The organism is Anaerolineales bacterium (genome assembly GCA_015075625.1).
In the GTDB taxonomy this organism is placed as follows: Bacteria; Chloroflexota; Anaerolineae; order Aggregatilineales; family UBA2796; genus UBA2796.
Map to the genome: position 1 here is coordinate 1 of JABTTZ010000004.1, position 57671 is coordinate 57671.

General features: G+C 55.7%; 39 protein-coding genes, 2 rRNA genes and 4 pseudogenes (1 of these 45 running past the window's edge). 25 read left to right on the top strand and 20 right to left on the bottom strand.

Annotated features, from left to right (window positions below; genetic code table 11):
- Positions 1-109: 109 nt before the first annotated feature.
- Both dinD and HS103_17785 read right to left on the bottom strand, forming a co-directional pair.
- On the bottom strand, positions 110-991 hold the full coding sequence (gene dinD, locus HS103_17780; protein MBE7514650.1) for a DNA damage-inducible protein D: 882 nt from the start codon (positions 989-991) through the stop codon (positions 110-112).
- A gap of 88 nt (positions 992-1079) precedes the next feature.
- Positions 1080-1331, bottom strand: coding sequence for a hypothetical protein (locus tag HS103_17785; GenBank protein MBE7514651.1), 252 nt, complete (start codon positions 1329-1331; stop codon positions 1080-1082).
- Between the two features lie 45 nt (positions 1332-1376).
- On the opposite strand from HS103_17785, the gene HS103_17790 reads away from it, so the two are divergent.
- From HS103_17790 to HS103_17815, 6 genes are all read left to right on the top strand, one after another.
- Positions 1377-1625: a hypothetical protein gene (locus tag HS103_17790; protein ID MBE7514652.1), complete on the top strand. Its 249-nt coding sequence runs from the start codon at positions 1377-1379 to the stop codon at positions 1623-1625.
- 112 nt (positions 1626-1737) lie between these two features.
- Entirely contained in the window at positions 1738-3510 is a 1773-nt protein-coding gene (locus tag HS103_17795) for an ABC transporter ATP-binding protein (protein ID MBE7514653.1), read from the top strand.
- Positions 3507-5282 (top strand): ABC transporter ATP-binding protein, encoded by a 1776-nt coding sequence (locus HS103_17800; protein ID MBE7514654.1) that lies wholly within the window; start codon positions 3507-3509, stop codon positions 5280-5282. Before HS103_17795 ends, HS103_17800 begins: the two co-directional genes overlap by 4 nt.
- A gap of 737 nt (positions 5283-6019) precedes the next feature.
- Positions 6020-6235: a hypothetical protein gene (locus HS103_17805; GenBank protein ID MBE7514655.1), complete on the top strand. Its 216-nt coding sequence runs from the start codon at positions 6020-6022 to the stop codon at positions 6233-6235.
- An 18-nt stretch (positions 6236-6253) separates the two neighbouring features.
- Positions 6254-6586, top strand: a complete 333-nt coding sequence (locus tag HS103_17810) for a hypothetical protein (protein ID MBE7514656.1) — start codon at positions 6254-6256, stop codon at positions 6584-6586.
- Positions 6529-6915: a hypothetical protein gene (locus tag HS103_17815; protein ID MBE7514657.1), complete on the top strand. Its 387-nt coding sequence runs from the start codon at positions 6529-6531 to the stop codon at positions 6913-6915. The genes HS103_17810 and HS103_17815 overlap by 58 nt, the downstream gene beginning before the upstream one ends.
- Here the strand turns inward: HS103_17815 and HS103_17820 are convergent.
- On the bottom strand, positions 6905-7522 hold the full coding sequence (locus HS103_17820; protein MBE7514658.1) for a hypothetical protein: 618 nt from the start codon (positions 7520-7522) through the stop codon (positions 6905-6907). The genes HS103_17815 and HS103_17820 overlap by 11 nt on opposite strands.
- Positions 7523-7573: 51 nt before the next feature.
- Here HS103_17820 and HS103_17825 point away from each other — a divergent pair, with 51 nt between their 5' ends.
- Entirely contained in the window at positions 7574-7999 is a 426-nt protein-coding gene (locus HS103_17825) for a hypothetical protein (protein ID MBE7514659.1), read from the top strand.
- Here HS103_17825 and HS103_17830 read toward each other — a convergent pair.
- The 5 genes and pseudogenes from HS103_17830 to HS103_17850 all read right to left on the bottom strand — a co-directional run bounded on the left by HS103_17830 (position 7947) and on the right by HS103_17850 (position 21313).
- Entirely contained in the window at positions 7947-8279 is a 333-nt protein-coding gene (locus HS103_17830; protein MBE7514660.1) for a hypothetical protein, read from the bottom strand. The two genes, HS103_17825 and HS103_17830, sit on opposite strands and share 53 nt — an antisense overlap.
- Positions 8280-8282: 3 nt before the next feature.
- Positions 8283-11126: pseudogene (locus tag HS103_17835) on the bottom strand (Eco57I restriction-modification methylase domain-containing protein).
- Positions 11127-11417: 291 nt separating this feature from the next.
- Positions 11418-11744 (bottom strand): annotated as a pseudogene (locus HS103_17840) (endonuclease domain-containing protein).
- A gap of 1575 nt (positions 11745-13319) precedes the next feature.
- A complete protein-coding gene (locus HS103_17845) occupies positions 13320-16157 on the bottom strand; it encodes a DEAD/DEAH box helicase (protein MBE7514661.1) in 2838 nt (945 codons plus the stop codon).
- Positions 16154-21313 carry a DEAD/DEAH box helicase gene (locus HS103_17850; protein ID MBE7514662.1) on the bottom strand — a complete coding sequence of 1720 codons (5160 nt, stop codon included), beginning with the start codon at positions 21311-21313 and terminating at the stop codon, positions 16154-16156. Before HS103_17850 ends, HS103_17845 begins: the two co-directional genes overlap by 4 nt.
- A 352-nt stretch (positions 21314-21665) precedes the next feature.
- Between HS103_17850 and HS103_17855 the strand changes: the two are divergent.
- The 4 genes and pseudogenes from HS103_17855 (at position 21666) to HS103_17870 (ending at position 25607) form a co-directional block, all read left to right on the top strand.
- Positions 21666-22660: pseudogene (locus HS103_17855) on the top strand (transposase).
- 172 nt (positions 22661-22832) lie between these two features.
- Positions 22833-23875 (top strand): annotated as a pseudogene (locus HS103_17860) (aldo/keto reductase).
- 48 nt (positions 23876-23923) lie between these two features.
- Positions 23924-24904 (top strand): alpha/beta hydrolase, encoded by a 981-nt coding sequence (locus HS103_17865; protein MBE7514663.1) that lies wholly within the window; start codon positions 23924-23926, stop codon positions 24902-24904.
- A 187-nt stretch (positions 24905-25091) separates the two neighbouring features.
- On the top strand, positions 25092-25607 hold the full coding sequence (locus HS103_17870; GenBank protein MBE7514664.1) for a transposase: 516 nt from the start codon (positions 25092-25094) through the stop codon (positions 25605-25607).
- A gap of 300 nt (positions 25608-25907) precedes the next feature.
- Here HS103_17870 and HS103_17875 read toward each other — a convergent pair whose 3' ends face one another.
- Complete coding sequence (locus HS103_17875; protein ID MBE7514665.1) at positions 25908-27140, bottom strand: ABC transporter substrate-binding protein; 1233 nt, start codon at positions 27138-27140, stop codon at positions 25908-25910.
- Between the two features lie 635 nt (positions 27141-27775).
- On the opposite strand from HS103_17875, the gene HS103_17880 reads away from it, so the two are divergent.
- The 4 genes from HS103_17880 (at position 27776) to HS103_17895 (ending at position 33639) form a co-directional block, all read left to right on the top strand.
- Positions 27776-27982, top strand: a complete 207-nt coding sequence (locus HS103_17880; GenBank protein ID MBE7514666.1) for a hypothetical protein — start codon at positions 27776-27778, stop codon at positions 27980-27982.
- A 288-nt stretch (positions 27983-28270) separates the two neighbouring features.
- Positions 28271-29719, top strand: coding sequence for an NADP-dependent isocitrate dehydrogenase (locus HS103_17885; GenBank protein MBE7514667.1), 1449 nt, complete (start codon positions 28271-28273; stop codon positions 29717-29719).
- 421 nt (positions 29720-30140) lie between these two features.
- Positions 30141-30653 (top strand): DUF5063 domain-containing protein, encoded by a 513-nt coding sequence (locus HS103_17890; protein ID MBE7514668.1) that lies wholly within the window; start codon positions 30141-30143, stop codon positions 30651-30653.
- Positions 30634-33639 carry a hypothetical protein gene (locus tag HS103_17895; GenBank protein MBE7514669.1) on the top strand — a complete coding sequence of 1002 codons (3006 nt, stop codon included), beginning with the start codon at positions 30634-30636 and terminating at the stop codon, positions 33637-33639. Before HS103_17890 ends, HS103_17895 begins: the two co-directional genes overlap by 20 nt.
- A gap of 81 nt (positions 33640-33720) precedes the next feature.
- Here the strand turns inward: HS103_17895 and HS103_17900 are convergent, their stop codons facing one another.
- The 4 genes from HS103_17900 to HS103_17915 all read right to left on the bottom strand — a co-directional run bounded on the left by HS103_17900 (position 33721) and on the right by HS103_17915 (position 38036).
- Positions 33721-34611 carry a carbohydrate ABC transporter permease gene (locus HS103_17900; GenBank protein ID MBE7514670.1) on the bottom strand — a complete coding sequence of 297 codons (891 nt, stop codon included), beginning with the start codon at positions 34609-34611 and terminating at the stop codon, positions 33721-33723.
- Between the two features lie 16 nt (positions 34612-34627).
- Complete coding sequence (locus tag HS103_17905) at positions 34628-35686, bottom strand: sugar ABC transporter permease (GenBank protein MBE7514671.1); 1059 nt, start codon at positions 35684-35686, stop codon at positions 34628-34630.
- Between the two features lie 135 nt (positions 35687-35821).
- A complete protein-coding gene (locus tag HS103_17910) occupies positions 35822-37042 on the bottom strand; it encodes an ABC transporter substrate-binding protein (protein ID MBE7514672.1) in 1221 nt (406 codons plus the stop codon).
- 631 nt (positions 37043-37673) lie between these two features.
- Entirely contained in the window at positions 37674-38036 is a 363-nt protein-coding gene (locus HS103_17915; protein MBE7514673.1) for a hypothetical protein, read from the bottom strand.
- 89 nt (positions 38037-38125) lie between these two features.
- Between HS103_17915 and HS103_17920 the strand changes: the two genes are divergently transcribed.
- The 3 genes from HS103_17920 to HS103_17930 all read left to right on the top strand — a co-directional run bounded on the left by HS103_17920 (position 38126) and on the right by HS103_17930 (position 40789).
- Complete coding sequence (locus tag HS103_17920) at positions 38126-39169, top strand: homoserine dehydrogenase (GenBank protein MBE7514674.1); 1044 nt, start codon at positions 38126-38128, stop codon at positions 39167-39169.
- Positions 39170-39314: 145 nt separating this feature from the next.
- A complete protein-coding gene (locus HS103_17925; protein ID MBE7514675.1) occupies positions 39315-40349 on the top strand; it encodes a LysM peptidoglycan-binding domain-containing protein in 1035 nt (344 codons plus the stop codon).
- A complete protein-coding gene (locus HS103_17930) occupies positions 40346-40789 on the top strand; it encodes a hypothetical protein (GenBank protein MBE7514676.1) in 444 nt (147 codons plus the stop codon). The genes HS103_17925 and HS103_17930 overlap by 4 nt, the downstream gene beginning before the upstream one ends.
- A 370-nt stretch (positions 40790-41159) precedes the next feature.
- On the opposite strand, the gene HS103_17935 is transcribed toward HS103_17930, so the two are convergent.
- From HS103_17935 to HS103_17950, 4 genes are all read right to left on the bottom strand, one after another.
- Positions 41160-42020: a Dam family site-specific DNA-(adenine-N6)-methyltransferase gene (locus HS103_17935; protein ID MBE7514677.1), complete on the bottom strand. Its 861-nt coding sequence runs from the start codon at positions 42018-42020 to the stop codon at positions 41160-41162.
- 215 nt (positions 42021-42235) lie between these two features.
- Positions 42236-43639 carry a DUF3536 domain-containing protein gene (locus tag HS103_17940; protein ID MBE7514678.1) on the bottom strand — a complete coding sequence of 468 codons (1404 nt, stop codon included), beginning with the start codon at positions 43637-43639 and terminating at the stop codon, positions 42236-42238.
- 188 nt (positions 43640-43827) lie between these two features.
- A complete protein-coding gene (locus HS103_17945) occupies positions 43828-44643 on the bottom strand; it encodes a hypothetical protein (protein ID MBE7514679.1) in 816 nt (271 codons plus the stop codon).
- A 347-nt stretch (positions 44644-44990) separates the two neighbouring features.
- A complete protein-coding gene (locus tag HS103_17950) occupies positions 44991-45863 on the bottom strand; it encodes a GNAT family N-acetyltransferase (GenBank protein MBE7514680.1) in 873 nt (290 codons plus the stop codon).
- A 275-nt stretch (positions 45864-46138) separates the two neighbouring features.
- Here HS103_17950 and HS103_17955 point away from each other — a divergent pair.
- Both HS103_17955 and rrf read left to right on the top strand, forming a co-directional pair.
- Positions 46139-48968: ribosomal RNA gene (locus HS103_17955) — 23S ribosomal RNA — on the top strand.
- Positions 48969-49113: 145 nt separating this feature from the next.
- Positions 49114-49230, top strand: a 5S ribosomal RNA gene (rrf, locus tag HS103_17960).
- A 124-nt stretch (positions 49231-49354) separates the two neighbouring features.
- On the opposite strand, the gene HS103_17965 is transcribed toward rrf, so the two are convergent.
- A complete protein-coding gene (locus tag HS103_17965; GenBank protein MBE7514681.1) occupies positions 49355-49720 on the bottom strand; it encodes a response regulator in 366 nt (121 codons plus the stop codon).
- Positions 49721-49898: 178 nt separating this feature from the next.
- Here HS103_17965 and HS103_17970 point away from each other — a divergent pair, with 178 nt between their 5' ends.
- Genes HS103_17970 through HS103_17980 form a run of 3 tightly spaced genes read left to right on the top strand, consistent with a single transcriptional unit; the run spans position 49899 to position 53428 of the window.
- Positions 49899-50648 (top strand): VWA domain-containing protein, encoded by a 750-nt coding sequence (locus HS103_17970; GenBank protein MBE7514682.1) that lies wholly within the window; start codon positions 49899-49901, stop codon positions 50646-50648.
- Between the two features lie 11 nt (positions 50649-50659).
- Complete coding sequence (locus tag HS103_17975; GenBank protein MBE7514683.1) at positions 50660-51886, top strand: protein phosphatase 2C domain-containing protein; 1227 nt, start codon at positions 50660-50662, stop codon at positions 51884-51886.
- Positions 51887-51904: 18 nt separating this feature from the next.
- Positions 51905-53428, top strand: coding sequence for a hypothetical protein (locus HS103_17980; GenBank protein MBE7514684.1), 1524 nt, complete (start codon positions 51905-51907; stop codon positions 53426-53428).
- On the opposite strand, the gene HS103_17985 is transcribed toward HS103_17980, so the two are convergent.
- Positions 53425-53874 (bottom strand): hypothetical protein, encoded by a 450-nt coding sequence (locus HS103_17985; GenBank protein MBE7514685.1) that lies wholly within the window; start codon positions 53872-53874, stop codon positions 53425-53427. The two genes, HS103_17980 and HS103_17985, sit on opposite strands and share 4 nt — an antisense overlap.
- A 136-nt stretch (positions 53875-54010) precedes the next feature.
- On the opposite strand from HS103_17985, the gene HS103_17990 reads away from it, so the two are divergent.
- Both HS103_17990 and HS103_17995 read left to right on the top strand, forming a co-directional pair.
- Positions 54011-55717: an Hsp70 family protein gene (locus HS103_17990; GenBank protein MBE7514686.1), complete on the top strand. Its 1707-nt coding sequence runs from the start codon at positions 54011-54013 to the stop codon at positions 55715-55717.
- A gap of 58 nt (positions 55718-55775) precedes the next feature.
- The gene (locus tag HS103_17995; protein ID MBE7514687.1) at positions 55776-57185 is read left to right on the top strand and encodes an aspartate aminotransferase family protein; all 1410 of its coding nucleotides are present in this window, start codon (positions 55776-55778) and stop codon (positions 57183-57185) included.
- Here the strand turns inward: HS103_17995 and HS103_18000 are convergent.
- A protein-coding gene (locus HS103_18000; GenBank protein MBE7514688.1) for a hypothetical protein crosses the window boundary here: on the bottom strand, positions 57175-57671 show its 3' portion. The gene runs 313 nt beyond the window's last position; 497 of the gene's 810 nt are visible here — the last part of the coding sequence; its start codon lies beyond the right edge, outside the window — the gene reads right to left on this strand; its stop codon occupies positions 57175-57177. The genes HS103_17995 and HS103_18000 overlap by 11 nt on opposite strands.

Below are 57671 nucleotides of genomic sequence, written 5' to 3' on the forward strand. Positions count from 1 at the left end.
CAATGTAGCGCTACGATGTGCCGCCGATTCACGAAACCAACTAAAAGCCTTTATCGCTTACATACCCTTTCTCAACCGCGATGAAGGGTATGTAGGGTTGAACTGGGCACTACTCGCTTTCCTCGTCCTTTTTGCGTTTGGTTTTTGGCGCAGCAAGGCGTTTCTTCTCGGCACGCTCCAATTTCTTGATACTGTCGGCACTCGGTAAATCTTCGGGCATCGTGCCGCCAAGCTCGGCAATCGCCCGCCGAACCACCACACCCGCCTGATAATGCACATCGTTGGCAGCATCTTTGCCTTGAACCTGATCACGCCGCAATTTCTCTTCCGCTTGGGTGCTGCGAAAGAGATTGGCGGCAAGTTCCGTTGCCCCCATATGGTCGAGAATATGCTGGCTTTTCTTCAGCCGCTTGCGCCGGTGAATCGCATCAGCCGTCAAACCGTTGTATAAGCCGCGATAGCCGTGATTCTGGAAAACGGCAAAATCCTGTGCCGTGATCACGCCTGCCGTTTTTGCCGCTGAAGCCAGATCGGTATTTTGAAGTTTGACTCGCTGGCGCAGAAGCAAGCGGCGCTGATCCTCGCTCAGTTCAGCTAATGCCTCGACATCCGCGATTTCCTGACGGCGGGTTTGCACGGCGAAATAGGTCTGACCGAGGGCGACGACCTCTTTAGCGGGGTCGGCATTTTGCACGATAAGGTAGCAGGCGTAACGCGACAGGTGCATATCCTCGACTTCGCGTTTTGCATCCGAGCCAATGGCGACCATTTTACTGGCATCAGTAAAATGGTCGGCGGGATCATTCCCGCTGTTCTCACAGGCAATCTGTGCCTTGAGCAGCACGGTCTTAAAGTTTTGCCATTTGGTGTATTCCAGAATGGGCATCAGGTCACGTGCCGACCAGAATTCAAGATTGTCGGGGTCAACCTGTCGGATACGCTCAAAGGGCGATTCTGGTTGAGGTGAATCGAGGTCGGTTAAGTCCGTCACAAGCCTGCCTCCAAGTCTATCGCTAAAACGCTGTTTTTAAGTATTATAATCAATCTCCCTGGTACGTCAGAAATCGCCTTGTATTTGCTCAACCAGTGATCTGGTTCCGCTTTGGACGATTGACGATGAATGCCATTGAGCGGCATGAAGTGCTGGACACAATGCAGCGCTGCGATGTGCCGCCAGTTGAAAACGGAACCTCGAAATAACCCGTCAAATCCGCAAAAGGCACAGGCAAAAAGGCATCCCCTATGACGAACTGGATGCCAATATCATCAATCTGGTGCGGGGGCTCAATCGCTATCCGGGAGTGATAACGGTTGGCAGATGCGGGGGACATGAGACCATCACCAACCCCTCACAGTGGCAAGCAGGAACATGGTATGTGAAATTTACACTGCCTTCAGGGAAATATGACTGGTATCTGCTAGAACATCTAGCGTGGGTGGTGAACGAGGATTACCGGGGTTCGGGAAGGAACATTATTTTGCTACCCACCTCAGCCCCACCTTATTTGAACACCGTTGGGCAGTGCCTGCACTTTGTCATCGAAGATTATGATGGTGAAAACCCGGATGAACTTGCCGAGTTTTTGGACGCGACCAGGAAGTATTTGACCAAGAAACGCCGATAGAGCAACATAAATATGATTAAGTTCCCAAATCATCCTCCACATAGGGGATTTTCGTCTAAGCCATAAGGCGGTATCGTTAGCTGGACTCTAGCCCTTATGTGAGGATAACCTCTTGCACATTCCCCTCTACCGCTACCTTGCACTGCTGCGGCGCTACTTACGGACGCAGCGCTGGCGTGTTTTGGGCTTGGCCGTGCTGCTGTTTGGCGGGATTGTCCTGCAACTCATCATCCCCCAGTTCATGCGCATCGTCATTGACACGGCTACGGGCGTGCCTACCGGCTTAAACGACCCAACAGGCGAAAAATTGGTGCTGGCAGCGCTGGCCTTTATCGGGCTGGCGATTGTCCAGCAGATCGTGTCCATTGGCGCGACCTTCCTCGGCGAAACCGTCGCGTGGTCGGCGACCAACGAACTGCGCTCCGACCTCATGGAACACTGCCTGAACCTCGACGCCCGCTTTTACCTGACCATGAATCCCGGTGCGCTGATTGAACGGCTGGATAGCGATGTGTCGCTGCTGGCGAATTTCTTTTCGCAGTTCTTTATTCGCGTGATGGGGAGTCTGCTGCTGACCATCGGCATTCTCGCGGTGCTGTTTATCCAGAACAGCGGTGTTGGTCTGCTGTTTGCCCTATATACAGTGGGCGCACTGCTGGGCTTGTACTGGGTGCGCAACATTGCTGTGAATCCCCACAAAGCCCTGCGCGAAGCCAGCGCTCAGCTTTCCAGATTTCTGGAAGAACGGCTGGCAGGAACGGAAGACCTGCGTTCCAGCGGCGCAGCCGACTACGTGACCTATGGTTTGTTCCGGCAGCAGGCACGCATCCGAAGTCGCTGGCAGCGCCTCATCCTCTTCCAGTCGCTCCTGAATTCCACCGCCGGGATGATTCTCACGATTGGCTTTGCGACCGCCTTTATCGCTGGCTACTTCCTGTTTAGCACCGGAGCGATTACGCTGGGCGGGGTCTATCTGATTATGAGCTATATGACCCTGCTCAACTTTCCCCTCAGGACGTTGACAGAGCAGGTGGAAAGCCTGCAAAATATGGGCGCGAGTCTGTCTCGGATAGACGAGCTTCTCCGCACAACCAGCGCCATACAAGACCCTATACCCGATACAGTCGAGACCATCCCGGCAGGCGCTCTGTCCCTTGACTTCGACCATGTGCAGTTTGCTTACCAACCGGACAACGCCGTTCTGGACGATGTGACCTTTTCGCTACAGCCTCAAGAAGTCCTGGGCATTGTCGGGCGAACAGGCAGCGGCAAAACCTCGATTGCACGCCTGCTGTTCCGGCTGTACGACATTCAGCGGGGCAGTATCCGCCTCAACGGGGTCTCTGTTCATCGTGTGCCTATCCGTGCGCTGCGGCGGCGGGTGGCGCTGGTGACACAGGACGTACAGCTTTTTGAAGGCACAGTTCGCGAGAACCTCACCTTCTTTCAAGGGCATATCAGCGACACGGATATGCTGTCGGCGCTGCAAGAAGTCGAGTTAGGCGAGTGGCTGGCGAGTTTGAGTGCGGGTCTGGACACAGTGCTAGAGGCTGGGGGACGCAATCTGTCTGCGGGTGAGGGTCAACTGCTTGCCTTTGCGCGTACTCTGCTGCGCCAACCAGACCTCATCATTCTGGACGAAGCCTCCTCCCGGCTCGACCCCACCACCGAAGCCCGCATCGAACGCACGATGGATAAACTGCTCAAGGGACGCACCGCCATCATCATCGCGCATCGTCTGGCGACCCTCAACCGTGCCGATAAAATCCTGTTGCTGGAAGACAGCCGTGTTCTGGAGTACGGCGAACGCCAGCAATTGGCAGATGATCCCGACTCTCGTTTTCACCAGCTTTTACAAGTGGGCGAAGGAGCGCTGTCCTCATGACGACCAAAACCATACCGGTTTGGCGTGCCGCTGCCGCGTTGAGTCGCCGCCAGCCTTGGACATGGACGGGCAGCCTCGCCGCGTGGGTTGTCTTTATGCTGTTTATTCAGGTGCAGGCCGCCTTGATTCGCACCTTCTTTGACCTTGTGGGCGGCAGTGTCACCGTATCGCTGGACATCTGGGGAATCGTGATTCTGCTGCTGCTGGCACGGATGGCACGTAATCTCGTCGGCTATGCGGCTTTCCTCATGGGGGCGCTCTTCTCGGTCTACAACCAAACCCTGTTACGCCGCAACTTGCTCTTCCATATCTTCCGGCAGCCGGGCGCACGCGCCTTACCCGGTTCCTCCGGCGAAGCTGTCAGCCGCGTTCAGGGCGACGCCGCCGACCTTCCCGATTATGTTATCTTTGTCAATCAGGTGGTGGGACTCGCCGCCTTTGCTGCCGTCGCCGTGAATGAAATGCTGCGGATTCACGCAGGCGTGGCGCTGATTGGTCTCGTACCCTTCGTCGTCATCAGTCTGATTGCCACTGCTGCTGCCGGGCGCGTCCAGAATTATCGCCGCGCTGCCCGCCAGTGGACAGGGAAAATCACCGGCTTTATCGGCGAAACCTTCGGCGCGATTCAGGCAATACAGGTCGCCACCGCCGAAGACGCCGTCGTCACACGATTTCGTACCCTGAATGAGACGCGCGCCCGCGCCGCCATCCGTGAGCGTCTGTTTAGTGAACTCTTGCAAGCAGTGTCGTTTAACTCTATCACCGTGTCCACCGGGCTGATTCTGCTGCTCGGCGGGCAGTTGATTCGTGAGGGGCAGTTTTCGGTGGGCAGCTTCGCTCTGTTCATCTATTATCTCGACAACCTCAGCTTCGCCATCGGCATGTTCAGCAGCGTCCTCACCCGCTATCGTCAGGTCGGTATCGCGCTGGAACGGCTGGAACACCTCACGCCGGACGCCTCCGCCCGTGACCTGCTCAAGCCCGCCCCGATTCACCTGCGCGAACCGATTCCGACGCCTTCAGCACCGCTTCCCTTAGACGGAGACCGCCTCGCAACCCTAGAGGCCAGCGGTTTGACCTACCACTTTCCGGCTACGGATAACGGTATCGAGAATATCAGTCTACGACTGGAAAGCGGCACATTCACGGTGATTACTGGACGTGTGGGCGCGGGCAAAACCACTCTGCTGCGAGTCCTGCTCGGCCTACTCAAGGGCGAAAGCGGCGAACTACGCTGGAACGGTCAGGGGGTGGCAGCACCCGCCGATTTTATGACTCCGCCGCGTGTGGCCTATACCGCCCAAATTCCCCGCCTCTTTAGCGAAACCGTGCGTGAGAACATCCTGCTCAATTGGCCTCATGATGAGGCGAGGCTCAACCGCACGCTGTTTCATGCCGTGCTGGAACAGGATGTTCAGGGTCTCGAAAACGGGTTGGAGACGCTCATCGGGCCAAAAGGCATACGCCTCTCTGGGGGGCAGATTCAGCGGGTGGCAGCAGCGCGCATGTTTTACCGGATGCCGGAACTGCTGGTCTTTGACGACCTTTCCAGCGCCCTCGACGTAGAAACCGAAGCGCGACTATGGGACAGGCTGTTCAGCGAGAACCACCAGACATGCCTGGCAGTATCCCATCGGCATACGGCTTTGCGACGCGCCCAGCACATCATCGTCCTGAAAGATGGCCGTATCGCGACTGAGGGGACACTGGATTATCTCCTGGAGACCAGCGACGAAATGCGTTGGCTGTGGAATAGTCAGCCGGAGGGATAACCTGTAGGGATATGTGCATCATGTCCCTACAAACGGACTTTCTCCCCCTTGCTACGAAGTGGAGAGGGGGGCGGGGAGTGAGGATGATTTTCAACGGCGTAACTTCTAAATTTATTAAAATTATAGGCGATTATGCCCTGACGACACGTATTCCCTCAACAGTTATCCCTATATACGTGCAATGAGGGGATAATCACCTTTCTATGAAAGGCACTTTTCTTCTAAGAGAATCATTCAATACGCTCCATTATGCTGTTCAACACACCATCTGGCGAGTGTCTTGAGGGCAGCCAGTCCCCGGATTTCCAACGCCCCTCACCTTAGCCCGTTTTCCGCTCCGTTTCTGCTCGATGCCGCCTGTTTTTAGCTGCATTTCTTACCGCACAGTACCACGCCACCCCACTGTCTCACAGCCGCCAGCGGCTGCGGCTATGGGTTTGCTTCTGGCTTGCGCCGCTTCTCTCACAGCAAACCCGTGCCGCCCTTTGGGTGAGCAGCGGGGAACCCCGACGTGGTAAGACCTGTGCAGAAATGCAGCTTAACAAAAATACATGCGGGTTATCGATCAGACGGATGTGTCGTTAATCAGTCCGCGTTAGCTCGAAAGGGCGCGTCGTAAGTTACCCCGGAGCTACTGTGCCCCGACGAACTCCTACAGATGGTCGCAATGTCCCGCAGTATCAAGCGCTCTCGATCCTGTGATGTGGGACACATCTTCTCCGATGGGGGTGAGGAAGGTGTGTTTTGGCACGCTGCACACAGAACATCGAGCGCTGCCGCCGGGCGGCGCAGCAGCTGGCGAAACTCGCGCCCATCCCCCTGACCACGTTCTCGATTTTGGAGTACGGGCTATGAACAACTTACTGGACACCTTTGGACTGCTGGCGGCGGCGATGTTGGATGATCCGCTGTTGGCGCTCGCCAACGCTGTATGCTGGCTTGACCCCCTGTAGGAATTCGCCAATGACGACGTGTATGACGAAGACGACGGCGTGGGCATGGCGCTGTGTATCACGCGCAGCGCCTTTCCTGACATCTACGCAGGCGCGGTGGAGCGCATCCGCTCCGGCGCATCCGAGAAAGAACTGGACAGCTTCATCTGCGGCGAAATCAGCAAACGGGGTATCCCGCTCGACAATCTCGAATTTCTGGGTTACGGCATCCCCCTGACCTCTACGCCGCCCGTCCCGATCTGCTGCCGCTGGTGGAATTGTTCGGCATTCGCCCTGAACCCGGACATTACAGCGTGGAAGTCCCCGACTGCGCCTACACCGCCGGACGCATCATCGCCGACAGTCTGGTGAAGCAGGCGGATGAACGTTTGCAGAAGGTCGGCTGGGCGCTGGCATGGTTGTTCTCCTGTTCTGGCAACACGCTGATCGACTTTGACGACGAATCGATGGCGGAAATCCCGCCGCTGTCGTGGGACGAAAACGATCTGGCGTTTGCCATTGAATTGATCGAAGAAGCGGACGGCATCATCGGCGATGTGACCGCCGGGCTGACGCTGCTTGAAACGAGAGCATCTCTGCTTAAAGAACTGGAAAGGAATATCCAGCGCGTATACCAAGCCAACAAACAACGCCCACCACGGCTGCCCTGGACACCGATAGGAGAAGCTACTACACCTTGAATACAAGGTAACGAAATTCGCCTCCGCGATTGGGGGATATTTTTGAGTAGGGATTCCATTCTACGGTGTAGTCACGCCGCAGTTGAATTGCCTCTATTCGATTACGCATAGTTCCATCGGAGGCATGTGGAAGCCAAGTCATTTCCCCAGTCACGCTGCGTCCGTGATGCAGGCGGAAATTCGTATCGACTGTTCCCGCGCGTCCAGTTCCCCAGTAAGAAGGATCATTGGTTAATAACACGGCATACCCTTGCACATCAGCATTCGTGCCTGACACCTGCTCAAGCCGTGCAACATCTTTCAAGAAATCGTATCGTCCCAAGTCTTGGGCACCTTGATTTTTTAGCTGAAAACGCTCGTTGTCATGAGCAATTTCGAGCTTGAGTGTTTTGTACTTCAGCTCAACTGCCAATCGCATATCGAACGTATGTAACCAAAGGTCAAGATAGATCCATCTGTCTATGAAAACCGGATATTCGAGGCGAACTATCGCGGTTGGAAACAATTCGTGAAAGTGCCACGCGAAAGCGTGTTGAAAATCCGCTTCCGAATGAAAGAGAGGTCTTATAGTCGCAAGTTTGGTCATGAATCCATGAAGGTCAACCATTTGTTACCCATAACCAGTCAAATTTACCTATCAATTATAGAGGAGATCAAGATGATCCCCGCATCCGATTGGAATGTCCGCCTCTTGAGTCGGGCGGTGATTGAGCAGCCGTCCCTGATTCTGAGTTTTTACTCGTTCGGCGTGATGCTGCATAAGCGTGACGGCGACAGAATAACCGAACATCCGGTAGACCCGGCGCAGGTCGCGCTGGCGCTGTCTGCCAAAGTGCGTTTCAATACCGGGCTGCTGTCCGACAATACCCTGCTCGTTCGGCAGGAAGGTGTAAAGAAAATTGTCGTCGAATACCGTCCGCCACAGAAGACCGGGCTGTATCTGGATGGCTCGGAAACAGCGCTGCGTATGTCATTGCCGGGGTTCCGGGTCACCGCCGAAGACAAGAACCCGCAGTACGGCGTGTATGCCGTCAAGAAACGCCCTGTAAGTAACCAACGGTCATCTTTTCCGGGCGTTTGTTGAGTTCACGGATGCCGAGTGTTGTGATCGTGAACTCGTCCTGCATACTATCGGCGTGATGCTGGCGTTTTTCCACCAAGCCCGCTTTGACAAAATGTACATCGCACCACGCCACACGGCTGACCAGCGTGAATTGGCTGCCGCTCATCTGCTGTGCCTCTTCCTCACTGATGCCGAAGTGCTGCGCCAGCCGGAAGATCATGTGTGAGCGAGTGATAGACTGCCCATTATTGAGCAGGGTCAGAAAAGGCAGCAGAAACTCGTTTTGTGAGGGGATAGGCATGGGCTACTCTTCTTTCCTGTCAGGGTGCGCCACACTGGGATCAGCAGGCGGCGGGTTGAGCCACGTCACCCACTGACTCACATCCGGCACAAGATACAGACCCTCACCCCCTAAGTCTCCCTCTCCCTCAGGGCGAGGGGGATTTTTTGGCGCGGGGGCGTGCATGGTGGGCAGCGCCGCCATTTGGTCGTACATCTCCAGAATGATGCGCTTGGTGCGGTACTCGCCGTGCGCGGCTTCGTCTTTGCGCTTGACGATGGGGAAGGTCTCCATGATGTAATCCACGTCATCGCGGCTGATCTGGTACAGGTGGAAGTAGAGCGCGTCGAGTTCGCAGCGCATGAGGAAGCGTCGTTCCTCGTCCCAGATGAAGGGTGCGCCATCATAACCGACATCCTGGGCGAAAGGCCGCAAATCCCATGCGGTGTAGGTGAGTTCCAGCACGCGGGGGGTGATGAAATTGAGCAGGGCGGGGGTGTAGGTGTGCGGGGGGATGACGGGGAGTTGCTTGAGGTACCCGTAGGTTAAGTGCGTACCACCGATCTTTTGTCTGGCATTATAATCAAATATAAAAGTGTCAAACTTGGCGACAATGCAGGTAACATTTGGGCTAAAATCAGAGAAATGAATAAGCGGCATAACATGCCCCACCGCCACACGCGGAAGCACGCTGAAGATGGCGGTGCGTTCATCTGTCGAACGTGCGATATCCCGAAAGCCGAGCAGCCATTGTGTATCCTTAATGCGTGCCGCCACATCCCGCCCATCCACCCAATAGCGGGGCAGGGGCAGCGCGGACGGGTCGCGCAGTTCGTCCAGTGACATATTGCGCGTGGCTAAGCCCTCACCCCCCGGACCCTCTCCCTCAGGGCGAGGCGAGCTTAAAGTCCCTCTCCCTAAGGGGGAGGGATTTAGGGTGGGGGTATAGCTTGCCCAACGATGGGTGAACTGGTGGATCATCTTGGCTTCGTAGAGCGGCAGGTAATGCTGACCCTCATCCCCTCCCTCAGGGCGAGGGGGGAGGATATGCTCACCCTCACCCTCTCCCTCAGGGCGAGGGGGGAGGTCCTGCGTGCGGGGTAAGCCTCTCGCCTTGTGGGAGAGCGATTTAGCGTGAGGGCCAACAAAGTGATTGCCGCGCAGCGCGAACCCGGCGCTTTCCAGTTCGGCGCGGGTGCGGAACAAGTGGGAGTCGTTGGACATATGAAACATTGTGGTAAAACGGATGCCCCAGGGGTTTTCTGCCGCGCGCCCCCCCTCTGTGTCTCCCCCCCTCAGGTGGGGAGAATACCCCCTCTCGGAGATGGGGGCTTCTTTTATCAGCACAGGCACGCGGCGGTAAATTGCTTTGGTGATTTCAGCATCGCGCACGCTGCGAAACGCTGCCACTGTGCCCGTGTTGGGGTTGAGCGCAGTGATGTCATCCGCAGACAGTGTAAATCGTCGCCAGTCATCTTTGAGATCGTCCACGTTAAGCGCGAAGAAGACAAATTCTGCCCCCCCTCTGTGTCTCCCCCCCTCAGGTGGGGAGACTTGCTCCCTTCTCCCTGAGGGGGAAGGGCTGGGGATGGGGGCGGTCATCGTCAGCAGACAAAATTTAATCCGGCTATCCACTGCCGGGAACAAGCCTTCACGATTCTCGAAGTCGTAGAGGCTGGCGAGTGATTGGGTTTGTATCAAATCCTGAAAGAAGAATTTCGTCGTGTCGTCGGTGGCGACACCGGACGGGACGATCATGCCCACGCGCCCGCAGCCATTGATGATGTGGCGCGAGGTTTCGGCAAAAATGGTGTAGGTGTTCACATCGCCGCGCCCGCACAGGGGGAAGCGTTCGCTCATGCGAATAAAGTGTGATTCACCTTCCGCCTTTCGCTTGTCATCGGCAAAGGCTTGAAGTAGATCGGGGTCGTTTTGCTCAAGCTCGGCAATCGCTCGGCGACGGGCAGCCGCGTTGGGCGCGTTGGCAATCTCCGGCGCACGTTCCGCGAACCACTCTTTTTCCTGTATTTTGATACGTTCCCAAGGCGGGTTGCCGAGGATACAGTCGAAGCCGCCGTGCCAGCCGGTGATGCCCTCACCCTAAATCCCCTCTCCCTCAGGGCGAGGGGGACTTGAAAGCCCTTTTCCTTGTGGGGATGGGGGCACGGTGAACACGTCGGGGAAGGCGACGTGCCAGTGGAAGAACTGGTAGCGCTCTTTGAGTTCGACCACGTATTCGCGCACGCTTTGCAGGTTTTCGGCCAGCGGGTTTTCTTCCATGCGGTGGTAGAGCAGGTCGGTCATGGGGGGGATGAAACCCTCACCCCCCCACCCCCCCTCTCCCTCAGGGCGAGGGGGGAGCGAAGACTCGCTTGTCAAGGCACTGTCTATGAGGGAGGGGGATTTAGGGCGAGGATTCTGCTTCTTCTCCCAGACAAACGCCGCGCACCAGGCATCCGCCAGCAGCCGCGCCTTGATATATTCGGGGTCACTCGCCAGCGCCGCGTACTGCGCTTCTTTGCGCCGCACCTCATCCAGCGTGTCGTCGGGGGTGTCGTCCAGCGCGTGCATGGCTTCGGTCAGATAGCCGTAATCGGCGGGCAGATCGATCAGTTCAAACATGCTGCGCTGCCCGGTTTTTCTGGCTTTGCGCTCCTCACGGTTGAGTTTCTTCATGGTGGCGGCGTACTGCTTGTCGTCGCCCTCAATCGGGTTGAAGGCGTCGTCAGGAATGCCGCCCGCCATCAGCTTCGGCGTCGTCCCCAGCAGGCTGTTGCCCACCTGAATGCGATGGTCGAGGAAGTTGAGCGGCTTGCCCGGTTCGAGCGCCTCCATCCACAGGTTGACCTTGCACAGTTCCACCGCCATCGGGTTGATATCCACGCCGTAGATGCAGCGGCTGATGATGTCGCGCTTCGCCTCCTGAATGGCGGCGGGCGGCGGCTCTTCTTCGCCCGTGCGGACGAATGCCAGCGCCTTCGCCATGCGGTTGGCGGCGGCGATCAGGAAGTGCCCGCTGCCGCAGGCGGGATCGCAGACTTTCAGGTTAAGAATACGCTGTTCTGCTGTTAGCCCCCCCTCTAAATCTCCCCCCCTCAGGGGGGGAGATTTTTGCACTTCCCCCTCAGGTAGAGGGGTTTTTTCTTGAGCGGCACTGAGAATTTCGACCAGTACATTTTCCAGGTTGTTGGTAATGTGTTGATTGGGGAAGCGCAGGACGCGATAGCCGCGTGACTCTAGTTCAGACTGGCGTTGTTCGTCTTCTTTCTGCTGAAACTGATGTATCTCGCCGTCCAGTTCCACAATGAGGTTAGCCGAATAGCAGAAGAAATCAACTACATAGGTTGTATTTGCTACCGGATGCTGACGACGGAATCCAAGCCCACCGAGGCGATTTTTCCGAAGTGCTTCCCACAAGATCGTTTCTGCTGGCGTTTGACGCTGACGCAAATCCCGCGCAATATCCCGCATCGCTTTTGTCGCCATCTCGCGCACGCACGCTTTGCTCCCTTCCCCCTGAGGGGGAAGGGCCGGGGATGGGGGCGAAGTGGGGGCTTTACCTGTGCCTTTAATCGCTTCCTCCAACACCGGATTGAGCGCCGAATCCAGCAGGGCATGGACGAGCGATTCCGGCGTGTAGTAGCTGCCGGTGGTCTTGCGTTCGTTGCCTGCGGCGGTGGAGAGGGCAAAGCGCCGCGCCGGGACGTTGATCTGCGGGTGCAGTTCCAGCAGACTCTCGAAGATGCTGCCCAGTTCATCGGAACCGAGGTTCTTGTAATCCACCGTGCGGTAAACCTGCGCCCGCTGGTCATAGGTGAGGGAGAGCGCGCGAATGGCATCCAGCAGGTGGCTGTTGGCAATCTGGCAGCCGATCACATCCGTAACTGCCGCATCGCTGAACAGGAACGAACCCAGCGGAACGAGTCCTAGTCCTGCCCTCACCCCCGCGTCTGCCCTCACCCCCGACCCCTCTCCCTCAGGGAGAGGGGAGTCAGAGCCAGAGAGCAGGCGCATGATCAGCCGTAGGCTCTCGAATAAATCGGGGTGGCGCGTGCCTTTGAAGGTCTCCGCCATGCGCCGCAACCGCTGGGTGGAATAGTAGTCGACGTAACGCTTACGGACAGCAGAATCCGCAGCGGGATTGAGCAGCAAGTTGCGGTCTTCCGCCACAAATAGGAACAGCAGGCGGTAGACCATCCGCAAAAGCTGGCGATAGTAGTCCTGAGCGCTGAGTTCACCGCCCGTCAGTTTGTCGCGCAGGGCATGGTTGGCAGGATATTCGAGGAAGCCCAGCCCAAGTGCCGTAATTGCGGCTTCCACGCCGTCGCGCAGCTGGTCAAGGGCGCGTGTCCCTTGATCCTCGGCGACCTTCATCCATTTTTCCAGCCAGCAGTCCGAGGGGCGCTCGCCTTCCACACGGGACTGGTGGCATAGCAGCCACAGTAAGACAAAATCGCTGTAGACTTCGCCATCCATCATGGCTTCGAGGTCGAATTCGACGTATGCCTGCCGTGTCAGACTGGCATTGTCGCGCAGAATCCGCAGCTTATAACCATTGCTGAGGAAGCCCCACAGATTGTTGTCGCTGCGATTGAGGAACACCTGCAATAAGCTGTGCGGGCTGGCGGTTGCTGCGCCTGCCGCGCCGGGTGTGCGTCGATCCAGTTCCAGCTTGTAGCTGACCAGATGTACCGGCACATGCTCCCAACTGTGTGAGATGGGATAACTGCGCCCGTCAATCTCAACCGTCGTCGCGATCTGCAACCGCCCGTAATCCAGTTCACGGAACAAGGGCAGCAGCCAGCGTTCACGGGTAATGCTCGTGCCAAGATCATTTTCTGGCAGGCGTTCCTGCGCCGCGCGGAAGCTCGCCCATACGCCTTGCAAGGCATTCCACGAACGGTTGATGGCTTCGTTCAGTTTTTCGCCGGGGCGGTGGTAGCTCGCTGGTGTCAACCCATCGAGGGTCGCGCCCTCGCTGATGCGTTGGAGCAGATCGGTAGGCAGCAATGCGCCTTCCGTGCGAATGGTGGTGAAGATGGTTGCCTGTTTCGCCATGCTTTACTTTCTCCCCATCGCAGGCAGGAATACATAAATGCCCAGCACATCGGGCGGAAACTGCGCCTCCACCCGATGCTGTGGACGGCGTTCGCCGCGCCGGTACGCCGCCTCACGCACCCGAACATGCGCCGCCAGCAGTTCTTCGCCTCGCCGCTGCGCGATGTCGTTGAGTGTGGGTGCAAGATGGTCAAAACCTTCGACTACGCGACCTACAAACTCGGCTGCCTGCTGCGGGTGAATATTTTCTTCCGGCTCAGCTTGCAGCAGTGCCTCAGATGTTCCGGTATCGAGCCACTCAGCATTCTCTGGCGCTCCCTCAAACACCAGCGTCAGGCTGTCCTCTGCCAGTAATTGGCGCTCCTCATCTTGAGTGCGAGTGATGAGGTGATAACGGAAACGCACCAAGAGCAGCGTGGTTCGACGCTGAACCGCTGTCGTGCGGATCGCGCCAGCACGTCGCGCGTGCGGTTGATCCTCCTCGACTTCGGCGGCATCCAGCGCCGTGTTCATCACATAGGCTGCAAGCGACTCGACCAGTGGGTGAGTCCGTGTCAGGTAAAGCTGTCCCTCTTTCACGGGCAGCTCAAAACGGGCGGCGAACTGCTCTCTGCCGAGCATATCGCGCAGTCCGCGCGGCGTTTCCGTCAGATCGAAGCGCACTGCACCGTTTTCGGATACCACTCCGTGATGCATCCGCACGCTGTCTTTCATAAACGCGGCAACGTCAATTCCTGAACCGACTGCTTCTCTGGCAGCATTCAGTTCAGCAGCAACTTCATCCACGCGAATCGCCTGCTGAGCGAACATTGTACGCGAACGTTTTTCCCGTTCTGCCGCCGCTTCCCACTGCAAGTCGAGTTCCATCTGGTGCGGACGCATATACTTCTCGAATCCGGGCAGTGTTGTCTGGCTAAAGCTGGCGTTCTCGCGCAGCAGCAGCCCCTCAAAGATTGCCTCAACGACATCCTCACTGTTGCCGGGGAGCGGGACTGAAATGCCCAGAGAGTTGCGAATGGTTTTATGTTTTCGCAGCAGCACATCCAGCACGATGCCGTCAATTTGGTTATCAATGCCGTAGTAGGTCACGACTTTGATGCGCTGGCTGGGCTGCCCATAGCGGTCAACACGCCCCTCGCGCTGTTCATGGCGGGTGGGATTCCACGACAGATCATAGTGAATGACGGCATCAAAGCCCGCTTGCAGGTTGATACCTTCACTCAGGCAGTCGGTACAGACCAATACATGTCTGGGGGCTGTGGTTAGTTGTGCAACCCGTTCTTCGCGCTCAGAAGGTGGCAGCAAGCCGGTTACGCCAGCAACCTCCACACCCCGCGTCGCCTCGCGCAAGGCTCCGGTCAGATAATCAACCGTCGGGATAAAGCGGCAGAAGACAATCGGGTTATAGCCTTCGCGCAGCAGGTCTTTCACAATGGCGATGAGCTTTTGCAGTTTGTGATCGGCTTCGCCCTGAAGCGACTCGGCTGCCTTTGCCATATCAAGCAGGCGGCGGCGGTGATTGGTCTCATCACCGGCGAGTTCGCCAATGTCGCTGCCGGGAATAACATCCATCCCTTCAGCAGATTCATCGTTCATCAGGTCCAGCACGGTGCGCCGTCCGATGTCGTCCACATCGGTTTCATTGTCGGCTTCAGTGGTTGCGGCACGGCTGCGGAGTGTGGCAGCAGCGGCGGCAGGGCTGGATGCCAGCGAACGTAGAAGCGCCAGCGCTGACCACCAGCGTACCCGCTGACGATACCCTTCACCGGGTTGTAAGACCGTCTCGCGGGCATAGTTCAACACACGGTCAAACAGACGTTTATACGCATCCGTGAGTTTGTAGGTCTCTTCGGCGGTATCGCGTTCGGGAAAGGGCGTGATGGCATCCATGTAGGCACGGATGTCGCCGCGCCGTCGCTGGACAAAGTAGCGAGCAAGTTCGCGGCGCAGTCCCTCATTTTCCGAGCCGGTCAGATCATCGGGCAGATCGGCAAACTCCGGGTTGAGCATTGCCAGCAGTGAACGGAAGGCTTCTTCCTTGCCGCTGTGCGGTGTCGCCGTGACCAGCACCAGATGGCGATTCGGGTCATTCGCCAACGCCGTGACCAGTTCATAGCGCTGATGTCGCCCGCCGCGCTTATCAGTGGTATGGGCAACGGTATGGGCTTCATCGACGATGACAAAATGCGGTGCAGTACGCAAAAACTCATTACGCCGTCGCTCTGATTTGATGAAGTCCGTCGAAACAACCACAAACGGGTGGCGTTCAAAGAGCGATTCGCCCATTCGCAGGTGGCGTTCCAGGCCGGTGGCGGTGCTGGAAAGTACCAGCTCGGCTTCGATATAGAATTTCTCGCGCAGCTCGGTTTGCCACTGCTCGGCTAACTGCGGTGGGCACAAGATCGCCAGCCTCTCAATTTCGCCTCGATCCAGCAGTTCACGCAGCACCAGCAGCGCTTCAACCGTTTTACCGATCCCAACATCATCGGCAATTAACAGGCGTACCGGGTCTTGCTTGAGCGCCATCAGCAGCGGCACAAGCTGATAGGGGCGGGGTTCAACATTGATGCGGGCAAATGAACGAAATGGACCCGCGCTGGCACGAAAACCCAATCGCACTGCCGCCCGCAGCAGCCGTGCCGAACGATAATCACCAATTCGCTCTGGATCAGGCAGGGCAAACTGCGCCGGTTCGATAGGTTCCAGCGTGGTGAAAATGCCCGTGACTTCATCATCGGTACCGCCCAATGGACGTACAAGCACCACTTCATCCGTCGATTCGGGCAGTACCACCCACTCGCGCCCGCGCACTCTGACCAGCGATCCGACTGTAAAACTCACGCCCCACCTCCAAAAATGTGTCTGTTTTGCCCCAGAATAGCTGACCAATCATCGCGGTAGCCGAAACGAATGACCCGATAACCGTAGTCTTCCATACATTCGGTCTGCTGCTGGTCACGCCCCTGGCGCTGCGGATAGTCGTGATACGAACCATCCACATAGATTGCTGCATACACACCACCCGTGTTGTAAATAAAATCGGGGCGAGTCTGGCAGTCCTCCATATAGACCTGTGACGAATCCGGCAGGCGCAGCCCATGCTCGTGCAGGCTCAACAGCCACTCCCGTTCCAAATCGGACTCGCATAGGTTGAGCAATGTTTCCAGATGTGAATCCCGTGTCGAACCGCTTGGGCTGATCCGCACTTCGGCACAAGCGAACATGCCCAACACCTCGCGGATGGACTGCCGATCCAGAATGGGATGCTCACGCTGATTACCGTAACTCAGCAGGCAGTCATAACATGCCGCCTCACAGTCCTCTCGTGCGCGTGGGGCATGGCGTAAATCCTCGCCGGTAGCAGGGTCGAAGTGACAGAGCCGCAGCGCTTCGCGGGCGACGAGTGCCAGTGTAGCAGGATCATCCACCAACTGATGCAGTACCCCCGCACCACCTTCCGCCGCCTCATAGAACAGCAGCATCTGTCGATTGTCCCGATCCGGCAGCGGTTCCGCCGCCAGTTCATTGTCTTCAAGCTGGAACACGGTTTCAATGGCTCGTTTGAGCGCCGCTTGTAAAGAAGCCATCTCCTCAATTTTCAGCCCGATCCGCGGCTCAAACAGCAGACAGTTGCGATTATCCTCAACATACGGAATGACCCGCCGCGTGCGTTCCGACATGGGATCATCCGGATCATCCTCATTTTGTTCGTTGCGTCCCCAGTAACCGCGCTCAATGTCCAAAACAAAGCCATACTGCTGCTGATTCTTGCGCCGTGCCCAGCCAAGATTAATGCGCCATAAGGTAGCGGTCTGGGCGTAGGTTAACCGCGCTAAGTTGCGGTCGCCCTGGCGGACTAATGCGGTGCGAATGTCTGGCACACCGTCACGTTCGCTGAAACGCACACCGGTACGAATCTCGTAACCCAACCGCAGCCGATCCTCTTCATCGGCGTTGATGCGGTCACGACGGCGGGTGACGACATTTTGCAGGCGCAGCAGCGCTTGCAGCGGCGGGTCGAGCGGCATCCCGCAGCGTTGGCATAGATCATAATTGATGCCGGACTTCACCGGATGCACATAACCACAGTGGTTGCACTGTTTGATCTGTGTCGTGAGCGGGCCATCCTCATCTTCCGTCACCGGCATAATGACCTGATTGATGAGATAGCGTGACCCCTCATGATAGATGATGGCACGGGGTCCAAATTCTGAAATCGCCAGGAAGCGTGGACGTGACAGGAAGTTATCCCGTTGATGGGCCCGCCGTGCCGGGATAAACGCCGACAACGGCAAACGCGGGAAACTGTATCCTGGTAGAAAGCCCTCAGTGGCAAAGTAGCGGTAGCTGTAGAAATCTGACTGCGCCAGGCTGCTCACCTCGGTCAGCAGATCAATCTGCGAGAGCGCCTCCCGCCGCAGCCGTTCCGCCTGACGCTTGTCGGCCTGCTGGCGGGTCGGGTCACGGCGGATGTCCTCTTGTACTTTGACCTGTTTGAGCGCTGACCAGTACAAACCCCGCCAGCGTTTGCAGGTGGCATCAAAGGCCTGGACGATGTTCTGCATCGTGACTTCCAGCAGTCCATCGGGATCAACTACATCCGGGATGGTCTTCAGTACCCGTTCTGCCCGCTGGCGGGCAGCTTGCCGCGCCGTGACTGACTCCGCCTGCTGGCGAATCTCCGGCAGCAATTCCAGCGGTGGCGGATCGCCGTTCATGTCGAGGATTTCCTTGAGGGTGTCTTTGAGGTCAATGCCCGTTTCTGCCAGCCAGATGGCATGAATATGCGCTCGCAAGAGTTCTTCGTTGCTCAAATCCAGACGCGGCGGCGTGACGGCTCCCGCCACCATGCGCTCCGGGCGTTTGAAGAAATACTGGTCATGCGGGCTGCCCCCGGAACAGTAAGTAAAGACCAGTGCGGGCTGTCCGCTGCGCCCGGCACGTCCACTGCGTTGAGCATAATTGGCGGGTGTTGGCGGCACATTCCGCATGTTGACCACATTGAGTTCGGCAATATCCACCCCCAGTTCCATCGTGGGTGAGCAGTACAAAATGGGTAATTCACCACTACGGAACTGCTGTTCGCGTTTTTCGCGCTCCTCGTAGGGGACTTGTGCCGTATGTTCATGTGCTTCCAGCCCGACCAGCGATTGGGCGATGCTTCGGTAGAAATCCACGAAGAAGGCATTGGGTCGTCCGCCTTCCTGCGATTCATTGGGAACACGAATCGGGTCATGAAAGGCGCGTTCCCCTGTCCCGGCATACCAGCGCATCGCTGATGCGACCAGTTGATAACCGGGCACATCGTCCTCATCTTTCGGCGTGCGGGTGATTTCAACCAGCCCGGCGACACGCAGCCCTTCCAGCAGTTGGCGAATGATGCTGCCGGTTTCATTCAGTCCAAGTTTCCCATGAGTGCGGGCATCATACTCAACCAACGTTCCTGGACGGCGTAGATAGATACCAAAGCCACCGCGTGCCGAAACATAGGTGTAGTTGCCACGTCCATCGTCCCCACCGGATGAGCGCGGGATCAGGGTTGAAGCATATTCCATGCGCTCGTCTTCGTCTATCGCCCAGGGATCGACCAATCGTTGGCTGCTCAACTGCTGGATGCGTTCCTGATAGCCGCTGTCGAGATAATCGACTTTGATTGCCAGTTCACGCCGCATATAATCCAGCAGCGTTTTGGCGATGGTCATGCGCGTTCGCGGGGATGCCGTCACCAGCGCTGGATGTCCTCCCGCCCAGACATCCTCTGCCGCGCAGACGGCATCCAGATCGGCATAGCCAATCTCCAGCAGACCACACTGTTCCAGATTGGGCAGTGCGATACGCCAACCCCGGCGCAAATCGCGGTAAATGCGATAACCCAGTACCTGCCGCAGCGCCCGCTGTGTCTCCTGCAATGCCTGAAAGCGCACACTAGGATCGCTGGCATACAGTTCGAGGGGCAGATTTAGTGCCTCAAAGACTTTCTCAGCGATCAATTCATGCGTCAGTCCGGCATTGCCTGCCTGTTCGACGGCCCGATAAATCGCCCCGCGCAGCAGGCTGACTTCGATGAAATCATTGAAGTGTCCGGCTTGCAGGGAAGCATCCTGCCGATTATCCGTGAAACTCAACAATTTCTGCGCGTGTTGGGGTAGGTCACTCGTTTTCAAGGAACGTATCGCTGACAGGCTGAGCAGGGTGGTCGCGCTGCTGCGCCCCTCGGAACTCAGCGTTGCCAGCTTACCAAAGTCGCTCTGACGGGCGGCATACGATACCCCGCAGTTGAGGCAGAACATGAAGGGCGATGAGATGTAGACGCATTCCTGCCCCTGTGCATCTTCTTCCCCTGATGGGAAAACACGCACACGTTTCGGCAGTTTTTCTTTGCGGTGCGACCGGATACGTCGCACGCCGTTGCGCTCTTCCAACCAGTCATCCGGGAGGCGCTCACTGTCAATGAGATCGTCATCATCCGGCCATGCTCTGGTTGGATCTGATGTTAAGTACAGATAGCCCGCTTCACTTCCGTCGTCCGGCAGCCGGTCACTGAATTCGCGCGGCATCACCCGCCGCCGCTCACCATCCTCATTCGTCGTCATCCGTACCGTGTAATACTCCTGCCCACATTCGCGGCAGAAACACAGCGGGAACAACACCTTATCACGTTCACCGGGGACGAAGCGCTGCCCATTGAGGGTGATATGGCGCACATCCTCCGGTTCAATCGTTGTGTAGACGGTATCGCCGGGACTGATGAACTGATGCAGGCGGAAGGCAAAGGGGGCAAAACCGGTGCCCGGGTTGGGTTCACATTCATAGCCTGCTAGCAGCCATTTTTTGATGACTATTTCGCAGGTTGCTTCATCCATACCTGTGAGGTCGGCAAGTTCACGAGCAGCATCCCATATGCTGCGTGGTTCCTGCCGGGCTAAGCGACCTTCTTTTTCGCGCAAGCCGAAGGTGCTTTCAATCCATGCCGAGAGTGGATGGGCGACGAATTCAGCATACCCAGTGGGCGCAACCAGACGATCAGCCTGTGCCACCGCCTGCCGCAGTACCTCCAGATCGGTATTGCCTGATGTTGCTCGGCGCAGGGTTTCACCAATCACATACTCAGATTGGACGGTTGCGCCGAAAATCTGGGTGCCGACCTCCGCCACTTGCACCCGTTGTTCGCTATAGCTGCCTTCGCCTGCCAACGTTGCCGATGTACCCACAACCAGCAGACCTTGTTCGGGTGTTGCCAGCCGATCTCGCACGCGCCGCACCAGCAGCGCTACGTCCGCGCCCTGCCGTCCACGATAGGTGTGGAGTTCATCCAGCACGAGAAAGCGCAGCCCCTTCGCCCGTTCGATGAGCTGACGCTCACGGGGGCGGGTCATAATGAGTTCGAGCATGACATAATTGGTCAGCAGGATGTCTGGCGGGTGGGTCATGATCTGGCGGCGCTCATCCTCGCTTTCCTGTCCGGTGTAGCGAGCAAAGGTCACGGGAGTCTGCCCTTGCGGGTAGCCTTCATTCAGGAACTTATGCAGTTCTCCTGCCTGGCTGTTCGCCAGCGCATTCATCGGGTAAACAATAATCGCCTGAATGCCCTTGCCGCTCCCTCGCTTCAGCACATGATCCACAATCGGCACGATGTACGCCAGGCTTTTGCCCGAACCTGTACCCGTCGTCAGGATATAATGGTGTCCCTCGCGGGCGATCTCAATCGCCTCGCGCTGGTGATGGTGAAGATGTAGTGTTTGACCGCCTGATTGTTTGTTCTTCAGGAAGATACGATTACATTCAGGGTGCAGCACACCCTCTGCGACCAGTTTCTGCACGGTGCCGCCGCTGGCAAAACTGGGGTTGAGTTGGATGAGGGGATTGGGCCAAAAGACACCCTCATTGAGGCTTTGGCACACATCATCATAAATACGTTGATCGCGGATTTGAATAAAACTGCTGGCGTAATCAGCATAATCTTTGGTCAAGCGATCCCGCAGCGCAAATACATCCATCATCACTATCCTTCAATAAGTGCTGTCGCGCCCGAAAATGGTTGGATGGTCTGGACGCAGTGTTTTTGAGTTAGGAACAATATTATTTTGACACACTTCCCTTCAATTGACCCGTAACATCACAGGTTTGATCTGCTTGACGAAAGCAGATGACGTTGAATTGGATGAGTGATGATGTGTCATTTGTTCTGATAATCCTATTTAGGACTTTCGCTTGCAAGGCAAATTGCTGATATTGTAGAAGCATGATGAGCAAACGCCAATACATTGAGTACCTGATAAGTACACCTGGCAACTGTACATGCGTAGGACTTTCGCTTGCAAGGCAAATTGCTGATATTGTAGAAGCACGATAAGCAAACGCCAATACATTGAGTACCTGATAAGTACACCTGGCAACTATACATGCAGTAATCTGGCTGAACATCTGGAAGCGATGAGCCATGATGCTGTCAGTGATTATTGGCAAAGAGATGGCTGACTGCCCGACATTTGTGGGATTTGGTCGGGGCTTTGTTGAAGGACAGTGAAAGGGCTTAGTTGATCGTCGATGATAGCGTGCAGAATAAGCAGTATTGGCGCAAGATAGAGTTAGTGAAAAGCAATATAGTGGCGCAGAACATGGTCTAGTGCGTGGTATCGGCGTCGTGGATCTCGTGCATAGCGATGGTGCGACTTTTACCCGATTGATTACCGCATCTATGCTCCTGAAGCGGATGGCAAGACCAAAACGATCACTTCCGTGAAATGGTCTTAAATGCCCTGATGGACAAGGGTATCCACGCCAAGACCCTACTGTTTGATAGCTGGTACGCCTTCGTGGATAATTTGAAGTTGATTCATCGCGCTGGTCGTTACTTTGTGACCACGCTCAAAGCCAATCGTATGGTGAGTTTGAGTAAAGCGAGCGGCTCTATTCATTTGGAGGCGATTGAATGGACAAGCGACGCCGTAGAGCATGGTCTGTCGGTTAAGCTGAAGGAAGTTCCCTTTTATGTGCAGTTATTCAAGCTGGTTGCCCCAAACGGTGACATTGAATGGGTGATTACAAACCAGCCCCCAGGCACTTTCTCCAAGTCCGACATTCAAGACGCGAATGCCGTGCGTTGGCAGATTGAGCAACTGCATCGGGAACTCAAACCATTGACCGGGAGTGAAAAGTGCGAGTGCCGCAAAGCGCGTTCACAACGCAACCATCTGGCTTGTTGTTATCACGCTTGGCTCTCGCTGAAAGTTAAGGCTCACCAATTAGGCAAGAGCCTTTACGAGGCGCAGCGAGATTTATTCCGCGACTATTTGCGGGCAGAGTTACGCTCACCACGCATTTCTGCCTTTGGCATCAACTAAAGCGAAAGTCCTAAGTGTGTCATTTTACGGGTTACACCGTGCATCAATTTCAAGGGAAGAACCCAGACTGAATTCCTGTCGTTCTTTTTCAATTGCGTAAGTCCTGACTTGTCTGGTTCAACTGCATAACTTCTAATCTGTTCTTTTGATAGTCAATTTTGTTGTTTAGGAAATGAATATGGAATACCGTTTTCTGGGTCGCACAGGGGTGAAAGTTAGCCCGCTGTGCTTGGGTACTATGAATTTTGGGGGGCGCACGGACGAGAAAGAAGCCGCTGCCATTATAAACCATGCTATTGAGAGTGGGATCAATTTCATCGATACGGCGAACGTCTACGGTCACGATCCAGTCAACTTTGAGTTTGGACGCGGGCGCAGTGAAGAAATCATTGGGCGCGCGTTGAAACAAAATGGCAAGCGTTCACAGATTGTGCTGGCAACAAAGGCGCATTTCCCTATGAGCAATGACCCCAACGCACAGGGAAGCAGCCGCCGACACCTGATCGAACAGTGCGAGGCATCGCTGCAACGTCTGCAGACCGATGTAATTGACCTCTATCAACTTCACCACCCCACGAATGACGTGCCAATCGATGAAACCCTGCGTGCTAGATGATCTAATCCATACTGGCAAAGTGTGCTACATTGGCACAAGTTCTTTTGCCGCTTGGCAGATTATGGAATCGCTGTGGGTTTCAAAAGAGTGGGGGTTTAATCGTTTTGTCTGTGAACAGCCGGTATATAACCTGCTGAATCGGCGCGTAGAGCGTGAACTCATTCCGATGGCGCAGACCTATGGACTGGCGATCATCCCTGGTCGCCGCTGGCTGGCGGTTTGCTGACAGGCGGCTATCGGCGCGGTCAGGCAGCACCGTCCGATTCCCGGTACGACGCATTTTGGAAACAACCGAGTTATCTGACCGATGTGGTTTTGATGTGTTGGATGTGGTTGAAGCCCTAGCGAAAGAAAAGAATGTCACACCAGCACAGATTGCATTACGGTGGTGTATGGATCAACCAGGTGTCACCAGTCCGATCATTGGTCCGCGCACGCTTGACCAGTTGAAGAACAACCTGGGTGCGCTTAGAAGGGCGCTTTCTAGCGAAGATCACAAACGGCTTGATGCGATTGCACCGCCGGGTCAGATGACCGTTCCCTTCTACGGCCATGATGGTTTCGCGTGGACGACCTGGGGACCGCATCGTTATCGATAAGATAGAAGTCACTTAACAGATTGTTTTGATCGATAGAGGAGTTCATCCATGCGGGGTTACATCACCCGGCTGGTGGTCATTAATGCTCTGATTTGTGCTGTCTTCGGCGCATTATTTACCATACCAATTGGACGGCTTGAAGTTGGACTCATCGGTGGATTATTATTCGGTGTGACAAGCGGTTTATTCATCGAACTGACCTTTCGACGTTGGAAAGACCGCTGGTTATATCATCGTCGGTTGCTGTTTCTGGTTCTATTGGAAGTGCTGCTGACTCTCTATTTGCTGCTCCCTGCCTATATCGTGTATTTCAATTTGCGTCCCGCACGACTGCCTATAACTGAGATGCCTCCCGAACTGATCAATATCGCGCAAGAGGTCGCATTGTCGACCAGCGACGGAATTACGCTGTCTGGATGGTATATCCCGCCCCAAAATGGAGCAGTGATCATTGCTCTGCATGGGCTTGGCAGCAATCGTCTGGGTGTACTGCCTCATACCCTGATGTTGGCTGAACAGGGGTACGGTGTTCTCATGATGGATATGCGTGCGCATGGCGCAAGCGGCGGCGAGGTATTTGCAGATGGCTGGAATTCCGCTGTCGATGTCCGTGCGATGGTGGATTATCTCCAATCACACCCGGAAGTTGAGCATATCGGCGCATTGGGTTTATCGGCGGGAGCCATTTCGATACTTCATGCTGGTGCTGCAATCGAAGCTATTGAAGCCTTTGTTGCTGATGGCACAGGTGTTGCGGCGATAGAGGATTTACTTGATCCCCTATTCCACATCCCGCTATTGCCTGGCTCCTGGTGCCGGATTACTGGATGGGTTTTCGCTTTACAGGGTTATTCAGTGGGGTGCAGCCCTTGCCATCGCTGCGGGAACAGGTCAGGAGCATTGCGCCACGCCCAATTCTGTTTATCGCGGGAGCGGAGTCGATGTGGGAATCGGAACTGGCTGCGAAGTATGCTCTCAGTGCAGGGGCTGCGGCGGATGTATGGGTTATCCCTGATGCGGGACATGTAGCTGGTATTTTCACTGACCCAAACGAATATACCGTTCGTGTGCTGGCTTTTCTGGATGCTGCCCTGATAGAATGAAGAGTATAAACAGGCGTTAAAAATATAAAATCTACATACGTGGCCCCACGCCACGCCATGGTCAAAAACTCACTTATCACGCGCTACCACCTGAAGCCTTGTGTCAGACCGTCATGCAGGGTCACTACCGTACGGATACCTACCAAGTCACCGCCCTACACCATGACTTCCCTGACCCCCTCAATGTGGTCATTTTGGTCAAAACCAATTTGCGCACAGGCCGTACCAGCCATGTCGTCCTGTTTAGCACTGACTTGACCTTATCAGCCGCCCAACTCGTCGATTACTACAACTTGCGCTTTCAAATTGAGTTCAATTTCCGCGATGCCAAACAGTATTGGGGGCTGGAAGATTTCATGAATGTCTCTCCGATTGCCCTCACGAATGCCGTCAACCTCGCCTTTTTTATGGTCAATTTCTCGACCATGCTCTTGCTACCCCATCGTCAAGCTCAAACCGATTTTAGTGTCCTCGACTTGAAGGCTCACTATCGTATCCAACGCTATCTCGACGAAACAATTAAATGCCTTCCGACTCTGCCCACTCCTGATTTAATCTCGCTCATCAGGCAAAAACTCAGCGCACTGGGCGGCCTTCGCACTCGTCAACTTCAAAAATCCGCCGCATAATTGGCGAAGGGATTGATATAGGGAAGATAAAATTATGCAGACTATAAATAGCGAGATAGCACTAGCGAACAGGGCGATCTGATCAGATCGCCCTGTTTTTGTAGGGTCTGTTGACAGTGTAATTCCCGTAGGGACGCCATGCCTTGCGCCCACCGCTAAAGCAGCGGGCTGAAAGCAGCCACCCCTTCGGGGCTTGGAAACCTCCACCCCGTAAACACAGAGAGAATCTCTCCCCCTTTCCCTGTGTAACGGGAAAGGGGGGGACAGGGGTTCTTCTAAAAACCCCTGTGGTGTGCGGTGCTAGTTTGACTTTGTTGGCTCTGCCGTCGCTTCCATGGGGGATTCTTCCGCGCCAAGAACGGCAAACTTGCCATCAACGACGATCTGCGCAATCGGCGGATGGAGCGGATCACGGTTTTCATCAAAGCTGAAAACCCCTAGTGGGCTATCAAACTCTTGGATTGCGGCAAGTGCGTCGCGCACTGCTGTGTGATCGGCGCTGTTGGCGCAGCGAATTGCCGTCGCCATGAGCCACCCGCCTGTGTAGGCTTGCGCGGCGAACTGGTCAGGATCGGCGTTGAACATCGCCTTGTACGCTTCAATGAAGTGCAGGCTGGCATCGCTGTGATTTGGGTTGCCCAAATTCCACGCCCCACCAACGATCAACCCGTTCGCCGCCGCGCCAGAATCGCGCAGAACAGCGGGCGAGTTAAAGCCATTGCCGCCGATGATCGGACCGGTGTAGCCCAGTTGTTGGCGTGCCTGCAAGATGATCGGCACGGCTTCCTGTGCCAGCGCCGAAACGATGATCGCATCGGGGTTCGCGCTCAGCAGTTTCGTCAGTTGTGCGGTGAAGTCCACATCGCCGCGTGCGAAGGTTTCCTCACCAAGAATTTCGACCTTGTTTTCCTCAAGAGCAGCTTTAAAGACCTGAAAGCCGCTCTTGGTGAAATCATCGTCGTTTCCGTACAGAATACCGACCTTCTTCAAGCTAAGTGCCGTCGTCACCTGCGTGATCAAGCCGGGAATAACGGCTTTTTCGGGGAGGCTGTTACGGAACACATAATCGCCCATCTCAGTGATCCCTGATGCTGTGTTGCTCACGCCCAGAACAGGAGTCTTGTTTTCTTGGGCAATCGGGTCAGCGGCAAAGGCAGAACTGCTCAAGGTCGGGCCCAAAACGCCGACGACCTTCGTCTCTGTGACGAGCTTCGTCATTGCCGCAATCGCCTGATCTTTGTTTCCAGCGTCGTCCTCAAAAACGGCGGCAAGTGTCGCCTTGCCCAGATAACCCGAAGCGTTGACCTCGGCGATGGCGAGTTCAACACCGTTTTTCTGTACTGAGCCATACACGGATGTCCCACCAGACAACCCGAAGATTGCCCCGATGGTGATCGTATCGGCAAGGGCTGCCGGATCTGCGCAGCTTTCCCAGTCACCCATAGGTGGTTTATCGTCAGCGCGGGGCGACATGACCGGAAGCGCCGCCAGCGCCATAATCAACACAAGCAAAACGAACGTTGGTTTACGCATTGTCCACCACTCCCAAAAGATGTTTTCCAAATCGTGACAATTATATAGCGCCATAACGGGTTTGCCACAAGGGGAAGTGCGGCAAGCGTGATTTTTAGGGGAGATAGAGGGCTGTCTTGGAGAGATAAAAAATCCCCTTTCCTCCCATGAGAGGAAAGAGGAAGATAGCGAGAAGGGAGATGCTGCCCTTCATCCCCACAAAAAGGAGTGATCGCAGCCCCCCAATACAGCGGAGGAAATCGCTCCCCCTTTCTTCGCCTGCGGGGAAAGGCGACTGCTGCGCAGTAACCGGGGGGGATAGGGGTTCTGAACCAAAACGTCAACACAGCCAAGTTGGTCACGCTTGAGGGTTCTCCTTCTTGGCAGATGGTGCTTTTTCTAATTACGGACATGTCTTTGGGTTAGGGAGGACGTCTTTCCAAGCCGCGAAGGAGTGGTCAATCCTAGTTCTCTGTTTTCGCGGCGGGGTCACTGGGGTTACACTATCAACGTACCCTATACCAAAGGGCTGTCGAGAGCAAATCAATGCCGCTCTCAAAATCCTCACCTTGAAAAGCGTCTTTTCATCGCCTATAATGCGGGCGCTTTAACGTTACCAAAACGCGCAAAAATCGATACTCTGTGGAGAGTCTCCCATGCCAAAACGCAAGATCAATCACGAGACGCGCCGCCAGTTTGCGCCGAAAGCGCAGAGCGGTCAGAACGTCAGCTTTTCACAGCGAAAGACGAAACGCCTCTTTCGCCCCAATCTACAATGGGCAACCATCGAATTAGATGGCAAGATGGTGCGTGTACGGCTTTCTGCTAAGCAGATTAAGGGCCTATATAAGTCTGAGAAATAATGCTCCTCGCCCGCCTGTTCTTCCTCTGCCCGTGACTGGCCTTTTTAGGGTACTTGGTGCGGGCAAAGATGCTCCACTACAGTAAGCCGATCCCTCTTTTCTCCTTTGCCTGTGGGTGCGTTATCTTTATGTGTGCGAAAAGATAGGGGCTGTACGCTGAAACGATGCGCGAAAATTCCGGGCGAAGTGAAATTACCCACGATCCCCAATTTTCGTTATCATACGCCGCGTGTTAGTTGCTATACACTGCTATGAAAAAAAAAGACGCAAGAAAGGTCTGAAGTCAGCATGGCGAATACCCCTATCACTGTCGCTAAGGGCGATGGTATTGGTCCCGAAATCATGGATGCTTGTCTCCACATTTTCAAAGAGGCGGGCGCACGCATTGACATTGAGGAAATTGAGGTTGGCGAACAGGTCTATCTGCGGGGGAATTCCGCAGGGATTGACGCCAGTTCATGGGATTCCTTGCGGCGGACGAAAGTGTTCTACAAAGCGCCGATCACCACCCCACAGGGCAGCGGCTATAAATCGCTCAATGTGACGACGCGCAAAATGCTTAGCTTATATGCCAATGTGCGTCCTTGTGTTGCCTATAACCCCTTCGTGCGGACGAAGCACCCCGGTATGGATTTGGTCATTGTCCGTGAAAATGAGGAAGACCTGTACGCCGGCATCGAACATCGCCAGACGGATGAGGTCTACCAGTGCCTCAAGCTGATCAGCCGCCCAGGATGCGAAAAGATCGTTCGCTATGCCTTTGAATATGCTCGCCAAAATAAGCGGAAAAAAGTGACCGCCTTCACCAAAGACAACATCATGAAAATGACCGATGGGTTGTTTCATAAGGTCTTTGATGAGATCGCCGTTGAGTACCCCGATCTCGAAAATGAACACTGGATTGTCGATATTGGGGCGGCAAAAATGGCGGATACCCCAGAAGCCTTTGATGTCATTGTGCTGCCCAACCTGTATGGCGATATTCTTTCCGATGTCGCCGCGCAGATTGCCGGATCAGTCGGTTTGGCGGGGTCGGCAAACATCGGTGAACACGCTGCCATGTTTGAAGCCATTCACGGCTCTGCGCCGCGCCGTGCGGGGCAAAACCTGGCGAACCCGTCAGGGCTGTTCCTCGGCGGGGTGATGATGATGGTCCATATTGGGCAAGCCGATATTGCCGAATTAACCCACAATGCCTGGCTGCGCACGATTGAAGATGGCATTCACACCTACGACATCTTCAAAGAAGGCATTAGCAAGGAAAAAGTCGGGACGAAAGAGTTTGCCCAAGCTGTTGTGGCACGGTTGGGCAAAAAGCCCGAACAATTAAAGCCTGCCCATTACGCCACAGGGGAAACAACCACCCCGAAAGCGGCAGCGGTGGCAATCCGCACGCCGCAAAAGAAAGAAACAATCGGCGTTGACGTTTTTGTCTACTGGACAGAGCGCGATCCAAATGTCCTCGGCGCGAAGATGGAATCCTTCAATGGTGAGGGGTTAAATTTGGGGATGCTGAGCAATCGTGGACAGAAGGTTTACCCCGATGGCCTACCAGAAACCTTCTGCACCGATCACTGGCGCTGTCGTTATCTGTCTGAAGGCGGTACGCCGCTCACCCACACCCAGATTGTGAATTTGTTGGGGCGTGTGGCGGCGGGCGGTATCGATTTTATTAAGACGGAACACCTCTGCACCTTTGATGGGGAGAAATCATTCTCGCTAGGGCAAGGCGAATAGGCATCGCGTCTTACCCCTATCCCCTACCCCCTTTCCCTGTGTACGGGGAAAGGGGGAGAGAGTCCCTCTCTGTTTATGGGGTGGGGGTTAGGGATTTCAAGCCCCAAAGGGGGTGGCTGCTTTCAGCCCGCTCCTGTAGTGGCGGGATTACTGAGGTAGGACTTACGCAGTTGAACCTGTTACCTTGTATTCATCGAAAGGGTGGATTGAGGGGGAAGCCCCTCAAAACCTCTTTACCCCCTTCTCCCTAAGGGAGAAGGGGGTAGGGGGATGAGGGCAAGTGCGTAACTCCTATGAGGTTACACTGTCAACACAACCTAGTAAGTACGTCCGACAAGTGCGTTCGATGTTCCCACGCCGGATGCACTTGTCGGCTGCACCATGAGGGTATCTCTACCGATATGGATTAAAGGGCTACGGCATGACCGAATGGCAATTTCCCCAAGAGATCACCAATTTTGCTGAGGCTGCCCGTCGTTTTGTTGGCTATGTCGAAGCAGCGCATACCTACGAACTCCTCGAACGGCTGGTGCGCGGGGCGGCAGCCGTAGGGGAGCTTTACACCGCCGGACTGTACTTGCCCATCCAAGACCCACCAGAAGACCCTGACGAGCCGCCCGCCCCCCAAAAAATTGCCGAATGGGAAGGCTATGAAGAACTGACCATGTTCTGGCATGTGCCGGATGCCTATGCCTGGGGGGCGCCGGAAGTCGTCTCCCTAACAGACCTCTTGTTGGATACCCACCGCGATATTAAACAAGGCTTGATGCTTTTTGATCAAGGCGTTGCCGACCAAGACGAAGCGATCTTAGGTCATGCCCTTTGGTACTGGCGAGACCGGATGGAAAAATATTGGGCGGCGAAATCTGTAGACGCCCTACGGGCATTAAGTCGGGCGATTCAGAAGGTCAGTAATGGTGAGCGCGATTTCTAGCGCCCGTCTTTCTTTACGCCGCATACGGATAAAACCGCTCCTCATCCTCCTCACCGTGCTATGGGTTTGGGCAGCACGCTTACCCTATATGCCAAATCTGACCAGCCCGGCGTCGATTCGTCACGATAATTCGTGGCAATTGGCAATGTCTGCCTTGTGGGATCAGGGTGAGCTTTTAGGACGTGAGGTCACCTTTACCTATGGGGTGTTGGGGCAAGCCCTTTTTGCTTTAGGGACACACCTCAATGTGACGGGGCTTCCTCACAACGGATTTCCCCTTGCCCACGCGGTCTTGATCGCCGCTTCATTGGTTCACCTTGCCCTCGCCCTTTTGCTTTGGCGGCGGCTGAGTGCCTTGTGGTCGGTAGTTGTCATATTTGGTATGGTGGTAATTTGCGGGATCGATTATTCTCACCTGCGCCCAACACTGCTCATCCTTTATGCCGTTTTGTTAGCGCGGGCGTTGGAATCCCCCATTCCTCGTGGACGGTTGCGGTGGGCGGCGTTGGCTGGATTATGTGCCGTTTATGGTCAGTTGATCTCCACCGACACGGTGATCTACATGCTAGGGGGGGGATTTCTTCTCTCCCTCATCGGGCTTGTGCTGCGTCTCCTATGGTTACGTGGCAGCACCACTATCCAAACGAACCTCCCAAGCAATGGGGAGTTTGCCCGTCTCAGCCTCATCATACTGGGCATTGTCATCATCGGAAATATAGCGATTAGCCTATTTTTCACGCTCAGCAGTTCCGCCTACCCCTCTTTTTTTCATTACCAAAGCCAAACGCTCGCCATCGCCGCGAGTTACGCCATTGCCCAAGTGTTTCCCTGGTCGTATCCGCCGCTGGCAACGCTCGTCTTGGGCGGCGCGGTGGCAGCCTCTCTGTTTTTTACTCTTTTCATTCTACAGAGCGGACACTTGCCCGCACGGGAAAGGCTGAGCTACCTCCCTTTGGTTGTGGTGGGGTTGGTCAGCCTTCGCAGCGCTGTGACGCGCAGTGATCTATGGCATATCGCCCTTGCCATCCTCCCACTGGTCGGCAGTTTTTTGATCATCGGTGACTGTCTTATCGCTCAGGGGTATATGGCAGAAAACAGAACGCAGGGGGTGCGTACCCGCCGGGTACGGATCGGTCTGTGGATGGTCATCTTCATCGGGTTGATTGGGAGCAGCCCGCTGCCGAAAGGTGATCTTTTACGCGGGCTTTGGACGGCAATCAGCAACCCTTTTCAGGTGCGTGATACGTTCGAGGCATACCGCACGCAAGCGATTCCCCCCGAAACCATTCTACCGCAAGGGATCATCGATTATGTTGGGACGGGTCTGTTTTTTGCCTTTCCTCAAGACAGCTACCTGCCTATATTACGGGAGGCGGCGGGCGCACGGGTCTTTCTGCCCATTGGTGATCTCTACAACGCCCATACGATCACCCTTCAGACGCCTTATAGTCAATGGTTAACCGAAAGGGACATAACGCCCATTTATGCGCCAGGGAAGGGGATCGATGATGTCCAAGAGGTGACGCGCCTCCCCCGTGTTTGGGATGCGCTCTACCAGCAGTTTATGATTGCCGCCTCGCTTAACGACGGGCATTACCTTCTGAAGCGCCGTACAGCCCCGCCTACTGACGAACAGCGCATACCTTTGCCCTTTCAAAGCAGCACAAGGGATCGAAAGCTCATCGTCCGTTTGAATGCCCCCGCCACATGCAGCCTGATCGCCCTGACGATGCAAGTTGATTACCCTCTGACACGCTTTGTTGGGCGACCAAACCCATTTCAGGTCAGTATTCTTGCCAATGGGTTTCTCCTTGAGACGACGAACCTTGTGGCATTAGAGGTTGGGGCGTCTTTTCAGACCTACATCCGGCTGATGGACACACCAGAGACGATGATCCGGCTTTTGGGAACAGAGGCTGTCCCCGCTGTGACCTGGGATGAATTGGTGATTCGCGAACTGCCGACAGGTCTATTGGGCGTTTCCCCATCGGCGCTGCTGGTCAGCGGCGTGACGTGCCTCACCTACGAACGCCCCGGTATGGCGGAGGCAGCCCTCACGACCCCGACTCTAACGCCGGACGATTCTAGCTTTGACCTGACCCGTTCCGAAGCGTGGAATGGCTTTCGGATTGCCCGCGAAGAAGGGGCTTGGTTTCGGGTTACGGGGCGTGATCCAAGCCTGTTTTACCGCCCGCCGCTCGATCTTTGTGCTGCTGAATACAGCCATGTGGCAATGGCGCTGCGCGTCCCACCGGGGGAGGGGACGAGTGCCGCCGAGGTCTTTTTTGCCCTTGATGGGGATATGACGGCGATGGAGACTGCCTACCTAACCCTTCCCCTTTTGGCGGATGGCGAAGTCCATCGTTATGCCGCGCCCCTTGCCGCGCTTAACCTCCCGCCGTCAACGCACATTACGGGCATTCGCTATGATCCGATCCTCGGTGCGGAGGATGCCTCTCACCGCCTTGAACTGATCGATTTCCGCTTGATTCGCGCCCAACAACCGGAAAATTGCCCACCACCCCAACCTGATACCCCCCGTGAGGAGTCATTTTCACTGAGGGCATGGCAGGCTGTCAACGCGATGGTGGCGACAGAGACACTCGGCTCTTGGCGTGTTTTGGGGGATGACCCTCAACTCATCTATGAGCAACCGCTTTCCCTTTGCGTGGGAGACTACGCCGGCTTAGGGGTGCGTTTGGCAACGACTCCTGATGCGGTCGATCCCTTTATGCAGTTGTTTTTCCAAATGGATGGGAAAGGGGAGTTCAACGAGCCGCAGTCGCTGCGTATTGGCGGTATCAGCGATGGGACAGTTCATGAGTACATCTTCCTGTTTGACGATCTCCGCGAACGCTATGGGGACGAAGCGCGGATCACGCGGCTGCGCTTTGACCCCATCGCAGCGGGGGCAGAGGCGGGAACAACAAAAGTCCAGATTGAGCGATTGTGGCTGGTAGGCTATGGTGAGCCTAGCTGTCGTTAGGAGGAAGGGCGGGGTCTCTCCGCCCTCAGAAGTTGAGGTGTTTTTATCTCGATAGAGCCATCATTGGCACATTCCCAGTCCTTAGCCCTTCACGGCGGTGTAGGTGGCGCTTTCCATAAAGAAGCGCTGGAACAAGAAGAACACCACCGCCATAGGCAGGGTGGTGATCACCGCGCCAGCAAGCAGCCGATCCCACAGCAGCACCTCGCCGGTAGACCCGCGCACGAGCGCCAGTCCAAGTTGAAGTGTCCACAATTCCCGTTTTTGGACGACAGTGATCAGCGGCATGGAAAAGTCATTCCATGATCCCTGAAAACTGAAGATCGCCAGTGCCGTAAGCGCCGGAATCGCCAGCGGTAGGATGATCACGAAGAACATCTGAAAGCGCCCACAGCCATCAATAGACGCCGCTTCTTCAATATCCGCCGGAATGCTCTCGAAAAATTGCTTCATCAAGAAGATTCCAAAGGCACCCGTCATGGACGGTAAAATCAAGCCCTGATAGGTGTTCAGCAGCCCCAATTGGGAAAAGATGAGGTAGCGTGGGACAAGCAGCACAATGCCCGGCACCATCATCGTACCCACAAGGGCGGCGAAGGCGATTCCCCGTCCGGGAAATTTCACCCGTGCTAAGGCATAACCAGCCATACTGTCGAGGATCAGGTGAGTGAGCGTCACCGTGATAGCAATGATCGCGCTGTTCAGCGCCCAACGGGGAAAATCCTCACGGAAGATTGCCTGATAGCCGTCGGTGCTGACGCCTTGTGTTGGATAGAGCAAGTTCGGGTTAGCGTTGATGTCGGGAAGGGTCTTGAACGAGTTCGCCACCGAATAGACAAAGGGCATGATCATAGCGAGGGCAAACAGGATCAAAAAGCCATAAGTCAATGTGATGCGGAACGTCCGCAGCAGGGCAGCGCGTCCGGCGGGAACGCTCTGTACAATGGTCGGCGTTAGTGTTGAGGTGGTCATGATGGTGTTCCTCCCCTTAGTTCGCTTTTCCCATCAGACGCCGTTGGATGAGGGTGAAGATGACAATGATTACAAACAAGACAAAGGCTGTTGCTGCGCTCAGAGAGGCTTCCCCCCGTGAAGTGGAATAGGCAAGGTAAGCAATTGTCGTCGTTGTTCCCGCTGGTGCGCCTTTGGAGATCACAAAAATTTGATCAAAGACTTGGAAGGTCCCGATCAAGCCAAGGGTGATCACAAAAAATGTTGCGGGGCGCAGCATGGGGAGCGTGATCTTGCGGAACTGCTGCCAGCGTGTTGCCCCGTCTACACTCGCCGCCTCATACAAGGGGGCGGGAACATCTTGGAGGGCGGCGAGGAAAATCAGCATGAGCGTGCCGCTTGTTGTCCAAATGGCAAGCAGCATAATCGCCAACATCGTCACACTGGGACCGCTCAACCAATTCCAAAGCGATTGACCGAAGAAATCAGATTTCGTCAGCCAGTCTGGGGCAGTACGTGCCGTGACCCCAAACACACGAAAAATATTGTGAAAGACCCCGTTGAGGTCGTTCAGCCATGTGATCGGTCGATAACTTCCCCCGCTGAGACCCACCAACAATTTGTTGATGATGCCCTCCCGATTAAAAAGCCACAGGAAAACTGTCCCAATAACGACAGCGGAAGTAATTGATGGGAAATAGAAGGCGGTGCGGAAAAACCCCCGCATTTTGAGAAAGCGCTGATTAACAATGACTGCCAGCAGCAGTGAGAGTGCTGTTTGCGCGGGGACAACCCCTAGGGCGTAGTAGGCGGTGTTCTTCAGCGCTTTCCCAAACGCCTCCCGTTCTGGCGAATCTTTAATGAGCAGTTTTTCGTAATTTGCCAGCCCTACGCCTTGTGCCTCGTTAGGCGGGGTTAAGCCCGTCCAGTTGGTAAAACTGACCACAAACGCGAAAATCATCGGGATAAAGACAAAGAAAATCACCACAAGCAGCGCCGGGGCAACAAACCCCAAACCAGTGAGCGCCTCTTGCGCGTCTTTGTTCAGCCGTAACCCATCATCCCTTGTGGGAGCGGATAAGGTACTCGTCGTCATAAACAACCTCCCCCAAAAAGACTAGTTTCCTGCGACGCACAAGATAACGAAACACCCTTCCCAACCGCCCATCAAGACCGAACAGGGCAGAAGGGAAGGGCGCATCAAACCTACATCAGTCCATGGGTTTTGGGGTTATTCGCCCTTAAGGACGGCATTCCCCACTTTTTCAATGTCGCTAATGGCATCCTCTACCGTCACTTGGTCGGCAAACAGGAGCGCCAACTGCTCGTTCGCCTTGTCCTCGACCTTGCTAAAGCCAGAGACAAAGCGCCAGCCGCGTGCGAACTCGGCGCTCTTGAGGTAGACCTCTCGATCTGGGAAGGTCTTGACGAATTCAGCGGCAACGCTCATGCGGCTTGGCAGGACGCCCGTGCCATCCGTCCACGTCTTCATGCCTTCTGCCCCAACGAGGTAGTTCAAAAGCGTGAGGGAGGCTTCAGGATTCTTCGCCTTCTTGCCAATCCCATAGCACACGGTGAACGCCAACGAGCCTTGCTTGCCCGTCGGACCAGCCGGCAGTTCAATCGTCTCGTACTTCAGGTCAGGGTATTGATCAGCAAGGAAACCGACAACCCAGTTGCCTTCTAACGCCATCGCTGCCAAACCCTTGCCAAATGCCTCACCACCCCAGCCTGCGCCGAGGTCAGAGGGCGTGCGGGCAAAGCCATCAAGGTACAGCCCACTGTAGAACTCAAAAGCAGATTTCGCTTCGTCCGTATTCAGCGCCATTTCGGTTAGATCGCTGTTCGTCACTTCGCCGCCCGCCGCGTAGATGAACGCGCCCAGACGGTCAAAGGAAGGTCCGTACACGATACCTGCCACCGTGTCGGTGGTTAGTTTTTCGGCTGCGGCGCGAAGTTCATCCCATGTCTTGGGGGCTTCTACGCCAGCGGCTTTGAACATCTCGGTGTTGATTTGGATTGCCAAAACAGAGAAGTCCTTCGGCGGGCAGTAGAACGTCCCCTTATCGCTAAAGGTTTCTACCAATGCTGGATAGAAATCTTCTGGGTTTTCCAGTTTATCGCCAATGGGCATCAGGGCATCGGATTTCACCAGATCGGGGAAGCGCTGCGCCGGCACATAGAAAACATCCGGCACATCGCCGCTGACCAACGAGTTTTGCAGCACAGTTTCATAATCGGGAACGGGTTCAAAGACGGCTTCAATCTTATCTTGGCTGGCGTTGAAGTCAGCAATGACTTTATTGAGCGAGGTATTCTCTGCCTCCGACCCTGACCAACCCATGAGGCGCAGTTTAGTTTTTTCTTGCGCCTGCGCGGTAGGAGCGCTCAACGCCCCCATCACTACCATCACGAACGCCAAAGCGACGAGTGTGAATTTCTTGTTCATCATAACCTCTCGAAATCAAGCTCAGGAACTGTGGTGGCGTATCCACCACGTATGAATTCGACCAACACACAAGAAGACCGCCGAGGCTCAGGGCGTTATCGCCAGCGACGCGCATCACCCCCTTTACCCCAAAGGTTGGCGGGGGCTGCCTTAAACGAAAACGCGCCCCTCCTCAGTGGAACGGGAAACCTTCCCAAAGTTCCTCTGTGGCTGAGCGTGCAAGGTATGGCTAAACCCCTACCGAAAAAGCTGCGCATAAAACAATCTCTGCGAAAAAGGTGCTTAAAGAGTCAACTTAAACGTTTAAGCTATAAAGAGTGTATAGAGATTTGGAGGGCTTGTCAAGAGGGCTATCCAAGAAAGGGATTTATAGGGGGAGGATTAGGTTCCGCTGACAGTGGAATTCTCGTAGGGGCGCTATGCATTGATGCATGGCGCCCTCACCCTCGTAGACAGGGGAAGGGAGGGGTAGGGCGCGGACGCCCCAGGGGGCGTCCCTACGGGGATGGCGGGTTAGAATGTCACCGCCCCCTAGAGCGCGTTAGGGCAACTGCCCTAACGCTTGGTAGGAAGCACCCTGAAAGAAAGACAGGGGTTGTGACCACCTCCGCCACCTACAAACACATCAACCGATTTATAGATCGCCGTTCACCACCGCCAAGACAACGACCCCAATTAGGACAAGAACTGGAAAGATTGTCCCCAATGGCATTTGCCCTGTTTGCAGCGCCAAAACGCCAACGATCAGCAGCAAAAAACCGCCCAACCACGTGAAAATACTCACCCGCCAGCGTTGGTTTGTCTGGTAAATTCCTGAACCGAGCAGAATTGCTCCCCCTATCACACTAACCCATGCCGGGTTAAGCTGTGGGTACATGATGTCAACGATGAACAAAATGGCGATCATGCCATAGATCGCTGACTCGAATGAGCGTTCCCGTACTTGCCGTTGGTTTCGGCGGGTGGATCGCCGTCGGGAGGTGCGTCTATAACTCATATGCCCCTTCCTCTCCTTTTGCGGTAAAACCTTACGTGATTATAATGCCATTCGCACACTTGTACTGATACCCAAAATAGGGGGACTGTATGGCTCGCTATCGGCTTGTCTTGGTTGGCTTTGGTGTCGTTGGGCAAGGGTTTATGCGCTTATTGACAAAAAAAATGGCGCACCTTGCCCAGACCGAAGATTTTCAGGCACAAATTGTCGGTGTTTATACGCGGCGGGCATCGCTCTATGCCCCACAAGGGTTAGAGATGTCCCTACTGCTCGCCGCAGCCGAGTCTGGCTCAATCGCCCATTATCCCGATCAGCCAGGAGTGCGGCGCGATCTTGACGCACTGACGATGCTCAGCCAAGCCGACTATGACGTTTTGATCGAAGTGACCCCAACGGACTTCACAACGGGCGAACCCGCACTCTCTCACATGCGAACGGCACTCAACGGGGGAAAAGCCGCCATCACGGTGAATAAAGGTCCACTTGCCCTTGCCTACCGCGAGTTAGCGGCGTTGGCGCGAGATCATCGAACATTTTTGGGCTACGAGGGTACCGTCATGGGCGGGACGCCCTGTATCCGTCTTGCCGAAGCGGGGTTAGCTGGCAGCCTGATTACAGCCATTCGCGGTGTTCTCAACGCAACGACAAATTACATCCTCCAACGGATGGAGGCGGGCGTAAACTATGCCGAGGCATTGGCAGAAGCACAGCAGCTTGGTTATGCCGAAACCGACCCCACCGCCGATGTGGAAGGCTACGACGCAGCGGGCAAAATCACCATTTTTGCGAATCTACTGCTTGGTGGGTCACTGCGCCCGGAACAGGTCGAACGAACGGGGATTACCGGGCTTAGCGCGGCGGATATGGTGGCGGCAAGAGATGCTGGCGAACGCTGGAAGTTGATTGCCGCTGCGTGGTACGATGGCGGTAAGGTCGTCGCCTCGGTTAAACCTGTTCGCTTACGCCTTGACGATCCGTTAGCGAACGTGGCAACGAACGGGGTGATCTACACAACGGACACGCTTGGCGATGTCACCCTGATTGGGGCAGGGGCAGGTGGCGAGGCAACCGGCTTCGCTATTTTGACGGATTTGTTGGCGTTTCATAAAATGCAATCAGGGCGGGTTTCGTAATTCGGCTGCGGTGAAACGACAGGAATACATCGGCACCTATCACTATCACTATCACGCCTCGGTCTAGAGACAGGGGCGTTTTTTTTCGGATGCTCTATAATTTACCTTCATCTGGAAAGGACACTGAGTGGTTTAGAGGTCGCTTATGCGTCGGGGATGGATTGCTCTCGCTCTTATTATCATGGCAGTGTGCTTTGTTCAGCCAGGGGTTGCCCGCGCTGATGATGGGAAGTATGTCGTTGTTGCTGGCGATACGCTCTTTCGCATTGCCCAAAAACACAGCATCTCTGTTGATCTTCTGGCGGCTGCCAATGGCATTGCCAACACCTCCCATATTTACGTTGGGCAAGTTTTGGTGATTCCCAGTGGGCAGACAGCACCCATCCCCACTGGCGATACGCCAGCACAGCCCGCCCCCCCAACTGAAAACGGTTATTACACTGTCCAGCGGGGAGACACCCTAAACAAGATTTCAAAGGCATTTAATGTCACGCTCACTGCGCTGATGAACGCCAATGGGATCGTCAACGCAAACCTGATCAGTGTTGGGCAGCGCTTGGCAATCCCGGGCGCGTCAACGACGACGCCCCCCGCTACGAACCCTCCGGCTGCTCCGACCACACCGCAAACGTTCAAACTTCATGTGGTAAAGGCGGGCGAGGGCTTGGGAAAAATCGGGCAGCGTTATGGGGTCAGTTGGCAGAGCATTGCCGCCGCCAATGACCTCCCCAACCCGAATATCATCCATGTGGGAATGGTCTTAAAAATCCCCCCCCCGGATGCCACTGGAGCGCCGGCTCCCTCCAACCCCGCCGCGCCCGTCAGCAGCGGGAAACTCATTTTCGTCAAGCTGAGCGAACAGCGCGTTTATTTCTACCAAAATGGCGTCTTGCTCAAGAGCGTCGTTGTCAGTACGGGGCTGCCCGCCACACCGACTGTCACCGGGGATTACCGCATCTATGTGAAATACCGCTCGCAGACGATGTATGGACCGGGCTACTACCTCCCCGATGTTCCTTATGTGATGTATTTTTATCTTGGCTATGGGCTGCACGGCACGTACTGGCACTCCAACTGGGGTCGCCCGATGAGTCACGGCTGTGTGAACATGCCCACAGAGGAAGCACGTTGGCTTTACAACTGGGCTGAGGTCGGCACAAGTGTGCGGGTGCGCTGGTGAGCGCTGAATCCTTAACACCTGACGCGCTTGTTGCCGAGAACATCCGAGGGCGATATGCCACCCCCGCCCGGAAAGCCCATCTGTACCTCTTTCGCCTGCGCGGGGATACGCCTACTAAGGCGCTCATCCCCGCCCCTGACGCGGTGTTAAGGGCATGGGTTGATGAGGGGACAGGGCTGAGGCTAACCCCCATCAGTGAGGCGCTCCAGCGCTGCGCGGCTGCTGCCGGTATTCCGCTGCACACCATCCCACAGGGGGGGCAAAAACAGACGATGGCGCGGGTTGTGGTGTTCACCGCAGAGATGCCCGACGCCGAAACCGTGACGGTGCGGTTGGTAAGTCGGGCGATCCATTACCACCCTAAAGGGGAACGGATTGCCGATGAAGTTTGGAAACAAGCGCCCGATGGCGTTTGGTATTCTGTCCACATCCCTGACTAGGGTTGTGTTAACCGTGTACCTTAGTAGGGGCGCAAGCATTGCGCCCATCGCCGCCGCTAAAGCGGCGGGCTAGGAGCAGCCACCCCTTCGGGGCTTGGAACCCCTAATCCCCACGCCGTAAACAAAGAGAGGGGACTCTCTCCCCCTTTCCCTGTCTACGGGGAAAGGCGACTGCTGCGCAGTAACCGGGGGGGATAGGAGTTCTGAACCAAAACGTCAACACAGCCTAGATGACGTCCTCCGCCCAATCGAGAACCAGTGTTGACACTAACACGATAGGTATACCCACCTTGCTTTAGCGATGGCAGGATCATCGATTCTAGAACTGAGCTCGTCCGTGTGTTGGGCGTGATAGGGGTATTCTAGCCTTTCAAAGTAGTGAAATTTGCTTAGGATGATCTGAACCCGCCTCTTGGAACGCCTCACGATCAATCTCTAACCCACGAATGGCTAAGACTTCGCGGGCAGGGGTGCGGTCTCCGCTGGAACTGATGCGGCGCGGCGACATGAGGAAAACAAGCTGGAACCCGCGCTTTTTATAGAGATCAATGATTCGATCCGTCGCTTGGTTCGAGAGAACAACAGGCCCTTTATGCTCCACAAGCCAATCCGCCAATGCCACTTGCTGTTTCCAGGTAAAGCCTTCTTTGGCGTAACTCACAAATTCCACGTCATAAGGCGGGTCGGCATAGACAAAATCCATGCGGTCTAGCCTGACAGCCTCAAAATTGCTGGTCTGAAGCTGCCATGCGGAAAGCGGCTGCTGGTAATGAGAAAAATCCGTTGTGTACTTGATCGTTTTGTATTTCCCAAACGGTACATTGAATTCACCGCGCTGGTTAAATCGGCACAGTCCGTTGTAGCCAGTTCGGTTGAGGTAATAAAAGAGCTGCGCCGCCTCTGGACCGTGCGTTTCACCCTGCCGGATCAGCATATTGAAGCGGTCCCGCCCCTGATAGTAGGCATCCGCCTTGTTTTCCATCGAGATGGTGATTGCCAACCCCTTTTGAAGGTGCTGGTAAAAGTTGACGAGATAGGGATTGATGTCGTTCAATAGGGCGCGTTCAGGAAGCAGCCCCAGAGTCACGGCTAAGCCGCCACAAAACAACTCAACCAGTCGCCTATGTTCGTTTGATACCCATAATCTCCTCAAATGAGGCAGCAGCCAGCGCTTTCCCCCCGCCCACTTCAGCGGCGGCGTCAATGGTGTTGGCGAATGTGCTTTTTTCACGCAGAAATAACTGTATCCTTAACACAGTGGATGATTCGATTATAGAATTTTTTTCTGCCCACCACGTAGGATAAGGTCGAGCAAGGCAGCAGGCAGGCAACCGCGCAGGGCTGCCGCTAGGTGGATGGGGTACAGAGTGATTCCCCCTCGCCCATTGTGGGCGAGGGGACGAGGACACCTTTGCCTGATCTCAGCCCGCCGCAGCACGCCCCCTGCTAAACTGCCACCACTGGCACATCCTCCGGCGGGGCGAAAAATTCCTCGTACACAGCGTCATAGAGCGCCGTCCCATCACGCCCCTCCCCCTCGCGGCGAATCGGGGCGAGATCGTTGCGGAAGCCCGCGCTCAGGTCTACGCCGGTCCCCCCGTGCAAAATTGCCATCGCGTGAATTGCCGTGCCAATCGCATAGCGCACGGGGGGCGCGTCAAACTCATTTTTGTAGAATGCATTGCCTGTATACGCTTTGCTCATGTACACCCATGCCTTCAATAGGTCAAGGTAACGCGCTTCCTCATCACTACTCAACCCGGGCGCACATTCGGCAAGGAACGCTGTCCCCGTCATCTCTCCCAACCGCACGCGGATGTATTCCTCCCGCAGCCGCAGTGGATCGGTGTTCAAAGGGCGTACTTCCTCGCGGATCACATCGAACATCTCCGCCGCAAGGTGATCCAGCGCCCGCAGGAGCGATGCCTTCCACCCCTCATGCCCCGTGATCCAATGGGTGATTCGGAACTGATCGCTCCACGACGAAAAGGGCGTCACGGTGATATATCCAATCGGCGGCTGAATCCCCATATACTCATTCAGCGTCGTGATTTTGTAGCCAATGGCGGGCGCTTCATGCTTCAACAACCAGTGAAGAAAGCGTTCCTCTCCCAAATGATGATGCCCAAATGTTTCGCCGTTCGTGGCAACCAGCGTCAGCGCTCCCTTGCTCAGCCGCCGCCCTGCCAGTTTGTGCCGCGCCCAATGCCCCGCCCCGCCCACCGTCGAAATGTTGAACGAGAGATCGTTGGAAAGCTCATCATGGCGAACAAAGGTCGCTATCCGCCGCTGGGTACCGAGGTCAATCCAATACGGACCTGCCCCATCGTCTGCACCCTGAACCTGCCCCCCCGCCAAGATGGTGAACTTATAACCGAGCGCATCCACAACGTGCAAGGTGTCTGGGTCTACCGCCATTTCCGGCAGCCAAATCCCCTGCGGGTCGCGCCCGAAGTGATGGCGAAACGCCATTTTTCCCCAATAGAGTTCGGTGTGTTTGTCTTGGCGGCGGCGTAAGGGGAGCAGCACATCATGGTAGGAACTGGCAATAGCATTCCCCACACGCTTCTTCTGATTCACCGGGCGGTCTGCGGCGATGATGCGGCTATACGTCTCAGGGGCGCGTTTTTTCAACCACGCCAAAAGCGATTCGCCAACGTTGAAACTGATCCGGTCAAAGTTCCCGATCTCTGCGTTCGGGCGGTACGATTCGGCGGTGATCCGCACATTCCAGTTGCGATATTTCTCGGCGTCTGCTTCCTCCCCAATATCGCCAGTGATCGGGTTGCCTCGTGGGGGCTGATAAAAATGACTGTGTACGCAAAAATACTGATTCGGGCGTGGCGGCATGAGAGACCTCCTCCGCTCTGTAATTGTTTAACCTGCTCCCATTGTAAGGCAAATCGATTAAGACGGGGTGAAAGGTGGGCGTTTGCCCAACACCCGAAGTGCAGCCATCTTCAAAAGGTGGGATCATTGGGATTATCGAAAGCCCCGTAAAACCCCCTGCCTTTAGGCGTGGGCAGTATGTCACGCAATCATGGGGGGGAAGATTGGAGGTGATCGAAAAACCCCTCAAAATCGAACCATCCGCTGCCGCGCACATCCCATGTGGCAACAGGGACGCCCGCCGAAAAATTTGTGTTTTGACAAGACACCTCCCGCAGGAGCATTTTTTTGGGGTGTCTGCCTTGAATCAAAATGGCGTAGGGCGTGATGGTCCAGTGATCCAAAATGGTGCTGCGCATCCATGCCGTGTGGGGGCTGTTGAAATCAAGGCAAGGCGTAGGGCTAGTGGCGAGGGTAACACGAAGCCGTTGAGCATAACTGAACAACCAGCCCGCCTGGATCATCGTCGTCAGGGCAAAAATGATTCCCACATAGCGCATGATTTGCACCCTTTCGCCCCACTGAGCCGGTGGTTCAGCGGCGCGGAAGGAATCCATTGCCGCCGCAACGATGAAGGGGGTGGAAAGGGGAATCACAAAGAAACGGTAATTGAGGGCGTAACTCCATAAAAAAGGGCAGAGCGCCCACACAACCATCGCGCCCAATGCCATGACGAGCAAGATGGTTGTGGGAAGGTTCGGCAAGCGCATCTTCAGCACAGCCTTCAGTGGAGTACGGATCAGCATAAGTCCAACAAGCCATACCATCACTAAGGCAATCAGCGGGAGATTTGCCACCGTCCCCTGAAACAACTGCCATAAATTAGCCAGCGAGAGTTGTGCCGATTCGTATGGGTTGAGATTCGTCACACTGACGAGAGCGGCGACGCTACCTAAGCCCAACCAGAAAACTCCCCACCAGAGGCGTGTTCGCTCACGACGAAGGATACCTGTCACCAGCGCCAAAAGTGCGGTGATCCAAAATAAAATACACGCTGAGGGGTGGGCGATGAAGATGATCGGTGTGATAACGGTGAGGAGAGGCAGGTCATGTAGACACGGTTATCCTTCGCAGCGAGGACAATCGCCCCCCATAGAGGCGATCCCCTGTGGTCGCCCGCACGCTGCTCACCTTAAAGTGGGCAGTTGCCCAACACCCTATAGACGTTACGCAGTTGCCCTCATCCCCCTACCTTCCTTCTCCCACTGGGAGAAGGGGGGAATCTGTTTTTTGAGGGGCTTTCTCTCAAACTTCCCCTTTCCATGAATACAGGGTAAACAGGTGCAGCTGTGTAAGCTCTAATCCTAATAGCCTAATGCCCCTCCACCTTAAACAGCCATTCCTCAAATGCCCCAATGTAGCGGTAGCCGATTTTCTGGTAGATGCTGTTCGAGGTGGGATTCGCCATATCCGTGAACAAGGCACAGAAGGCATGTCCATTGTCCAAAAAGTGCTGGCTAAGGGCTGCCACCGCCGCCGAAGCGTATCCCTTGCCGCGCAGTTCGGGCGGGGTGAAGACGAAATTCACAACGACACCACTGAACGTCTTTCGTCCTTGTGCCGCCATCGAGACCGGCGCGGCATCGCCCTCTACATGCCACAGGTAAATATCCCCGCCTGCCAGCCGTCGTTCGCACATCTGGCGCAGTTCGGTACGGTTTGGTTCAGCCTGATGAAGAGCGTCGCGTTCAAACCCTACCGCCCACTCGGTCACTAGGTCGATATCAGACGGTGTTGCCACCGCAAGCCGTCCTGCGGGGGCGTTTGGTGGAGGCGTCACCACGCGCAGTTCGTAAATTCCCATCTCAAGCCCCTTCCGAGGGGTGATGCCCGTCTGCTCACGCCACAACCCGCCGAATCGCTCTGCCAACGGCGGACGCCCAGAGACTCCGCTAACCTCCCATCCGTTGGCGTGCAGATCGTCAGCGATCCTGACCATGGCTGGTACAGGATCGGGAGCATCGGAGTAAAGAGTCACATTGAAGGGGGGAGTCATAATCGCCGCTGTGAGGGAATCACCCTCGGTCACTGTCGCCATATAGGGCTTATGTTTCATCTGCCCGCCCTGCTCATGGATGCGCAGCGCCAAGCCGATCATCAGGTTGTTTAACGCTTCGGCACGTCCAAGCGCCTCTCCCGCGCTGGCAAGGAAGGCTTCGGCATGATCATGAAAACGGAAATGCATCCCCAAATTCTCCCCATCTTTGGCACCGACCCTTGACACCCCTCAATTCAATGATACTATACCTCGGCTAGTCGCAGGCAGCCGGACGGCAAAACAGGGCAAGACAAACCAGAACGAAACAACATTCAAATCTGGTCTTGACACTCCCCAAAACACCGTTACAATATGCGACACGTTGGGCAACACGCCCGACAGCACTTTACCAACCGAATAAGCGATAGAAAGACGTAACGTAGCATTAGAAAGACACGAGAGAAACGATTTCTCCGTGCCACATGGCAAAGCTACAAGGGCAAATGGTGAATGCCTAGGCGTCACGTGCCGAAGAAGGACGTGGTACACTACGAAAAGCGTTGGCGAGGAGTGTGCATCCGCATGAACCAACGATATCCGAATGGGGAAACCCGCATGGAGGCATGTCCATGCACGACTGACTGAACACATAGGTCAGGTCGAGGGCACCCGGTGAACTGAAACATCTAAGTAACCGGAGGAAAAGAGAATATTCTGCGAGTAGTGGCGAGCGAAAGCGGAACAGCCCGCAGCAACAAAAGCTTAGTCGAAAGTACTGGAAAGGCTGCCAAAGAGGGTGAAAGCCCCGTAGGCGACAAGCGAATAAGCTGCAAGGAGTATCACGGGACACGCTAACCCCGTGAGAAGATGGGGGGTCCACCCTCCAAGGCTAAATACACGAGACGACCGATAGCGCACAAGTACCGCGAGGGAAAGGTGAAAAGAACCCCGGTGAGGGGAGTGAAAGAGATTCTGAAACCATTTGCTTACAATCAGTCAAAGAGGTGAAAACCTTGATGGCGTGCCTTTTGGAGAATGAGCCAGCGAGTTAATGGATGTGGCAAGGTTAAGGCAGTAACAGCCGGAGCCACAGCGAAAGCGAGTCTGAAGAGGGCAGCGTCGCATTCATTAGACACGAAACCGGGTGAGCTACCCATGTCCAGGTTGAAGCGGAGGTAAAACTTCGTGGAGGACCGAACCGTTCCGCGTTGAAAAGCGGCTGGATGAGGTGTGGGTAGGGGTGATATGCCAAACGAACTCGGAGATAGCTTGTTCTCCCCGAAATCGCTTTAGGGCGAGCGTTGCGTGTTTAGTTGTGGAGGTAGAGCACTAGTTGGGCTAGGGGTCTTACGATTACCAAACCCTTTTAAACTCCGAATACCACAACTCCAAGCGCAGCAGTTGGACGGCGGGTGATGAGATTCGTCGTCGAGAGGGAAACAACCCAGACCCCCGGCTAAGGTTCCAAAGCCTTGGTTAAGTGGAAAACGAGGTGGGCGTGTTGAGACAGCCAGGAGGTTGGCTTAGAAGCAGCCACCCTTTAAAGAGTGCGTAATAGCTCACTGGTCAAACGCGCCTGCGCGGATAACGTAACGGAGCTAAACCAAGCACCGAAGCTAGGGATTAATGGTAGGGGAGCGTCGTGTACGGGACGAAGGTCAACGCGGTAAGCGAGGCTGGACGGTACACGAGTGAGGATGCTGGCATGAGTAGCGAGAAACATGTGAGAACCATGTTCGCCGTAAGTCTAAGGGTTCCGACGCAAGGTCAGTCCGCGTCGGGTGAGTCGAGCCTTAGCCGAGGCCGGAAGGCGTAGGTGATGGACAACAGGTTAACATTCCTGTACCGCCTTTAGGGAGTGAAGTGGGGACGCAGAAGGGAAGCACAGCCCCGTGATGGAAATCGGGGTGCCAAGCGTAGTAGCGAAGAGGGGGTAGGCAAATCCGCCCCTGAGCAAAAGCGCGACGGCGGAAGCGAAAGCTCGGAAGTGTGTGGGCCCAGCTGCCAAGAAAAGCCACTAAACGATGAAGTAAGGGCGCTCGTACCGCAAACCGACACAGGTAGACGAGTAGAAGATACCAAGGCGAACGAGGGAACCTTCGTTAAGGAATTAGGCAAATTAGCCCCGTAAGTTCGCGAGAAGGGGCGCTCAGGGGAACCTGAGCCGCAGTGAAAGGGCTCTGCTGACTGTTTAACTAAACCACAGGTCTCTGCGAAAGCGAAAGCTGACGTATAGGGGCTGAAGCCTGCCCAGTGCCGGAAGGTTAAGAGGAGAGGTTAGGAGCAATCCGAAGCTTTGAATTGAAGCCCCGGTGAACGGCGGCCGTAACTATAACGGTCCTAAGGTAGCGAAATTCCTTGTCGGGTAAGTTCCGACCCGCACGAATGGCCAAACGAGTAGAGCACTGTCTCAACGAAGGACTCGGCGAAATTGAATTACGTGTGAAGATGCGCGTTACCCGCAGTAGGACAAAAAGACCCCGTGGAGCTTTACTGCAGCTTGGCATTGCGTTAGGACACAGTCTGTGTAGGATAGCTGGGAGGCGAAGAACCTGGAGCGCTAGCTTCGGGGGAGCCGACGGTGAAATACCAGCCTGAGTGTGTTTTGACCCTAACCCGTTCCGTAAGCCGGAATGGAGACAGTGCCAGGTGGGCAGTTTGACTGGGGCGGTCGCCTCCTAAAGAGTAGCGGAGGCGCCCAAAGGTTCCCTCAGGTGGAATGGAAACCCACCTTCGAGTGTACAGGCATAAGGGAGCTTGACTGTAAGGCAGACACGCCGAGCAGAGACGAAAGTCGGGCTGAGTGATCCCACGACACCGAGTGGAAGGGTCGTGGCTTAACGGACAAAAGCTACCCCGGGGATAACAGGCTGGTGAAGTCCAAGAGTTCACATCGACGACTTCGCTCGGCACCTCGATGTCGGCTCATCGCATCCTGGGGCTGGATAAGGTCCCAAGGGTTGGGCTGTTCGCCCATTAAAGCGGTACGTGAGCTGGGTTCAGACCGTCGTGAGACAGGTCGGTCTCTATCCACTGTGGGCGTAGGGGGATTGAGGGGAGCTGGCTCTAGTACGAGAGGACCGAGCTGGACGAAGCGCTTGTGTGTGAGTTGTCGTGCCAACGGCATAGCTCAGTAGCGACCTTCGGAAGGGATAACCGCTGAAAGCATCTAAGTGGGAAGCTCGCCCCAAGATAAGTCCCCCCACCGGGCAACCGGGTAAGACCGCTCGGAGACTACGAGCTTGATAGGCGGGAGGTGGAAGCGCAGCGATGTGTGTAGCCAACCCGTACTAATGGTCGAGGGCTTGCTCCGTGTGGTGCGGAGAAATCGTCGTTCTCGTGTGCAGAACCATGAGACGTTACGTCAGCAGAAGGCTATCGCTTATTCGCAAGGGCTAGAGCAGCTTGTACAGCCCCCGGCAGGACGTTTGGGGGATGGTATGAGGGTGAAAGAGTTCTTGGTGATAGAAGCGGCGGGGGTACACCCGGTCTCATCCCGAACCCGGCAGTTAAGCCCGCCAGCGCCGATGGTACTTGTACGGAGACGTACTGGGAGCGTAGGTCATTGCCAAGTCCTTTTTTCACCTTCTTACCTTCCCCCAACCCCCCACTCCGGGGGTTTTTTCTTGCCCAAAACACGCCCGTGGTTGACATTTAAGGCGAGTCACCGACTCGCCCTTCCCCCAACCCTCATCCTCCTACTCCAAATATTGCGAGAGTTTGTCTGCCAATTCCCTAAGGTCAATCGGCTTCGAGACATAATCATTACAACCCGCCTCTAGCGCCCGCTCACGATCTCCCACCATCGCATGTGCCGTCAGCGCAATAATCGGGATGTGCTTCAGATCAGGCAGTGCCTTAATCTCACGGGTTGCCGTCCAACCGTCCTTATGCGGAAGCGATAAATCCATCAAAATCAAGTTGGGTTTTTCGGCAATCGCCTTATCCACCCCTTCCTGTCCATCCACTGCCAAAAGAACCTCATACTCCAGCGAGGTCAAAACATCCGTGATCAAAATACGGTTGTCGGGATTGTCTTCTACGACAAGAATGCGACCACCCATAGCCGATAATGCCTCCCAAATATGGCACGATGAGATCGAGGATAAATGCTAAGTATAGCCTAAATCTGTCTCCTTTTGATACGTTACTCCCCTTCGTTCGCCAAACGCTCTGTTCTGAAGTACGATCCCCACCATCGAAAAAATACCGACACACGCGCACGTATTTGGAGACGTAAGCATGACCTATTCTGCGGTGGCGACCTCAACAACGCCAGTGTTAATCATCTACCTTCTGGACATCAGCGGCTCTATGAGCCAAATGTTGGGCGATAAACGCCGCGTTGAGATTGTCTCGGACGCCCTTCAGGAAATCGCCACAGAGATGGTCGCCCGCTCAACAAAAGGGGAGATTGTGGCACCCCGCTATCGCTTGGCGATCTATGCCTACGAATCGCAAGTTCATGACATTCTCGGCGGGATCAAAACCATTGATCAATTCGTCCGTGACGGCGTTCCCGAATTTGCCCCGCGTGGCAGCACAAACTCCGCCGCAGCTTTCCTTGCTGCTGAGCAGCTTCTTCTCCAAGAACTCCCTTATATGTCTACCCACCCTGCCCCTCTCATTTGCCACATGACGGACGGCGAATATCAGGGCGATGACCCCACCCCCATCGTCCAGCGCATCATGGGTTTAGGGACAAACGACGGAAACGTGTTGGTCGAAAATATCTTTATTTCCGACAAAATCCTGAAAACCCCCGTTGATGACGCCTTCACATGGGCAGGCGTCACCAGTGAAGCCGACCTTGCCAGCGACTACGCCCGCGCCCTGTTGCGGATGAGTTCTCCTCTCCCCGATAGCTATCGCGGCGAGATGCAAGAGTTTGGCTACACCCTGAACAGCGCTGCCCCGATGATGTTTCCGGCGCAGACAAAAGACTTGATCCGTATGGCGTTCACCATGTCCGGCGCAACGCCGGTTGCCTGATCTGCCCCACCATGATCGTTACCATCAACCAAGACGGGGATACCCCTACCCGCCACGAACCATGTGCCATAGGAACGCTAACCTATCTTTATGATCGCTCGCGTGATTCACGGGCGGGCGGCGCTCCCGGACAAGATTTCATCGCCTTCGACGGTGGTGAGGATTGGCTTGCCTTTGCCCTCTGTGATGGCGTCAGCCAGTCTTTCTATGGTGATATTGCCGCCCGCTATTTAGGGGAACACCTTGTGGCATGGTTGGCAGCCGATCATAACCCAGAGTTTTTTTCTGCTGCGCTCAATGCTGCTCTCGCCACGTGGACACCAGATGCCTCGGCGCTGGTTGCGGCGAAACCGATACCCGAATCTCTCCCCCCTATGGTGCGGGATGCTCTCGAACGGAAACGAACGAATGGCAGCGAGGCGATGTTTGTCTGCGGGCGGGTCGATCACCGCTTGGGTTTGCTGTTTCTGGGGTGGATGGGTGATATGCGCCTCACCCTTTGGGATGAGCAGCAGCAGCCTATTGATCTTCCTGACCCCGTATGGGAAACCCGCGAACGATGGTCTACACGCTTGGGGGCGAAAAATGGAACGGCACATAGTGCGGTGCTGCCCCTTTCCGGCATTGGACGCATCCTCGCCTACAGTGATGGCGTGGGGAGTGATGCGCAAACACTTCATCATCTGCCCGTTGATGAATGGAACGACCTCGCTGCACACCGCCGTACACTTCCCACCAGTGATGATCTATCCATCTTTGCCCTCACCTTCACCCCGCTCACACTGTCCGATCCCTTGCCCGCGCCGATTCTTTCCCAACCAGAGCCGGATGAACCTGCCCTTCGTTGGACGGCGATCCCCGCTGCGGGGTGGTATCGGCTTGCCTTTGAGCGGGATGGGCGCCGCCTTCGCACGCTGGATACCTCTGCCGCACAGGCAACAAGCGCGATTCTTCCAACAGAACTTCTCGTAGAGGGGGCGATCATCTGCCGTGTGCAGGCGTTAGCCATGGGTCACGCGGCGGGCTTGTGGAGCGATCCTATCCCTGTGTATCGTTCCGAGCAGATGCTGATGAGTTCACCGCCAAGCCCCACGCCGCCGCCTTCCAGACCAACGTTGGTTGTCAGTGGCTATCGACCTCTTACCTCCGGGGACTTTCAGACGAGCGCTATCAGCCTTGTGGCGGCGCTCCTCGCTGTTGCCCTTGCTGTCGGCTATATCGCGCTCACGACGCGCTAAAGAGAGAGGTTCTGCGGCATGAGTCTTGCTCAGGTGCGCGTTGAAGCCGGTCAAATATTCACCATTGATAACGTGGTCTATCGCGTTGCCTCCCATCCGGCGCTGCCCGGTTTGCCCTATGTACAGCGCGGTGCGCGGGGGTTTGTCATTCAACTTCGGCGCAGTGGTGACAACGAACGAACGGCGCTGAAATACTTCAAACTGAAATACCGCGTCCCTAATCTGGTAGCCATTACCGAGGCACTCCGCCGTTACGCCGACCTACCCGGCTTACGTGCCGCCCGCCGGACAATCTTCACCCGAACGGGCTATCCCGGACTCTTGGACACCTACCCCGCCCTTGAATATGGCGTTCTCATGCCCTGGCTGCCGGGCGTCACATGGTACGATATTGTCTCCCGCAAAGAGGCGCTCTCAAAGGATGCCGCGCTGCGCTTGGGACGTGGTGTGGCGTATGTCCTCAGTAGTTTGGAAGGGCACGGGCTGGCGCATGGCGATATTGCTGGGGCAAATGTCATTGTCGATAAACAAAGCGGCGGGATCGAACTCGTTGATATTGAGGAACTCTACGGGGCAGATTTGCCCCGCCCGGTGGAAGCCCCCGGCGGGCAAGATGGCTACCAACACCACGATGGGCGTTCCGGCGGGCAGTGGCGTCCCGAAGGGGATCGTTTTGGGGCGGCGGTCTTGATCAGCGAGATGTTGGGATGGGCAGTTCCCCGCATCCGTCAAAATAGCGCCGATGAGCATTACTTCGCCGCTTCCGAAATGGGCGCTCCTGATAGCTTGCGCTTTCGCCTTTTGGCAGAGGCGCTTCACGCCGAGTATGGGGCGGCTGTCGCTGAACTCTTTCGCACAGCATGGGGCAGCCCCACCCTTGCTGCTTGCCCACCGCTTGCCGCATGGAAAGCCGCATTGGAATCCTTACAGGAAGGCGTTGAGGGCAAACTGCCCACCGCCGCTCTCACCTCGCCTGCCAACCAAGAATCCCCCCCACCTACGACCTCTCCCACCCTTGATGCAGTGATCACCCGCCGTCGGGAGATCAAGGTACAAATTCCTCTCACCCAGTTTCGTGAAGGGGAAACCGCGTCTCCCCCACCCTTAGAGGCATCCCTTACCCCTGCCCCCACCACCAGCGCCCCCCCTCCAGCAGAACGGCTGAACCTAGAGGGAAAAAAACTATGTCGAAACTGCGGTGCGGCAAACAACGCGGGCGAGTCCTTTTGCGCCCGCTGTGGCTTTTACATTGGTACGGGGATGCGCAAGGCGATTCCCTATACCCATCGCGGTGCATCGCAAACAGGTGGGAAAACAACTGTCCCTGCCAACCAAGCTCCCTCACCGCCACGTCCGATTACTATCAACCGTAACCTAGATCAGATTATCTCGGGACGGCGGATCGGCGCGGATGGGCGACGTGTCGAGATGAACCAACCCAACGAGTCGCCAATTGAGGGGAATTTCGGGCAGTATATCGTCTTGGCGCTCATTATTGGGGCGGTGCTGACAATCCTTCTGTTGGCGGTGGGAGCGCGTTAAGAATCGGGCGTGGAGGGCGGTTCATCATGATCGCCCATCAGGGTGTAAATGATCACGCCAAACGAGGCGATAGCAAACCCAACGAACATCCCGACCAGTTGGTATGTTCCCACCAGCGGACGCTGGATAGTGGCAATTGGCGGGTGCGAGCCAAAGCCTAAGACATCTGCCAAGCCCGTCGCCGCCGAGATCAAAAGTCCAGTCAGGCTCAGGCGGACAGCAATCCGTTGGGCAAGCGTGTTTTTCTGATTCAGGTAATACGTCACTTTGACATAGATGTACGCTCCGCCGATCAGCCCCCCAAAGCCAGCAAGGATCGCCAGCGCCTGAAGAACGCCAATGCCCCTTGCTGCTTCCAACCCCATCACGCCGGGGAAAAAGCCCGTCAGGGCAACCACCGCGCCGAGGAGAATGACCATAATGCCCAGTTGGGAAGGCTTACCCACATCTCACCCCAATTCCTTACCGCGTGTCGCAGATTGTACCCTATCTGCACCCTATCCCTTGCTCTGACCCTCACCGCTTCGTACAATCTATCTCTCATTCAGCGTGGGACAATGGCAAGTGGAGGCATACCCCCCTGTGACGATCATTGGCATTGATTTGGGAACAACCTTTTCGGCAGCAAGTGTAGTCTACAACGGCGCACCCGTCCTTCTTCCCGATGGCGATGAGCGAATCATCCCTTCCGTTGTGGGCATGTCGCCAACTGGCGACTGGTTGGTTGGCACAACGGCGCTCAACCAATATGCGCTCTACCCAGAACGCACGGTGCGCTCGGTGAAGCGCCTGATGGGGACACATCAGGTGATCACCGTTGGCGATTATGACCTTCAACCCGAAGAAATTTCTGCTCTCATTCTGCGTGAGATCAAGCGCATTGCCGAAATGAACCTTGAAACGACGATCAGCCAAGCGGTGATCACCGTCCCTGCCTATTTCAACAATGCCCAACGTCAGGCGACGACCACCGCCGGTGGGCTTGCCGGCTTAGAGGTCGTGCGCATTTTGAATGAGCCAACGGCGGCGGCACTTGCCTTTGGGTTGGCAAACCAAACGACACAAACAGCCCTCGTCTACGACCTCGGCGGGGGGACATTTGATGTCTCATTAGTCGAGATTATGGATGGGGTGATCGATGTCCGCGCCAGCCATGGCGATACGCAGCTTGGCGGCGACGATTTCGACGCCCGCCTAGTAGATTATCTTGCCAGTATCTTTTCTGAGCAGCACGGCGTTGATCTGCGCGGCGATCTGCGGGCGATGGCACGCTTGCGACGGGCGGCAGAAATGGCAAAGATCGACCTGAGCAGCCGCCAATTTACATGGGTGCGCGAGGAATACCTTGCCGAAAAACGCGGTGTTCCCCTTCACTTAGAAGTTGAAATCGGGCGTGAGCAGTTCGTCGCCCTCATCCAAGATTTGCTCTTGCGCACGACAGAATCGATTGATCGTGTTCTTGATGATGGTGAGATCGATACCCCTGATACCGTTCTTTTGGTCGGCGGCAGCACCTACATCCCCGCCGTTTGGGAGATTGTCGCGGAGCATGTCGGGGTTGCCCCTCGTCAGGATGTCCCTCCCTCCGAGGCGGTGGCGTTGGGCGCTGGCGTGCAAGGGGCAATCATCGAGGGGCAGCCCATTGATGCCATTTTAGTGGACGTGACGCCGCACAGCTTGGGCGTGGCAGTGGTCAACTTCACCTACACGGGCGAACCTATCCCCGACAGCTACCGCGTGTTGATCCGCCGTAACAGCACAATTCCTGTCACGGTGGAGGAGGTTTTTGCCACTGTTTCCGATGGGCAAACAAGCGTCCAGATCGAAGTCTATCAGGGCGATGATCCGGTTGCCTCGCAAAACACCCCCCTCGGTGAATTCACCTTTGCGGGCTTGGAACAGAGTGACGAGGACGATGATGTGATCCAGTTCCCCGTCCAGTTCAGCCTTGATCTAAACGGTATTCTGCAAGTGACAGCAACAGACCGCCTTACCGGACGGCAGGCAGGGATCACCGTCCGCACGAACCATCGGGCAATGACCCAAGCCGAACTTCAAGAGGCGGCGGGACGGCTGCCATTGACCGTTGAGGATCAAGAAGATGCTGATATCCTGCTCTTGAATGATCACGCCAAAGACTTGTTGGCGCGGGCTGAGGCAAAATATGCCCAAATACAAAGCGCCTCTCTCTATGAAGTGGCAACCTCTCTCCAAGAGGCGTTAGATGCCGGGGATGATACGGAAATCCTCCGTCTAACAGAGATTTTGACGGCGTTGGTCGAAGGGTAATCGGGGGCAGCAATTCGTCTCTTTATCTTGTTGAACATAATCCGAAAGCGGTCCTGCTATGCCTGCAAATCACCTTCAGCACGATCACACTGCCCTGCGTGATCTCCTTCTTCAGACGCTTGATCTCGCCTACGACTACCTCTCTGGGATTGCTGAGCGTCCCTCGGCTGCGCTCCATGAACCTGCCGAAACACTCCCTCTCCCCGACGAGGGGCTTGGTGCAGCAGCGGCGTTGGTGCGCTTTGCCGAGCGCTATGCCCCGCACATGGCGGCAAACAACGGTGGGCGCTACCTGGGCTTTGTCACCGGTGGCACAACACCTGCCGCCATCATGGGCGATTGGCTGGTGAGCGCCTACGATACGAATGTTGCCAATAACGGGACAAGCGTCGCCCCCTACCTCGAACGCGAGACGATCCGCTTGCTGTGCAGCCTGTTTGGGCTGCCGGATGCCTTCAGTGGTGTGTTTGTCACCGGCGCGACAATCTCGAACATGGTTGGATTGGCATTGGGGCGCGAATGGGCGGCACAGCAGCAGGGGCGAAATGTCACTGCCAATGGTCTGTACGGCATGACCCCCACCTCGGTGATCAGCGGTGAACCGCACAGCAGCATTTTCAAAGCGCTCTCTATGCTTGGCATGGGGCGATCCTCGGTGATCCGCGCCGCCCAACAGCCCGAACGCGAGGCGGTGGTGGTGGAGGATATACGGGTGCGGCTGGCGGCATTGAACGGCACTCCGGCAATTGTGGTCGCCAATGGGGGAACGGTGAACACCGTCGATTTTGACGATATAAAGGGCATCGCCGCGCTTAAGACGGAATTCCCCTTCTGGCTGCACGTCGATGCTGCCTTTGGCGGGTTTGCCGCCTGTTCGCCGCACTATGCTTCCCGTCTTGAGGGATGGGAATTGGCTGATTCGATCACCGTTGATGCCCACAAATGGCTGAATGTCCCCTATGATGCGGCGATGATCTTCACCCCTCACCGCGATCTTCAATTACAAGTCTTTCAAAACAGCGCCGCCTACCTCGGTGAGATCAGCGACCCGCCTGATTTCTTCCACCTGACGCCGGAAAATTCACGGCGTTTTCGGGCGCTTCCGGCGTGGTTCACCTTGATGGCATATGGGCGGGCGGGCTACCAGAGGATTGTTGAGGAAAACTGCGCAGCGGCGACATCCCTCGCCGCTGAAATTGAGCGATCCGACGGCTTTCGCTTGCTTGCTCCAGCGCGGATGAATGTTGTTTGCTTCACATTGGCTGATACTGCTGGCGCACCCACAAAGGCGGTAGTGGGGGCATTTTTAGGGCGGCTGGCAGCGGGGGGACGGGCGTTTCTCACCCCCACCACCTATCAGGGAATAGCAGGGATGCGTGCCGCCTTCAGCAATTGGCGGACAACCCTTTCCGATGTGGCGATTGTTTGGGAGGCGCTTCAGCGCAGCCTCCGCGACGTTAGCGAATGACGAAGGGCAGGCGTGGACTTTCTGCTGTCCCTCCGCTTGCCGATTGCGCGGTGAAGGTGACGAAGTAATTCCCCGGCGTCATTTCCAGCGTCCCAGGCTCTACATAGAAATGAACACACATGGTGTCCCCAGCTTCGGGTGTTGTCCAATCATAGCGCTGCTGGAAACCCTCATCGTTCGTCCAATTTGTGCTAAAAACCGTCCCGCTTTGGAAGTTGCGGGCAATGGCAACCACATAGATTTGCTGACTCGTCGTCAGAAAGTTGTTTGTGGCGTTCACCGCACAGCCGTTGTTATCAATGCCCAATGCAAGGGTGATTCCTTCCAGCGCCAAGCCCGTCGCAGAACGAACAGAGGGTGGCGTGCCAACGGGCGCGATTCCTGCTGGTGTAGGAAAGGGGGTGAAGGTAGGGATGCTGGAAAAACCGCCTCCGCCAGGGTTAGAAATGGCGGGCGTGGCAAATGGCGCAGCCCCTGACGATGCAG

What these genes read in the sequence shown, in the direction of transcription:
- HS103_17785 (MBE7514651.1), bottom strand. Translation starts at nt 1,331, where the DNA reads ATGTCCCCCGCATCTGCCAACCGTTATCACTCCCGGATAGCGATTGAG.
- HS103_17800 (MBE7514654.1), top strand. Translation starts at nt 3,507, where the DNA reads ATGACGACCAAAACCATACCGGTTTGGCGTGCCGCTGCCGCGTTGAGT.
- HS103_17820 (MBE7514658.1), bottom strand. Translation starts at nt 7,522, where the DNA reads ATGGTTGACCTTCATGGATTCATGACCAAACTTGCGACTATAAGACCT.
- HS103_17825 (MBE7514659.1), top strand. Translation starts at nt 7,574, where the DNA reads ATGATCCCCGCATCCGATTGGAATGTCCGCCTCTTGAGTCGGGCGGTG.
- HS103_17830 (MBE7514660.1), bottom strand. Translation starts at nt 8,279, where the DNA reads ATGCCTATCCCCTCACAAAACGAGTTTCTGCTGCCTTTTCTGACCCTG.
- HS103_17850 (MBE7514662.1), bottom strand. Translation starts at nt 21,313, where the DNA reads ATGGATGTATTTGCGCTGCGGGATCGCTTGACCAAAGATTATGCTGAT.
- HS103_17865 (MBE7514663.1), top strand. Translation starts at nt 23,924, where the DNA reads ATGCGGGGTTACATCACCCGGCTGGTGGTCATTAATGCTCTGATTTGT.
- HS103_17870 (MBE7514664.1), top strand. Translation starts at nt 25,092, where the DNA reads ATGCAGGGTCACTACCGTACGGATACCTACCAAGTCACCGCCCTACAC.
- HS103_17875 (MBE7514665.1), bottom strand. Translation starts at nt 27,140, where the DNA reads ATGCGTAAACCAACGTTCGTTTTGCTTGTGTTGATTATGGCGCTGGCG.
- HS103_17880 (MBE7514666.1), top strand. Translation starts at nt 27,776, where the DNA reads ATGCCAAAACGCAAGATCAATCACGAGACGCGCCGCCAGTTTGCGCCG.
- HS103_17885 (MBE7514667.1), top strand. Translation starts at nt 28,271, where the DNA reads ATGGCGAATACCCCTATCACTGTCGCTAAGGGCGATGGTATTGGTCCC.
- HS103_17890 (MBE7514668.1), top strand. Translation starts at nt 30,141, where the DNA reads ATGACCGAATGGCAATTTCCCCAAGAGATCACCAATTTTGCTGAGGCT.
- HS103_17895 (MBE7514669.1), top strand. Translation starts at nt 30,634, where the DNA reads ATGGTGAGCGCGATTTCTAGCGCCCGTCTTTCTTTACGCCGCATACGG.
- HS103_17900 (MBE7514670.1), bottom strand. Translation starts at nt 34,611, where the DNA reads ATGACCACCTCAACACTAACGCCGACCATTGTACAGAGCGTTCCCGCC.
- HS103_17905 (MBE7514671.1), bottom strand. Translation starts at nt 35,686, where the DNA reads ATGACGACGAGTACCTTATCCGCTCCCACAAGGGATGATGGGTTACGG.
- HS103_17910 (MBE7514672.1), bottom strand. Translation starts at nt 37,042, where the DNA reads ATGATGAACAAGAAATTCACACTCGTCGCTTTGGCGTTCGTGATGGTA.
- HS103_17915 (MBE7514673.1), bottom strand. Translation starts at nt 38,036, where the DNA reads ATGAGTTATAGACGCACCTCCCGACGGCGATCCACCCGCCGAAACCAA.
- HS103_17920 (MBE7514674.1), top strand. Translation starts at nt 38,126, where the DNA reads ATGGCTCGCTATCGGCTTGTCTTGGTTGGCTTTGGTGTCGTTGGGCAA.
- HS103_17925 (MBE7514675.1), top strand. Translation starts at nt 39,315, where the DNA reads ATGCGTCGGGGATGGATTGCTCTCGCTCTTATTATCATGGCAGTGTGC.
- HS103_17940 (MBE7514678.1), bottom strand. Translation starts at nt 43,639, where the DNA reads ATGCCGCCACGCCCGAATCAGTATTTTTGCGTACACAGTCATTTTTAT.
- HS103_17950 (MBE7514680.1), bottom strand. Translation starts at nt 45,863, where the DNA reads ATGCATTTCCGTTTTCATGATCATGCCGAAGCCTTCCTTGCCAGCGCG.
- HS103_17965 (MBE7514681.1), bottom strand. Translation starts at nt 49,720, where the DNA reads ATGGGTGGTCGCATTCTTGTCGTAGAAGACAATCCCGACAACCGTATT.
- HS103_17970 (MBE7514682.1), top strand. Translation starts at nt 49,899, where the DNA reads ATGACCTATTCTGCGGTGGCGACCTCAACAACGCCAGTGTTAATCATC.
- HS103_17975 (MBE7514683.1), top strand. Translation starts at nt 50,660, where the DNA reads ATGATCGTTACCATCAACCAAGACGGGGATACCCCTACCCGCCACGAA.
- HS103_17980 (MBE7514684.1), top strand. Translation starts at nt 51,905, where the DNA reads ATGAGTCTTGCTCAGGTGCGCGTTGAAGCCGGTCAAATATTCACCATT.
- HS103_17995 (MBE7514687.1), top strand. Translation starts at nt 55,776, where the DNA reads ATGCCTGCAAATCACCTTCAGCACGATCACACTGCCCTGCGTGATCTC.